The following is a 57,671-nucleotide window of genomic DNA, read 5'->3' on the forward strand; positions in this document are numbered from 1 at the left end:
TCTGTTGTATCTCTTAATGGTGTACATGTTTTGCGACAAATGCGGTGCAAAGGTAGTGAATGTTTGGGAAACAAGCAAGAAAAAAGAGTAAAAAGTAAAAGGGTAAAAGGTGGATACACACCTTTGGGGGTACCCGTCCGCATAGTCCATGCGTGCCGTTTTACTTAAATATTGAACACCTTATTATATAAAGGTCGCAGACCCTTTCGGGCGTTTTCGCACCGGCATGAAAAAGGATTCTTCTTCAGGCCATATTAAAAACTCGGCCTGGGGCATCAACTACTTCGACACCTCGCCCGTGTACAGCGATTCGGAGGAGACCCACGGGCAAAGCGGGAAAGAACCGGCCCACAGCGATCCGGAGCGGGCCTAAAGGCGGCCCTGATCCCCCAGATAGCTGTCTTTGAATCCCAAGAAATAGAGCACGCCGTCGAGGCCCAGCGTGTTGATGCTCTGGCGCGCATTGGCCACCACGCGCGGCTTGGCGTGGAAAGCAATGCCCAGTCCGGCCTCGCTAATCATCGGCAGGTCGTTGGCCCCGTCGCCCACGGCGATGGTCTGGGCTAAATGCACTTTCTCCACCTGGGCTATGAGTTTGAGCAGCTCTGCCTTGCGGCGGCCGTCCACAACATCGCCTACATATCGGCCGGTGAGCTTGTCGTTGTCGTCGATTTCAAGTTCGTTGGCATACACATAGTCGATGCCGAACTTGCGCTGCAGGTATTCGCCGAAGTAGGTGAAGCCGCCGCTGAGGATGGCAATCTTGTACCCACACCGCTTGAGCACCTCCATAAGGCGGGGCACGCCCTCGGTGATGGGGAGCTGCTCGGCAATGTCCTGCATCACGCTCACGTCGAGGCCCTTGAGCAGGGCCACCCGCTCGGTGAAGCTTTCCTTGAAGTCTATCTCGCCGCGCATGGCCCGCTCGGTGATGGCGCGCACCTGCTCGCCCACGCCGGCACGCGCGGCCAGCTCGTCGATGCACTCGGTCTGGATGAGCGTGGAGTCCATGTCGAAGCAGATGAGACGGCGCATGCGCCGGTACATGTCGTCTTTCTGGAACGAGAAATCTATCTCCATGTCCTGCGAAAGCTGCATGAGTTCGGCCTGCATGGCGGCGCGGTCCACGGGTGTTCCACGCAGCGAAAACTCGATGCAGGCCCGCACGTTGCGCTCGGGATGCTTGATACTCATGCGGCCGGTGAGCCGCAGAATGGAGTCGATGTTGAGGCCCTGGGCCGCCACAATGTTGGCTGCACGCTCTATCTCGCGGGCCGACAGCGTGCGACCTATCACCGTCAGAATGTAGCGGTTCTTGCCTTGTCGGTCCACCCAGGCCTCGTACTCGTCGTCGGCAATCGGCGAGAAACCGATGTTCACACCGAGTGCAGTGGCCTTGAAGAGCAGTTCTTTCATCACCTGTCCCGAGCTGCGCTCGTCGATGCGGATGAGTATGCCCAGTGACAAAGTGGAGTGAATGTCGGCCTGGCCAATGTCCAGCACCTTGGCATCATAGCGGGCCAGAATGCCCATCACCGAGGCGGTGAGCCCCGGGCGGTCTTGTCCCGTGATGCTAATCAATATTTGTTCTTCCTTGAGATTCTGTTCGTCCATCAATCAAAAACTGTTAATGGTGCAAAGTTAGCACATTTTTTAGACGTCTACGGCGTTTTTGGCATTTAATTTGTAACTTTGCAGGTGGCTGCCCCCAAGGGCAGCCACACGATGTGCAAACGAATCATCCTTTAAAAATAAGTCAATAGAAACATGAATCATCAGGAAACGCCCGTGCTGCTGCTCACCGGTTATCTGGGCAGCGGCAAGACCACATTACTCAACCGCATCCTTGCCAACGAGCGGGGCATCAAGTTTGCCGTCATCGTCAACGATATAGGAGAGGTGAACATCGATGCCAGCCTCATCCAGCAAGGAGGCATCGTGGGGCAGGACGACGACAGCCTGGTGGCCCTGCAAAACGGCTGCATCTGCTGCACGTTGAAGATGGATCTTGTGAAGCAACTGAACGACATCATCAGCACCCGACAGTTCGATTATATTGTCATCGAGGCCAGCGGCATCTGCGAGCCCGCCCCCATCGCCCAGACCATCAGTACTTATCCGAAGCTGCTGGCCCCCGAAGCACTGAAGAACGGAGCCGCCCGACTGGACGCCATTGTGACCGTTGTGGACGCCCTGCGCATGCGCGACGAGTTCGGACTGGGCGAGGAACTGAAGAAGAAAGACATGGGCGAGGAAGACCTGGCCAGCCTCGTGATTCAGCAAATAGAGTTCTGCAACATCATCCTGCTCAACAAAGCGGCCGAGATCAGCCCCAAGGACCTGGCCCACCTCAAGGGCATCATCCGCGAGATACAGCCCCAAGCCACCATTATGGAGTGCAACTACGGCGACGTGGAGCTTGACAAGATACTCAACACCCACGCCTTCGACTTTGAAAAAGTGGCCACTTCGGCCCGCTGGATCGAAGCCATGGAGGACGAAGACGAGGAACTGGAGAACGAAGAATCGGGCGAGGCGCTGGAGTATGGCATCCAGACCTTCGTGTACCGCCGCCGCCCGGCCATGAATCTGGGCCGCTTCGACGAGATGGTGTCTTCCCGCTGGCCGCGCAGCATCATCAGGGCCAAGGGCATTTGCTACTTTCGCGACGAGCCGGACACCTGCTACCTCTTTGAGCAGTCGGGCCGGCAGTTCAACATTACCAACGCCGGCCAGTGGTATGCCACCATGCCCAAGGACAAGCTGAAACAGTTCAAGGAGCGCAATCCCAGCGTCCGGAAAGACTGGGACGAGCAGTATGGCGACCGCATGCAGAAGATAGTCTTCATCGGTCAGGACATGGACCGCAAGGCCATCGAGGCCGAACTCGACAAGTGCCTGGAGGACTAACCGCAGGCATTCCCATCCCATCACCCAAGCACATGGAAGAGACATTCACCTTTACCCCCGAAGAACAGCAAGCCGCCGAGGGCATACGCAGCCATCTACGCACGGCCATCGGCCCCTCGCTGCTCCCTGCCGACGAGGCCGCGCTGGAAGCCTACATCCGCCAAGGCATGGACGGCGGACATATCCACCGCGACGTTTTCGGACTCAATCCAGTGCTCACCGCGCTACAGACAGCCCAGATTGCCGTGGACGAAATAGGGCTGCGGCGCGACGGAGTGATTGCCACCCTGCTCTATGGAAGCCTTACCGGCGAGCCGGAGACGGCCGACGACATCCGCGGGAAGTTTGGCAACGACGTGGCCCACATCATTCAGGGTCTGGCCAAGATACAGAAACTCTACGAGAAGAATCCCGTCATCGAGAGTGAGAACTTCCGCAATCTGCTGTTGAGCTTTGCCGAGGACATGCGCGTCATCCTCATCATGATAGCCGATCGCGTGAATATCATGCGGCAGATACGCGACACTTCCAACAAGAGTGCCCAGCACGAGGTGGCCGAAGAAGCCAGCTATCTCTATGCCCCGCTGGCCCACAAGCTGGGCCTCTACACGCTCAAGAGCGAACTCGAAGACCTTTCGCTGAAGTATCTGGAGCACGATGCCTACTACATGATTAAGGAGAAGCTCAATGCAACCAAGCGTTCGCGCGACGCCTACATCGAGCAGTTCATCGGCCCCATCCGGCAACGACTCGAGGTGGCCGGCCTAAAATTCCACATGAAAGGGCGCACCAAGTCCATCCATTCCATCTGGCAGAAGATGAAAAAACAGAAGTGCGGCTTCGAGGGCATCTACGATCTCTTTGCCATACGCATTATCATCGACTCGCCGATCGACCGTGAAAAGCAACAGTGCTGGCAGGCCTACTCCATCGTCACCGACATGTACCAGCCCAATCCCAAGCGTCTGCGCGACTGGCTCTCCATGCCGAAGTCGAACGGCTACGAGAGTCTGCACATCACTGTACTCGGTCCTGACAACAAGTGGGTGGAGGTGCAGATTCGCACCGAACGCATGGACGACATTGCCGAACACGGTCTGGCCGCCCACTGGCGGTACAAAGGCATCAAGAGCGGCGGCCACATGGACGACTGGCTGGCCAACATCCGCACCGCCCTCGAAGCCGGAGACAACCTCCAGGTGATGGATCAGTTCAAGATGTCGCTGGCTCCCGAAGAGGTGTATGTGTTCACTCCGAAAGGCGACCTCTTCAAATTCCCGGCTGGAGCCACCATCCTCGACTTTGCCTACCGCATACACTCCAAGCTGGGCAACACCTGCGTGGGCGGACGCATCAACGGCCACGCGGTGCCCATGCGCGAGCAGCTGCACTCGGGCGACTCCGTGGAGGTGATCACCCAAAGCAACCAGACACCCAAGCGCGACTGGCTCAACCTGGTGAAAACCACCAAGGCCAAATCCAAAATCCGGCTGGCCCTCAAGGAGACCACCGTCAAGGATGGACTCTATGCCAAGGAAATGCTCGAACGCCGGTTCAAGAACCGCAAGGTGGATCTCGAGGAAAGCATCATGGGACACCTTGTCAAAAAGCTGGGGTTCAAGGAGGTTTCCGACTTCTACAAACAGATTGCCGACGGCAAGCTGGACTGCAACGACATCATCGAGAAGTATCTGGAAGTGCGCGACCATCTCCAGAACGCGACCAAGGAAAAAGAGATTCGCTCGGCCGAGAACTTCTCTTTCGAGAGCCCCGAACAGGAAATGACCCGCGAAAAAGAGGACGTGCTGACCATCGACCAGAACCTCAAGGGCATCGACTACCAGCTGGCTCCCTGCTGCAACCCCATCTATGGCGACGATATCTTCGGCTTCGTCACCGTGAGCGGCGGCATCAAGATTCACCGCACGGGCTGCCCCAATGCTCCCGAACTGCGGCGGCGCTTCGGCTATCGCATCGTCCGGGCACGATGGAGCGGCAAGAGTGCGTCGAAGTATGCCATCACCCTGCGCATCATCGGCAACGACGACATCGGCATTATCTCCAACATCACCAACATCATTTCCAAGGACGAGAAAATCGTGATGCGATCCATCAACATCGATTCGCACGACGGATTGTTCTCAGGCAACCTGGTGGTGCAGCTCGAAGACACTGCCCGTCTCCAGACGCTCATCCGCAAACTCAGCACCGTGAAAGGCGTCAAGCAGATTACGCGCCTGTAAAGACAGCGCCTCGTTCAGCCCGCACAGCTTTTCAATATTGCCATTCCGATTACTACTGTGGTTCATGGTGTCTCTGTAGGGGGCCGGCATTTGTCTTGAGACCTTTTTGCAGCTCTGCAACGTTCACTTCCCGTTGTCTTGGACAAATTTCCTGCGGGAAATGTTCACTTCCCGTTGTCTTGGATGAATTTCCTGCGGGAAATGTTCACTTCCCGTTGTCTTGGACGAATTTCCTGCGGGAAATGTTCACTTCCCGTTGTCTTGGATGAATTTCCTGCAGGAAATGTTCACTTCCCGTTTTTTGATGGTTTAGCAAAGACAACGGGGACCAACACACATAACAATGGCAATACCGGGGGCACAGCGTTGTTTGCGGTTGTTATCGTTGTCTTTCAAATCCTCATGCCCCGTTTGTTTCGGCGGCCACACAGGGGGTGTGGCCCTACAATTCCGAAGCACTGATAAAAGACAACTGGCAAAAAAAGTGAAAAACCGATGCCGTTACGCCGTTCTCTCTCTGCTTTTTACTATCTTTGCAGGGATTTTTCGCGATTACTCAATTTTAAACTATAAATGAAACAGTACAGATTAGTAGACAATGTGCTGGGATGGCTGGCTTTCTTGATTGCCGCTTTCGTATATTGCTCTACCATTGAGCCGACAGCCTCGTTCTGGGACTGCCCCGAGTTTATCACGACCGGCTACAAACTCGAGATTGGCCACCCCCCCGGGGCGCCGTTCTTCATGCTGACGGCCAATCTCTTCAGCCAGTTTGTCAGCGACCCGGGCCAGGTGGCCCGCATGGTCAACACGATGAGCGCACTGCTCTCGGCCACGACCATCATGTTCCTTTTCTGGACCATCACCCACCTGACGCGCAAGCTCATCATGAAAGACTGGGCCGCACTCACATTGGGCAAAACCATTGCCATTGAGGCCAGTGGCATGGTCGGCGCACTGATTTACACGTTCTCGGACACGTTCTGGTTCTCTGCTGTCGAAGGCGAAGTGTACGCCTACTCCTCGGCTTTCACGGCCGTCGTGTTCTGGCTCATCCTGAAATGGGAGGACCATGCCGACGAGCCGCATGCCGACCGCTGGCTGGTGCTCATCTTCTACATGACCGGACTGAGCATCGGCGTGCACCTGCTCAACCTGCTCTGCCTGCCGGCCATCGTGCTGGTGTACTGTTATCGTCGCTTCCCCGACGTGGAAACCAAGGGGTCGCTCATCGCGCTGCTCATCTCGTTTGTCATTGTGGCCGCCGTACTCTACGGCGTGGTGCCCGGCATTGTCACCGTCGGCGGGTGGTTCGAGCTGCTGTTTGTCAACGTACTGGGCATGCCTTTCAACACGGGCCTGATGATTTACATCGTCCTGCTGGTGGCCGCCGTGCTGTGGGCCATCTACGAAAGCTATGTGGGCCTGAACAAGAAACGGGAGAACGTTTCGTTCCTCGTGGCTTTCGGTCTTATCGGCATTCCGTTCTACGGCTACGGCTGGAGTGCCGTCGTTATCGGCGTCGTCATCCTTGCCGCCGCCTTTATACTGCTCGACCGCAAGAAGATGGTGAACAAGAAACCCGTGTATCTGGTGACCTCCCGGTTCAAGAATACGGCCCTGCTCTGCATACTGATGCTGATGATTGGCTACTCCAGCTATGCACTCATCGTGATTCGCTCGGATGCCAATCCGCCCATGGACCAGAACTCTCCCGAGGACATCTTCACCCTGGGCAACTATCTGAGCCGCGACCAGTACGGCGACCGTCCCCTCCTCTACGGCCAGGCCTATACCTCGCAGGTGGCTCTGGACCAGGAGGGCAACATGTGCATCCCCAGGAAACAAGAGGGTGCGCCTATCTACAGCCGAAAGGAAAAGGCCTCGAAAGACGAGAAAGACTCCTACTTCGTGGTGTCGCACAAGAGCAAATATGTGTATGCCCAGAACATGCTCTTCCCGCGCATGTACGATGCCAGCCACACACAGGACTATGAATCGTGGATGGGCGGCGTGGACGGCACGGAGGTACCCTACGACCGTTGCGGCGAGGCCATGACCGTGAAGGTGCCCTCGCAGCTGGACAATCTGCGCTTCTTCCTCTCCTATCAGTGCAATTTCATGTACTGGCGCTACTTCATGTGGAACTTCGCCGGCCGCCAAAACGACATTCAAGGCAACGGCGAACTGGAGCACGGCAACTGGATTACGGGCATCCCGTTCATCGACAACGCCCGTCTGGGCGACCAGAGCAAGCTGCCCAACGACCTGAAGACCAACAAAGGGCACAACGTGTTCTACTGTCTGCCCCTGTTGCTGGGCATCATCGGTCTGTTCTGGCAAGCCTTCCGCGGCCGCCGCGGCATCCGCCAATTCTGGGTGGTGTTCTTCCTCTTCTTCATGACGGGCCTGGCCATTGTCATCTATCTGAACCAGACTCCAGTGCAGCCACGCGAGCGCGACTACGCCTACGCCGGTTCGTTCTACGCCTTTGCCATCTGGTGTGGCATGGGTGTGGCCGCCATCATCGACCTGATGAAGAAGTATCTGAAACTCGACAACGTGGCAGCCACCGCCGCGGTATCGCTGCTGTGTCTGCTCGTTCCCATCCAGATGGCCAGCCAGACCTGGGACGACCACGACCGCTCCAACCGCTACACTTGCCGCGACTTCGGCCAGAACTATCTCATGACCTTGCAGGACAAGGGCAACCCCATCATCTTCACCAACGGCGACAACGACACTTTCCCGCTCTGGTACAATCAGGAAGTGGAGGGCGTGCGCACCGATGCCCGCGTCTGCAACCTCAGCTATTTGCAGACCGACTGGTACATCGACCAGATGAAGCGCCCGGCCTATCAATCGCCCTCTGTGCCCATCACCTGGCCGCGACTCGACTTCTGCTCGGGCACCAACGAGTATGTAGAAGTGCAGGCCGGCCTGAAGCAGCAGGTGCTCGACTTCTACAAGCAGAACCCTGCCGAAGCCAAGGCACAGTTCGGCGACAATCCTTTCGAGGTGGCCAACATCATGAAATACTGGGTGCGCTCCCGCCAGCAAGACATGCACGTCATTCCCACCGACACGCTCTACGTCACCATTGACAAGGCTGCCGTGAAGCGCAGCGGTATGATGATGGCCAGCGACACCATCCCCGACCGCATGGTCATCTCGCTCAAAGGCAAGAATGCCCTGTACAAAGGCGACCTGATGATGCTGGAAATGATAGCCCACTGCAACTGGACACGTCCCATCTACGTGGCCCTCACCGTGGGCCAAGAGAACTATATGAACCTGGGCGACAACTTCATTCAGGAAGGTCTGGCCAACCGCATCTCACCGTTCCTCACCAATGTGAAAGGTGCTTCCAACTTCGATACGGAGAAAGTCTACAACAATCTGATGACCCGCTACCGCTACGGCGGCCTGTCCACCAAGGGACTCTATCTGGAAGAAACCACCATGCGCATGTGCTACACCCATCGCCGCCTCTTCGGCCAGCTGGCCCTGCACCTCATTGCAGAGCAGAAAAACGGCAAGGCCCTCAAGGTGCTTGAGAAAGCCGAGCAGGTGATTCCTACCTACAACGTGCCCATGAACTACATGAGCGGCGGCACCGACATTGCCCGTGCCTACGCTCTGCTGGGCCAAAAGAAGAAAGCCCTCGAGGTGCTACAGGCCGTATGGGACAACGCCAGCCAGTACGAGGCCTACTATCTCACGCTCACCGGCGTGCGCTTCGACGGCGCACAGCGCGACTGCATGGTGCAGTTCACCATCATGTCGCAGGTGGCAGAGATTACGGCCATGGTCGACAAGCAGCTGGCCGCCAAGCGCAGAACGCAGCTCAACAACTATTACGCTACGTACATAGGCAAGGGCGGACAGTTGCTGGAAAACTAAAATTTCCTCCCCTCGCCCAAACGCTCGAATTAGGAATCATGGCCTCTCCCGACGGGCCATGATTCCTATTTTCAGGTCTGCAACCCCTCATTCACCGATGATATGTTTATAGAGCAACCTGCCAAATGGCTCCGCTGGCTTTACCCTGCCGCCCTGTGGCGCATGGATCCCCACGAGCATGCGGTCTATCTCACGTTCGACGACGGGCCCATTCCCGCATCGACCCCTTTCATTCTCGACACCCTGCGCGAGTTTGACGCCAAGGCTACTTTCTTCATGGTGGGCGAAAATGTGTTGCGCTATCACGACCTCTACAATCGAATCGTGGCCGAAGGCCATCAGGTGGGCAACCACACCTTCAACCATATCGGAGCCTTCAAACACTGGACCATCACCTATGCCCTGAACACGGCACAGGCCAACGAGCTTATCAAATCCCATCTCTTCCGCCCGCCGCACGGCTGGATGCGTCACTCGGTGTACTGGTGGCTGCAGCGCAAGTACAAGATTGTAATGTGGGATCTCGTGACCCGCGACTATTCCAAGTGGCTCACCGCCGACGATGTGGTGCGCAACGTAAAGCGGTATGCGCGCAACGGCTCCATCATCACCTTTCACGACTCGGTGAAGAGCATCGACAAGCTGCACACCGCCCTGCCCGAGGCCCTGCGCTGGCTCAAGGAACAGGGCTATGCCTTCAAGGTGTTCGACTAACCGGCAAGGCCACACGCCATGACATCCAACGAGCAGCTCACCCAAGAAATCAAGGCCGAGGCAAAGCGTCTGGGCTTTTTTGCCTGTGGCATGGCCCGTGCCGACCGCGTGTCGGCCGCCGCCGAACGCCATCTGCGGCAGTGGCTCGACAGCGGCATGAACGCCGACATGGACTGGATGCACAACTATCTGGACAAGCGCATCGACCCGCGTCTGCTCATGGACGGGCTGCAGACCATCGTCTGCGTGGCCGCCAGCTATGCCCCGGCCCGCACCTTGCCCGAGGGCGAGCCCCAGATTGCCGCCTACGCCCTGGGGCAGGACTATCACGACCTGCTGAAGCGACGGCTTCACCAGCTGGCCGCCTTTGCCCTGCGCCGGCGGGCCGGCGATGATGCCCCCACCCCGGAAACCACCGGCGACGCCCCCCGCTACCGCGTCTTTGTGGACAGCGGCCCCGTGCTCGAACGCTACTGGGCCGTGCAGGCCGGCTTGGGATGGATAGGCCGCAACCAGCAGCTCATCATCCCCCGGGCGGGCAGCATGTTCTTCCTGGGCGAGTTGTTTCTCGACTTTGAACTCTGTTATGACACGCCCATGCCCGACCGCTGCGGCTCGTGCCACCGCTGCATCGACCACTGCCCCACCCACGCCCTGCTGCCCAACCGTGATTTCGACGCCCGCCGCTGCCTCTCCTACCAAACCATCGAGAACCGCGGCGAGCTCTCGCCAGAGGCCCGGGAGGCCATGGGCGACTGCATCTATGGCTGCGACCGCTGCCAGCAGGCCTGTCCTTGGAACCGTTTTGCCACTCCCAACGCCACGCCCGAGCTGCAGCCCAAACCCGAACTGCTGGCCATGACCCGCGAGAAGTGGCAGCACCTCTCCGAGGAAGACTACAGGCGGCTTTTCAAGGGTTCGGCCGTTAAAAGAGCAAAATATGCCGGGCTCATGCGGAATATATCCAATCTTTTTCGTAACTTTACGCCATGAAAACATCACCGTCCAGCACTCATCCGGCCCAGCCACAGGCATCGCTGGCCGCCGACGTGACCGATTTTTTCCGCAATTTTGCACTCCACGTACTCATGGCGGCCCATGTGGATCCCAACAATCCCCGGGCTTTCAAACAGGCCATGCTTGACCACTATGAAGAAATCTACCCCCAGTTTTCACTCACTCAAGTGTTCCGCGACAACAACGGCCGCGCCCGCCACGAAGAGATGGTGAGCGAATACCGCCGCTGCTTCTCGCTGTTGCTCGCGGGCCGGCTGCCTTGACACCCCATCTACCCTCGCCATTAAATCCTAATAATTTAAATCAATATGAACAGTACCTATCAGAAAGGTCGCGCCATCGCGATCGTTGCAATGATTTTCCTTTTCGGAATGATTGCCTTTGTGACCAACCTTGCTGCGCCCATCGGCGTCATTTGGAAAAACCAACCGGCCCTGTTGGGCAGTAATACGCTCGGCATGCTGGGCAACATGATGAACTTCCTGGCCTATCTTTTCATGGGCATTCCCTCTGGCAGGCTCCTTGTCAGAGTGGGTTACAAGAAGACGGCCCTGCTGGCCATTGCCTTCGGCTTCTTCGGCGTGCTCATCCAATTCCTCTCCGGCCAGGTTCTCACCGACAGTCTTTTCATCGGCCTGCCCGCCAATTTCTTTGTCTATCTGCTCGGTGCTTTCGTAGCCGGCATCTCGGTGTGCATGCTCAACACCGTGGTCAACCCCATGCTCAACCTGCTTGGCGGCGGCGGCAACAAGGGCAACCAGCTGCTGCAGGTGGGCGGCACGCTCAACTCGTTCATGGGTACGCTCACCCCGATGTTCGTGGGCGCGCTCATCGGTACAGTGAGCAAAGACACGGCCATCACCGACGTCAACGTGGTGCTCTATCTGGCCATGGCCATCTTTGCCGGCACATTCTGCGTTCTGAGTTTCATTCCCATTGCCGACCCCGAGGGCAACGACACCTCCAACCACACCTTTGAACGCTCGCCCTTTGCTTTCCGCCACTTCACGCTCGGCGTCATTGCCATCTTCGTTTACGTGGGCACCGAGGTGGGCATTCCCGGCACGCTCAACTTCTACCTCTCCGACACCACCGCGGCCGGAGCCGGTCTCGACGTGTCCACGGCGGCCACCATCGGCGGTTTTGCCGCCGGCACCTACTGGTTCCTCATGCTCGTAGGCCGCTTCGTGGCCGGGCTCATCGCCTCCAAGGTGTCCAGCCGCGCCATGATGATTGCCGCCACCAGCCTGGGCATCGCCCTCATTCTGCTGGCCGTCTTCCTGCCCAAGACCATCACAGGAAGCATGCCTGTGTTCACGGGTTCGGGCTTCGAGTCGACCACGCTGCCGCTCAGCGCCATCCTGCTGGTGCTCTGCGGTCTGTGCACGTCGGTGATGTGGAGCTGCATTTTCAACCTCGCCACCGAGGGACTGGGCAAATACACGGCTCAGGCCAGCGGCATCTTTATGACCATGGTGGTGGGCGGCGGCATCCTGCCCCTCGTGCAAAACGGCATCGCCGACACGGCCGGCTTCATGTTCTCCTACGTGGTGCCGCTGCTGGCCATGGCCTATATGCTGTTCTATGCCCTCTGGGGCTCCAAGAACGTGAACCGCGACATCGCCGTCTGACCCCTCGGGCGCACGGCCCCTCCCCTATGACAAGCCCTGTCCCGACGCCGGCAAAGCGTCAGGACAGGGCTTTTTCTTGGCCGCTGCGGCCGGCCGTCAGGGCCATGCCGTCCCGCGGTCAGGGCTGCGCGGCTGGTTTCTCCCCTGGCAGCGGCCAGCAGGGCGAGGGATGATGCTGGGCGCGCATTTCCCGGTCGAACTGCTCCACCAGCTCAGGATAACGGTCGGCCAGGTTGTGACTCTCGGTCATGTCCTCACGAATGTTGTAGAGTTCGAGCGGTTTCCCGGGCGACACGGTCACGGCTTTCCAGTCGCCCCGGCGTGCGGCGCGCTGCTTGCCCGGAAACTCCCAGTAGAGCAACCGGTGGTCGGTGTCCACCTCCCGGCCATAGAACAGCGGCAGAATGTTCATGCCGTTCAGCCCTTGAGGCAGGGCCTTGGAGCTGCCCGTGAGGGCGGCAAGAGTGGGCATCATGTCGGGGAAATAGACCAGATTGTCCAGCCGCTGCACGGGAATGCGGCCGGGTTGGTTCACGATGAGCGGCACACGGATGCCGCCTTCGTAGAGCTGTCCCTTGTGTCCACGCAGTCCGGCACCACAGTTCAGCTCCTTGAGCGGGGCCATCACGGCCGCCCCATTGTCGCTTGCAAAGATAATGATGGTGTTCTCGCGCAGCCCCAAAGCGTCCAGCGCGCCCACCACTCTACCTATATTATAGTCCATGTGGCTCACGAGGGCGGCATACCGCTTGGTGTCGGCCGTCCAGTCGCCACGGTCGTCATACCATGAGGTGTCGTCGATGTGGTAGGGTTCGTGCGGGGCGTCGTAGGCCAGAAAGAGGAAGAATGGATGGTCCTTCTCGCGGTGGATGAAAGCGATGGCGTCGTCGGTCGAGATCTCGGTGTTGTGCCGCACATGGGCGTCGTGGGCGTTCTCGCTCACCCGCACAAGGCTGTCACCATGGATGCGGTAGGAGGGATAGTAGAAGTATGTACCGTTGCTGATGACGGTTGAAATGGTCCAGCCGTAAAACTCGTCGAAGCCGCGGTGGTTGGGCGACGCGCCCGGGTCGTAGCCGTCGAGGTGCCATTTGTTCACCAGACAGCTGCGGTAGCCTGCCGTCCCCACCACGGTGGCCAGCGTGGTGTCCTCGGGCAGCAGGTTGGCCCGCCGTATATAGGTGGTGTCGCCACGGGGCGACACTTTCATGCCACGGATTCCTCCCACGGGGCACTGGTTGTCGCGGATGCGCGTGCTGCCCGTGTTCTTGCCCGTCATGAGCGAGCAGCGCGAGGGCGAGGAGATGCCGCTGCCGGCATAGCACTGGCTGAAGCGGGTGCCCGTGGCGGCCAGCCGGTCGATGTTGGGGGTCTGAATGTAGTCGTTGCCATAGCAGTGCAGGTCGCCATAACCCATGTCGTCGGCCAGGATAAACACAATGTTGGGCCGGTCGGGAGTGGCCTGCCGGGCAGGCTGCTGCGCAGCGACGGGGGCCGAAACCGTGAGCGCCACGCTGCCGAGAAGTCGAATCTTCTTTTTCATAAGTAAGTGTATTTGATTGGTTTTCAGTAGATTTTTGTTTTAAAACGCCTGGCGGGCAAGAACCGCGCCGCCGCAGGGTGCTTGCGAAAACGCCTTGATCGCCCGATCTCTACGGCGTAATGGCGGGGCGAAAACGCCGTAATCGGCATGCGAAAACGGCCTTGTCGCGACGCGATGACGGCGCAGAGCTTTTGCGCCGGCCGTGCCGTCGGCCCGTCAGTCCATGTGCTGCAGCTCCTCATAGATGCGCTGCACGGGCAGCCCCATCACGTTGAAGTAGCTGCCCTCAATGCCCGTCACGCCGATATAGCCTATCCATTCCTGAATGCCATAGGCCCCGGCCTTGTCGAACGGGCGGTAGCAGGAGATGTAATGGGCTATTTCCTCGTCGGAGAGCGGCTTGAAAGTGACCTGAGTCACCACCGAAAACTGTCGTTGCCGGGCGGGCGTGGTGAGACACACGCCGGTAATCACCTGATGCGTACGGCCGCTCAGCATGCGGAGCATGCGGCGGGCATCGTCGGCGTCGCGGGGCTTACCCAGCACCTCGCTGCCCACCACGACCACGGTATCGGCCGTGAGCAGTATCTCGTTGTCGGCCAGCGTGTAGGGCGCCGCTTTCTTTTGGGCAATGTATTGGGCTATCTCTGTCACGTCCAGCGTGTCGGGATAGCTCTCGTCTATACCCTTGATGATGCGCACTTCAAAGTCTACGTCCAGTCCTGCCAGCAGTTCCTTGCGGCGCGGCGAGTTGCTGGCCAGAATGATTTTCTTCATGGTTTTGTTTGGGAGTTAAGGAGGTAAGGAGGTAGGGAGTTAAGACAAATGGTAAATGATACGAAGAAATGGAGTTTGGGAAGCAGGGAGAGATGGCATTGGGAAAAGAGAGAACATGCCGTGGCATACAAGGAATGGGAAGTGTTGAAGTAAGGAGAACATTCGTTTCCTACGGTGCATCCGTCTTAACTCCATCACTCCCTTAACTCCTTTAACTCCTTCTTTCCATGAACTCCATCACTCCTTAACTCCCTAACTCCCTTAAAAAATCACCACCCGAAGGCCTTGGCGTCGCTCAGCCACTTGCCTTGAGCACGGAGCACCTGCTCGAGCACGTCGCGCGCACAGCCGTAGCCGCCACGCCGCTGGGACACATAGGTGGAGACCTCTTTCACGTCGGGGCACGCGTCGGCCGGACAGCAGGCACAGCCCACACGGCGCATAATCTCGTAGTCGGGGATGTCGTCGCCCATGTAGATCACTTCCTCGTCGCGCAGTTCGTACTTGGCCAGGAAGGCCTCATACGACTGTATCTTCACCGCGCACTTCATGTAGATGTCGTCCACACCCAGATAAGCATAGCGGCTACGGATGGCTTCAGAGCTACCCCCCGTCATGATGACGATGCGCAGGCCCATCTTGACCGCCAGCTGAATGGCGTAGCCGTCCTTGATGTTGATGGTGCGCACGGGCATGCCACCGTCGTCCATGCCGATGGTCTCGGCCGAGAGCACGCCGTCCACGTCGAAGATGACGGCCCGTATCCGTGTCAGATCGTAATCAATCATCCGACCGCACGATGACGTTCTCCCACTTCAACCGGTCCTCACTTTGCGGTCTACGCTCGTCGGCGGGATGGCCGACGGCGAGCACGCACAGCACTTCCAGCTGCCCGGGCAGGTTCAGAATACCGCGAATCACCTCGCTGGCCGAGTGCCCGTCGGCCAGTCCGCGGCCGCGCATCTGCACCCAGCAGCTGCCCAGCCCCAGCTCTTCGGCCTGATACTGCATAGAAATGGCGGCGATGCTGCCGTCTTCCACCCAGCAGTCGTTGGCCTCGGGGTCGCCCATGACCACAATGGCCAGCGGGGCGCCTTTCATGAATTGCCCCCCCGTCTGCTTGGCATCCGAGAGCTTTTCGATGTCGGTGAGATTGTCTACCACGGCAAACTGCCAGTTGCGCTGCCCCTTGGAGGTGGGCGACATGAGTGCTGCACGCAGAATCAATTGCAGGTCGTCGGCGCTCACCGGCTCGGTGGTGAACTGGCGGTGGCTGCGCCGCTGCTGCACCAAAGTCTTGAAATCTGTCATATATTTGCGATTAGTGTATTTGTTGCGAGTCCTTGCAAAGTTACGAAAAAGAAAGCAGACGAAAGGGTTGCAGGTTACGGTTTTTTTGCTAACTTTGCCGTATGGAAACTTATCGGGTGAGACTTTATTCCACGGGAGAGGTTTTGCCGGAGATGACTTGCAGCAACTTCTTCCACAGTTCAGAGCTCTTCCACATGATTGAGAAGACCTCCGGGCAGCGCCCCTACATGGCCGTGGCCACCGATGCAGCCGGGCGCGTGATGGGCCATCTGCTGGCCATCATCCGCCGCCGGTGCACTTGGTTTCCACCTTTTCTCTATACCCAGGGACGCATTTACAGCGAAGGCGAATATGCCGACGACGAGACCAGCGAGGAAGTGTTCGGGCAAATGCTTGCCGTGCTGACCCGCAAGCTGCGCCGCCGGCTGTGCCTTTACATCGAGTTCAGCGACCTCTCGCGCAAGATGTTCGGCTACCGCTACCTGCGGCAGAACGGCTATTTCCCCGTGAGTTGGCAGGAGGTGCACAACTCGCTCCACTCCAAACCGCCCGAAGAACGGCTCACCGACAAGATGCGCGGGCGCATCGCGCGCGTCCGCCAGCAGGGTGTAGAGACGCGCGAGGCCCGTTCGTCCGAGGAGGTGCACGCTTTCCACCGGCTGCTGCGCAACTACTATCGGCTCAAGCTGCGCCGCATCATCCCGCCCGAGAGCCAGGTACAGGCACTCTACGAAAGCCGCCATGCACGCATCTTTGTCACCACTTTTAAGGGCAAAATCATTGGCGGCTGCGTGTGTGTCTACTCGGCGGGCAACGCCTATCTATGGTATCTGGCCTCGCGCCGAAAGTCTTATCCCCACCTGCACCCCAACCTCATGACGGTGTGGCAGGCCATTGTCTGGGCCTGGAAACACAACTACGCCCACATCTTTTTCCTCGATGTGGGACTGCCATTCCCGCAGAATCCCTTCCGCCAGTTCATCCTGAGCTTCGGCGGCAAGCCCGTGGCCAAATACCGTTGGTTCCGCTTTTCCATCGAGGCTTTCAACCGCATGGCCTCCTGGTTCTACCGGGAGTAGCCGCCGCCACGGCGTGGCGTGCCACCTTGCAGGGGCCCAGGCTCCGTCCACAATAAAGCGGCGCGCACGGCGTTATTCCCAAGATGAAACAAAGATTCCTGGTTCTAGCCACGCTTTTGGCCTGCACAATATCGGTGGCGGCGCAGACATTCACGCTGCGCGGCCGTGTCTCCGACGACAACAATAACCCCATAGAACTGGCCAGCGTCTCCTGCCTGTCGCAGGGCAAGGCCACGGTGACCTCGCTCAAAGGCGAATTCCAGCTGTCACTCCACTCGGCCGACTCGGTGGTGGTGAGGTTCTCCATGCTGGGCTACCGCACGAAGACGCGTGTGCTGCACCGTCCCAAGGGTACGCAGACCCTACAAATCGTGCTCTACGAGGAGTCCAACGCATTGGGCGAAGTGAATGTGACAGGACAGAAAATACAGTCGGGACAGACGCAGGAACTCTCTACCGACGCCCTGAAAGCCATACCCTCGACCACGGGCAACGCCGTGGAGGAACTCATCCAGAGCCAGGCCGGCGTGTCCACCCACTCGGAACTGTCGTCGCAGTACAACGTGCGCGGTGGCTCATTCGACGAGAACTCCGTCTATATAAATAATGTGGAGGTGTTCCGTCCTTTCCTCGTGCGCAGCGGGCAACAGGAAGGTCTCTCGGTCATCAACCCCGACATGGTGGATCGCATTGGGTTCTCCACCGGCGGATTCGAGGCCAAATATGGCGACAAGATGTCGTCGGCACTCGACATTACCTATCGCCGCCCGCGCCGATTCGAGGCCAATGCCACTGCCTCGCTGCTGGGCGCAAGCGCCTATGTGGGCTTTGCAAACAAGAAGCTGGCCTGGGCTAACGGCGTGAGATACAAGACCACGCGGTATCTGCTTGGCTCGCTGGAAACCAATGGAGAGTACAGACCCAACTTCCTTGACTATCAGACCTATCTGAACTTCCGCCCCAACAAACGCTGGAGCGTGGACTTCATCGGCAATATCTCGGACAATCACTACAACTTCTACCCCAAGGACCGGGAGACAAAATTCGGCACACTGGACAATGTGCGCGCTTTCCGCGTCTACTTCGACGGGCAGGAGAAAGACCGTTTCCGCACGTTTTTCGGCAGTCTGGGCCTGACCCGCCACTACGGCGACTCCACGTCAGTGTCGCTCATCGGCTCGGCCTACTCCACCAGCGAGCAAGAACGCTACGACATTCAGGGCCAGTACTGGCTCACGCAAACCGAGACCTCGGAGAATCTGGGCGTGGGCACCTACTTTGAACACGCGCGCAACTATCTCAAGGCACACGTGGAAAGCATCAAATTGCTGGCAAAGCACACGGCCCGCCAGCACAACATAGAGGGTGGGCTGACCTACAAGATGGAACACATCGAAGAGCAGTCGGGCGAGTACGAGATGCGCGACTCGGCAGGATACAGTGTGCCCCACACGGGCAAGGACCTGTATATGATCTATTCTTTGCGCGCCCGCAACGAGCTCAATGCCAACCGCTTGGAAGTGTATCTACAGGACACTTGGCGCTTTCGGTCGGCTGGCGAGCACACGCTCTTCACGCTGAACTACGGCGTGCGCTTCTCGCACTGGAACTTCAATAAGGAGTCTCTGCTCTCGCCGCGCGTCTCGTTGGGCATCATTCCGGCCTTCAGTCACAACATGACACTGCGTCTGGCCACGGGCTTGTACTATCAGGCTCCGTTCTTCAAAGAGCTGCGCGACACGTCGACCGTCCGCGGCATCACCTACGCCACGCTGAACCGCAAGATCAAAAGCCAGCGATCCATTCACTTCATTGGCGGTATGGATTATAGGTTCTCCATGAACAACCGGCCGTACAAGTTCACTGCGGAGGTGTATTACAAGCTGCTGGACAACCTTGTACCCTACTCGGTGAACAACGTCAAGGTGGTGTACTATGGCAACAACGAGGCCAGCGGACATGCCGCCGGCCTCGATCTGAAGCTCTTTGGCGAGTTCGTGCCGGGCAGTGACTCGTGGGTTTCGCTCTCGCTGATGAACACACGGATGAAACTCAACGGCCGTGCCATCCCCCTGCCCACCGACCAACGCTATGCACTCAACCTGTTTTTCAAGGACTTTTTTCCCGGTACCACACGCTGGAAGATGAGTCTCAAGCTGGCCATTGCCGACGGGTTGCCCTTCTCTGCTCCGCACAAAGAACTGGAAAACAACAGCTTTAGGGCACCGGCTTATCGGCGTGCCGACATCGGCATGAGCTACCGTCTGCTCGACAATCAGAGCCGTTCGCGCAAGAGTATCTTCCGCAACATCTGGCTGGGGGTGGACTGCCTGAACCTGCTTGGCATCAACAACGTGAATTCATACTACTGGATTACAGACGTGACGAGCCAGCAATATGCCGTGCCCAACTATCTCACCAGCCGGCAATTCAACGCCCGCGTGCAGTTTGAATTCTAACTGGCGGAGCGTCAGAAACTGTAGGAAAAGCCCAGGGAAATATACTCCTTGAACTGCCAATAGCCATGATGGTCGTCGCGATTGGTATCGTCGTCGAATCGGGGATAAACAAAAAGTTTGGTCGAAATATACCTGTTGAACTGGAAAGTAAACGTATTCTCCCACTCCAACTCCGAACGCTCATAGGTGGTGTAGCTGTAGAGGCGGGTCTGCCACAGCATGTTGTCTGCAAATTTCCACTTCATATCCAAGGTAAGCTGCGAGCCGAGGTCGTGCATGGTGTGCCTGCCCTCGTCAAGGCCGTAGCGTTTGGACAGTGACAGGCGCCCCACATACTTGAGGTTGTAGGCCAGCGGAGCCAAGTGGATGGTACCCGTAAGCCGATTCTTCAACCAGCTTGCCGAATAGTCCATACCGAGCGAGACATTCACGTTGGCCGGCGAGGCGAAGTCTGAAAGGACGGAACGCTGGTTGGCCTTATAGTTTCGCATGAACTGCGTGTAGGCAAGTAGCTGGAACGTATAGTACCAACGTTTCGTGGCTTGAAGACCAAGTTTGCCGGTGTAGCGCAACAGGTCGGACGAAGTCTTGAGCTTGTGCAGGGAGTCGCTGCGGGATGTCTGGAAGCCCAGTTTCATTTCCAGCTTGTTGTCCCACCGCAGTTTCTGCTTGTTGTTGTAGTTGGCTTCCAAGGTCAGCGCACCCACCATCGAGTAGTTGCTCTCGCCTCCTTTATACCAGTTTCCCGAGATATAATTCTGAAGAAACTGGAGAAAGTAGTCGCCATTGATTGTCCAGAAATTTGGCTTTAATACCACCACGTCTACCGGCTGGCTCTCGGGCTCTATGGGAGTGGCCTGTTTCACGATAACCGTGGGCCGCTCGGTCACCGTTGCAGGAGCCAGTGTCGGCCCCGCTTTCTCCAGTTGGTTCTGGGTGTTTCGCACCAAGTCGGGACGGCGGAGATACATGTTCAACAGCAGACTGTCTGTAGGCGACAGTCTGCTGTCAAGCGAGAAAGCCTTCCGGCTAATATCCTTATAGAATGTGAGTGGCAGGAAAACGGGTGCCACATCCAGATTGGTGAGTTGCCCGGTGACCTTGATTTCCTTGTGGAAAAGCGAGTCGGCAAAAGTGCGCAACGAGTCGGAATAGCTGCGAACAAACACGTCTTCGCCTGTCCAAGCATGGCGCATGGGGCGGTGGGACAGCCGCAAACGGCCTTGCGCCTGGGCCTCTATGGGCAGCAACGCCAAGGTCAGAATGCCGAGTGAAACGGTCAGGACACGGTGGGAGAAAAGGTATTTCATGAATTCTTATTTCGATGTTTGGTCTGTCAAAGCAGGGCAAACACGCCCTCTTTTGTCCGCAAAGTTACGCATTATTGTCCAAAGTATCAGCATTGCGGAGTATTTTCTTCATGTTCGTCAGTCCGTGCCCAAAGTTTCAAAATGATTTGTTGCCCGTCTCATAAAATTGTGCTAACTTTGCAACAAAATATCAATAACTCTTTAACAACAAAAGATTGTGGCAGAAACAAAGTATATCTTCGTCACAGGTGGCGTGGTTTCTTCACTTGGAAAAGGAATCATTTCTTCGTCGATAGGCAAACTCTTACAGGCGAGGGGCTACAACATCACCATTCAAAAGTTCGACCCGTACATCAACATTGACCCGGGCACACTCAACCCTTACGAGCACGGCGAGTGCTATGTCACCGTAGACGGCATGGAGACCGACCTTGACCTGGGACACTACGAACGGTTCACGGGCATCAAGACCACCAAGGCCAATTCCATGACCACGGGGCGCATCTACAAGGCAGTCATTGACAAGGAGCGACGTGGAGACTATCTGGGCAAGACCATTCAGGTGGTGCCCCACATCACGGACGAAATCAAACGCAACATCAAACAGCTTGGGCGGAAATACCATTACGACTTTGTAATTACAGAGATAGGCGGAACCATTGGAGACATTGAGAGCGCACCGTTCCTCGAGGCCATCCGCCAGATGAAATGGGAACTGGGGCGCAATGCCGTGAACGTACACCTGACCTACATTCCCTACCTGAAAGCGGCCGGCGAGCTGAAGACCAAACCCACCCAGCACTCGGTGAAAGAGTTGCAGAGTGTGGGCATTCAGCCCGACGTGCTCATCATGCGGACGGAGAAACATCTTGATGATGCCATCCGCCGGAAAGTCGCCAATTTCTGCAACGTCGACTTCGACTGCGTGGTGCAGAGCGAGGATTTGCCCTCCATCTACGAGGTTCCGGTAAACATGCAGAACCAAGGACTTGACACTGCCATCCTGCGCAAGGTGGGCGAGCCCATCGGCGAGACTCCCGAGCTGGGGCCGTGGAAGGCTTTCCTGGAGCGCCGCAAGCGAGCTGCGGAAATCGTGAACATCGGTCTTGTTGGCAAGTACGACCTGCAGGACGCCTACAAGAGTATTCGTGAAAGCCTCTCGCATGCAGCCACCTACAACGACCATAAAATCAAGATCAACTTCATCAACTCGGAGTATATCACCGAAGAGAATGTGGGCGAAAAACTCTCCGGCCAGGACGGCATCGTGATATGTCCGGGCTTCGGCCAGCGTGGCATCGAGGGCAAAATTATTGCCGCCCACTACACCCGCACCCATGACATCCCGACATTCGGCATCTGTCTGGGCATGCAGATGATGGTTATCGAGTTTGCCCGCAACGTGCTGGGCTATGCCGATGCCAACTCGCGCGAAATCGATGAGAAGACACCACACAATGTCATCGACATCATGGAGGAGCAGAAAAATATCACCAACATGGGCGGCACCATGCGTCTGGGCGCCTACGAATGCGTGCTCAAGCAGGATTCCCGCGTGCTCGACATCTACAAGCAGGAGCATATTCAGGAGCGCCATCGCCACCGTTATGAATTCAACAACGACTATCAGCAAGAGTTTGAGCGCAACGGCATGATGTGCGTGGGACGCAATCCGGAGAGCGATCTTGTGGAGATTGTTGAGATACCCGGACTAAAATGGTATATCGGCACCCAGTTCCATCCGGAGTATCAGAGTACGGTGCTCAAGCCGCACCCGCTTTTTGTAGACTTTATCAAGACCGCCATCGCAAACCAAAAGAAAGACCAAGACATTAAGGCATAACCCTATTATGGACAAAAACTCAATTATCGGCTTCGTGCTCATCGGCGTGGTCCTGATCGGATTCAGCTGGTATTCCCAGCCCTCGCAAGAAGAGCAACGGGCCCAATTCGTCAAGGATTCCACGGCACAGGCCAACCGCGCAAAGGCTGAGAAAGCCGCCAAGGCTGCCGCATTCAAAAAGAAACAAGAAACCCAACAGAAGATTCAGGAAGACACTACAGCCCTTTTCTACACGGCTCTGACCGGCCAAGCCCGGGAAATCACCCTGCACAACGACAAGGTGGAACTCACATTTTCTACCAAGGGAGCGCAGGTGAAGAAAGCCGTTGTCAAGAACTATAGGGACAACATAACCGGCGGCAAGGGAGTTGTACTCTTTCAAGGCAACGACCAAAGCCTCAGCTACACGCTTGCCGGCAAGGATTTCAACATCTCTACGGCCGACCTTTATTTCCAGCCGTCGGCCGTGAGCGACACCACGATCACCTTTACCGCACAGGCTGCAACAGGAAAAACCATCAGCCTCGTCTATCGTTTGGGACATGACTACATGCTCCATCTGGCACTCCAGGCAGACGGAATGGAGGGGCTCTTTGCACCCAACACCAATACAATGGCCATCAATTGGCAGGATAAAGTGCGGCAACAGGAAAAGGGGTTCAACTTTGAAAACCGATATGCCACGCTTACCTATCATGAGAGCGAGGGTGGCACCGACTATCTGAGCGAGACTTCTGAGAAGATAGACAAGGACATTGAGGCAAACATTGACTGGGTGGCTTTCAAGAATCAGTTCTTCTCTGCTGTGATGATTGCCAAGAAAGACCTTGGCGATCATGCCCTGCTCACCTCTATCCCCCTGCAGAAAGAGACGGGCTATCTCAAACAATATGAAGCCAAGATGAAGTCGTTCTTCGACCCGAGCGGTAAAGTTCCGTCCGAGTTCGATTTTTACTACGGTCCCAATGACTTCCGGTTGCTCCAGAAAGTAGAGAAAGAAAATGCTTTCGGAAAAGACCTGCAGATGCAGCGACTGGTCTATCTGGGCTGGCCCCTGTTCCGCTACATCAACCGCTGGTTCACCATCTACGTGTTCGACTGGCTGAGCAAATGGTTCCCCATGGGTGTGGTGCTCATCCTCATTACCTTGTTGCTCAAGGCCATCACCTACCCCATGGTGAAGAAAAGCTACATGAGTTCGGCAAAGATGCGCGTGCTCAAACCGAAACTCGATGCCGCCACCAGACAGTACGACAAACCGGAAGACCAGATGCAGAAACAACAAGCCATGATGGCTGAATACGCCAAATATGGCGTGTCGCCCCTCTCGGGCTGTCTGCCCATGCTCATCCAAATGCCTATCTGGATCGCCATGTTCAACTTCGTGCCCAATGCCATTCAGCTGCGTGGACAAAGTTTTCTCTGGATGCACGACCTCTCCACCTATGACCCCATCTTCCAGTGGAATGCCAACATTTGGCTCATTGGGGATCACCTCTCGCTCACTTGCGTACTCTTCTGTGCCGCCCAGATTATCTACAGTTGGTTTACCATGCAGATGCAGAAAGACCAGATGGTAGGCCAGCAGGCGGAGCAGATGAAGATGATGCAGTGGATGATGTATCTCATGCCGCTGATGTTCTTCTTCATTTTCAACGACTATTCATCAGGACTTAACTTCTACTACTTCATCTCCCTTATCATGTCGGCCGGCATTATGTATGCTTTGCGCAAGACTACAAACGAGGAAAAACTGCTCGCCATTCTGGAATCGCGCTATAAGGAGAACCAGAACAACCCGAAAAAGATGAAAGGCATGATGGCCCGTATGCAGGCTTTGCAACAGATGCAGCAACAGCAGATGGAAGAGCAGAGACGCAAGCAGGACGAAATGAACCGAAAGAAGAAAGGACTCTAAAATCAAATCATAGGGATAGGAACTTATTGGCAACAGCGGCATTGTAGCTCATGGTTTGCCCATAAGTTCCTGTCATTTCCTGTCTACCCTCAACATTCAATCACGATGAAGAACCAAACAATAGCTCTGGCACTGGGGGCGCTCCTCATAGGCAGCCCACAAATCAATGCACAACCCATGATTCAAAAAAACAACATAACGCTCGCCAGTGACCTCATGACCCCGGAGGCTCTCTGGGCCATGGGCCGCATCGGTGGACAACAGGCTTCGTCCGACGGCAAGCAGGTGGTCTATCAGGTGAGTTATTATAGCGTGAAAGAGAACAAGAGCCACACCATGCTCTTCGTTCAGCCGGTTCAAACAGGCAAGAACATTGCACGCCCAATACAGCTCACCCATGATGACAAGAACGAAAGCGACCCCTCTTGGATTGAGGCGGGCCGTAAAATTGCTTTCTTGCGCGAAGGGCAGCTGTGGAAGATGAACCCCGACGGAACAGGCCGCGAACAGCTCACCCACTCCAAAGTCGACATCGAGGGGTTCCGCTTTTCGCCAGACGGACAACACGTGGTACTCATCAAGAGTCTTGACTATCATGAGTCGATACAGAAAAATCCAGACGACCTGCCCAATGCTACCGGCCGCCTTGTCACCGACCTGAACTATCGTCACTGGGACCACTACGTGGAATCGATTCCCCATCCCTTTGTGGCCGAGGTTCATGGCAACAGTGTTTCCGACGGCTTGGACATCATGGCTGGTGAACCCTACGAATGTCCCATGGCACCGTTTGGCGGTATCGAGCAGATTGCATGGAGCAGCGACTCCAAGCAGATAGCCTATACCTGCCGCAAGAAAACGGGCGTGGACTATGCCATCTCGACCGATGCCGACATCTTTCTTTATGACATGGCTACCCGTCAGACACGTAATCTCTGCAAGCCGGATGGGTATGTGGAGCCAAAGATTGACCCCACCAAGAGTATGCGCAACCAAGCCGTGAATCATCAGGCAGGGGATATGAACGTGGGTTACGACATCAACCCTAAGTTCTCCCCCGACGGTCAGTATGTGGCTTGGCAGAGCATGGCCCGTAACGGATACGAAAGCGATCGCAACCGGCTCTGCGTTTACAACCTGAAGACAGGCGAAAAGAAATACGTCACCGAACAATTTGACTCCAACGTAGACGACTACTGCTGGGGCACTGACTCGAAAACTCTCTACTTTGTTGGTGTATGGCATGCCGTAGAAATGGTGTACCAAACCAACCTTGACGGCCAGGTGATGCAGCTTACCGACGGTTGGTTCGACTACGGCTCGGTGCAACTATTGGGCAATACTCGCCAGTTGCTCGTCAGTCGTCACTCTTATTTGCAGCCCGATGACCTCTATGTAATAACCCCAAATAAAAAGGAAAAGAAATCGGCCGTGGCTCAGATTACAGCCGAGAACAAGCATATTCTCGATCAATTGGCCCAACCCAAGGTGGAGCAACGCTGGGTGAAGACCACCGATGGCAAGCAGGAACTGGTGTGGATTATCCTGCCGCCGCACTTCGATGCCAATAAGAAATACCCCACCCTGCTCTTCTGTGAAGGAGGCCCACAAAGCCCCGTGAGCCAATTTTGGAGCTTCCGCTGGAACATGTTTATCATGGCTGCCCACGGCTATATCGTCGTGGCCCCCAACCGTCGCGGGCTCCCTGGTTTCGGCAGCACATGGAACGAGGCCATCAGTCAGGACTGGACCGGACAGTGCATGGCCGACTATCTCTCGGCCATTGATGATGCAGCCAACAACCTACCCTATGTGGACAAGGACCGACTTGGTGCCGTAGGCGCCTCGTTCGGAGGTTTCTCCGTCTACTATCTGGCCGGGCACCACAACAAACGCTTCAAGTGTTTCATCGCCCACGACGGCGCATTCAACCTTGAATCCATGTACACCGACACAGAGGAGGCTTGGTTCTCCAACTGGGAATACGACGATGCCTATTGGAATCATGACCAGACTGCAGCAGCCAAACGCACCTATGACAACAGCCCCCATCGCTTTGTAGACCAGTGGGACACGCCCATTCTCTGCATCCATGGCGAGAAAGACTACCGCATCAACGCCAATCAGGGCTTCGGAGCTTTCAATGCCGCCCGCTTGCGTGGCATCCCGGCAGAGCTCCTCATCTATCCCGACGAGAATCATTGGGTGCTCAAACCACAGAATGGCATACTCTGGCAACGCACATATTTCAATTGGCTTGACCGCTGGCTAAAGCAATAACTACAAAACATTAAACGATGACTCAACAAATTCAGAAAACACTTAGAGACTCGGCCGCATTCCGATGGACGGCCCTGTTGCTTCTGGCACTGGCCATGTTCTGTGCCTACATCTTCGTCGACATCCTCTCGCCCATCAAGGATTTGATGCTCACCGAACGCGGCTGGGACTCCACGGCTTTCGGTACCATGCAGGGCTCCGAAACGTTTCTCAACGTGTTTGTCTTCTTTCTCATCTTTGCAGGAATCATCCTCGACAAGATGGGAGTGCGCTTCACTGCCGTACTCTCCGGCATGGTCATGCTCCTTGGTGCCTGTATCAAGTACTACGCCGTCAGCGAAAGCTTCATTGGCAGTCCGCTCGAAGCATGGTTTACCAACCACCTCAACCATATCCCCATCTTCGAGCAGCTGGGCGTATCGCCTTTCTATGAAGGTATGCCGGCTTCGGCCAAACTGGCAGCCTGCGGCTTTATGATTTTTGGCTGTGGCACAGAGATGGGCGGCATCACCGTATCACGCGGTATCGTGAAGTGGTTTAAAGGCCGTGAGATGGCTCTGGCCATGGGGTCCGAGATGGCCTTGGCTCGTCTGGGTGTGGCCACTTGCATGATTTTTTCCCGTTCTTTGCCAAGTTCGGCGGCCACGTAGACGTTTCACGCTCTGTGGCTTTTGGCGTGGTGCTGCTCTGCATTGCCCTTATGATGCTGGTGATTTATTTCTTCATGGACAAGAAACTCGATGCGCAGACCGGTGAAGCGGAAGAGAAGGACGACCCTTTCAAAATCAGCGACTTGGGACAAATTCTCACCAGCAGCGGCTTCTGGCTTGTATCATTGCTCTGCGTGCTCTACTATTCGGCTATCTTCCCTTTCCAGAAATATGCCGTGAACATGCTTCAGTGCAACCTGACTTTTACCGAGGTTCCGGCAGATTCTTTCTGGGCCTCAACTTCGGTAACTATCATCCAGTATGGCATTATGCTGCTTGTGGCCGTGACTGCGTTCATGTTTAACTTCATGAAAAACAAGTCCGTGAAGTATGGTATGCTCTGCCTCTCCATTGTATCGCTCGTTGCCTATTGTTATATGGGCTACATGCGCCAGTCGGCCGAGTCGGTCTTTGCCGTATTCCCCTTGCTCGCCGTGGGCATCACTCCCATCTTGGGCAACTATGTTGACCATAAGGGCAAGGCCGCTTCCATGCTCGTGTTGGGTTCGCTCCTGCTCATTGCATGTCATCTCACCTTTGCTTTCATCCTGCCGCTGTTCAAGGAGAGCCAGGCCGGCGGAGTGGTCGTGGCCTACCTCACCATCCTTGTCCTCGGCTCTTCGTTCTCTCTTGTGCCTGCCTCCCTGTGGCCCAGCGTGCCCAAACTTGTCGATGCCAAGATTATAGGCTCGGCCTATGCCCTGATTTTCTGGATTCAGAATATCGGCCTATGGCTCTTCCCGCTACTTATTGGCAAGGTGCTCGACCAGACCAATCCCGGCATCATTGATGCCACACAGCTCGACTACACAGCACCGCTCATCATGCTTGCAGGTCTTGGCGTGGCTGCATTGGTCATCGGCCTTATCCTCAAGGTGGTCGACAAGAAGAAAGGACTCGGACTTGAAGAGCCCAACATCAAGGCTTAACCATCACCATCGGACGTATGCCATGACGGCATGCGTCCGTTCGTTATTCCCCCTTTCCCATACCATGAACACCACAGCAGACTGCCGTCCCGCCCTGCCATCAGCATCACGAAAGACGCGATGGACGGTACTTTTCCTTGTTGCCACGGTCATGATGGCCGGTTACGTCTTCTGGGATATTGTTTCCCCTATCTCCACTTCACTCAGAATGCCCGTCAATGAGGGTGGCATGGGTTGGACCCAAGCTGAATATGGATTCTATGCCGGCAGCTATTCGTTTTTCAATGTCTTCCTTTTGATGCTCTTCCTCGGAGGAATTCTTATTGACAAATATGGCATCTGCTTTGCCGGACTGTTGGCCACAGGGGCCATGCTGACCGGTGCTGCCATCAATTTTTATGCCATCCGATACATGGATCCACACCATATCATTCTCACCCACGTCAGTTTCTTCGGGCTTGTTCCTGCCCAAATCAAGGCGCAGGTGCTGGCCGCCTCCTTGGGCTTTGGACTCTTCGGAGTAGGGTGCGACATCACGGGCATCACCGTATCCAAGGTGATCACCAAGTGGTTCACGGGGTACGAGTTGGCCTCTGCCATGGGCATTCAAGTGGCTATGGCCCGACTGGGCACGGCATCGGCACTGAGTTTCAGTCCGCTCATTGCAGAGAAGTGGGGCATTTCGTCGCCGATATTGGTAGGCGTGGGCGTACTGCTCATCGGATTTCTGCTCTTTGCAAGTTACACCTTGATGAACCGGAACTACAACCAAAGAGCCCAAGCCACCCACACCGAAACATCCGTCGCCACTCGCCTCGCCAAAGACAGCTTCCGGTTTCGCGACCTCTTGCAAGTATTGCGCAATCCCGGTTTCTGGCTCATCGCCCTACTCTGTGTTTTCTTCTACAGTTCCATCCGTCCATTCATGAAGTTTGCCACCGACCTCATGATTAGCAAATATGGTGTGCCCGAAACGACAGCAGGCTGGATAGTGGCCGTCATCCCTTATGGCACCATTGTGCTTACACCGCTTTTTGGAACCCTCTACGATCGTCTGGGCAGGGGTGTTCAACTCATGTTCGCGGGCTGCATCGTCCTTACCCTATGCCACATCGGCCTGGCTATCCCCGCCATACACAACACTGGATTCGCACTATTCATCATGGTGCTCATCGGCATTTCATTCTCTCTGGTACCCTCAGCCCTATGGCCAAGCGTGCCCAAAATTGTTCCCATCAAGATGCTGGGCTCTGCCTACTCCATTATCTATTACATCCAAAACATTGGCCTTGCACTTGTACCTATGCTCATTGGCCGGCTGAACGACATTGACGCCAGCTATACCACCAGCCTGTCGGTTTTCGCTTGCTTTGCCGGGGGCGGAGTATTACTGTCGCTCGCCCTCTTCGCCATCGACCGAAAGAAAGGCTACGGCTTGCAGAAAGCCAACTTCAAAAATAGTTTCTCATAGGCCATTTACATAAAAAACGAACTGGGAAAGACTAAAAAGTCGTCGTTTAGAGAAAAAACGGACTGGGAAAGGTTAAAAAGTTGCTGTTTTGAAAAAAACGGACTGGGAAAGGCTAAAAAAGTCGTCGTTTTGAGAAAAAACGGACTGGGAAAGGCCAAAAAGTCGCTGGTTCGAGAAAAAATGAACTGGGAACGGCCGTCAATTCGTCATTTCCTGCCGCTCCATGGCCCGCAACACCGCAACCGCCTCTGAAACAGAGGAAACTGAAGTGATGTGGATGAGCCGACGGCCATGGGCATCCTTGAAGTTGCAGCGTCGAGGATTGGCCATGACATAGCGGATGATGCGGCCAAAAGTCTTGCTCTGATAGAAAGGACTGTCTTGATTGGAGACAAACTGCAAGTTCATCATGCCCTGACGCAAAATCACTTTCTCGCAGCCCAGCCGCTTGCCCACCCGACGCAGACTCACCACCTGCATCAGCTCCTCACCCTCGGGCGGCACGGGGCCAAAGCGGTCTACCAGCCGCTGACGGTAGGCCGCGAGGTCGTCGTCGGTCTCTATGTTGTCAAGTTCGCGATAAAGCAACATGCGCTCGCTGCTGCCCGGTACATAGGTGTCTGGATAGTACATTTCAAGATCGCTCTCCAAGGCACAGTCCTCCACAAACTCATTGCCCGACACCTCACGTCCCTGCCGGATGTCCTCGGCATAAAGCTCTCCAAACTCCTCATTCTTCAGTTCGGTCACGGCCTGGTTCAGGATTTTCTGATAGGTCTCGTAGCCCAGATCCTCCATGAATCCACTTTGTTCGGAACCCAACAGATTGCCTGCCCCGCGGATGTCGAGGTCCTGCATGGCCAGGTTGAAGCCACTGCCCAGCTCAGAAAATGTCTCCAGTGCCTCAAGCCGACGGCGTGCCTCGGGAGTAAGCACACTCTTGGGTGGAGCCAGCAGATAGCAGAAAGCCTTGCGGTTGCTCCGGCCCACACGTCCCCGCATCTGGTGCAAGTCAGACAGTCCGAAGTGGTTGGCTTGGTTAATGATAATGGTATTGGCGTTGGGAATGTCGATGCCATTCTCCACTATCGTGGTGGAAAGCAGCACGTCATAGTCGTAGTTGATGAAGCCCATGATGATCTTTTCCAGCTCTTCGGGCGGCATCTGCCCGTGCCCGATGGCCACGCGACAGTCGGGCACATACTTATGAATGAGTTCGGCTATCTCTCCAAGACCCGAGATACGGTTGCTCACAAAGAACACTTGCCCGTTGCGGCTCATCTCGAAATTGATGGCATCGGCTATCACCTCATGGCCATAGGTGGCCAGTTCGGTGTGTATGGGGTAGCGGTTGGGCGGCGGCGTGCGCATGATGCTCATGTCCCGGGCTCCCATGAGCGAGAACTGCAATGTGCGAGGAATGGGCGTAGCCGACATGGTGATGGTGTCCACATTGGTCTTAAGCTTGCGCAGCTTCTCCTTGGTAGACACGCCGAACTTGTGCTCCTCGTCGATGATGAGCAGCCCCAAGTCGTGCCACTTCACAGCCTTTCCCAACAACTTGTGGGTACCCACAATGATGTCTATCTTGCCGGCTTCCAGATCTTCCGTCACCTGCTTGGTCTGTTTGGTGCTTCGGGCCCGCGTCAGATAGTCCACGCGCACAGGAAAATCTTTCAGTCGGTCGCGGAAAGTCTGATAGTGCTGGAACGCCAGCACCGTGGTAGATACGAGCACTGCCACCTGCTTGGAATCGTAGGCAGCCTTGAAAGCTGCGCGCACGGCTATCTCGGTTTTTCCGAATCCCACGTCGCCGCAAATGAGCCGATCCATCGGCTGCGCCCGTTCCATGTCGGCTTTCACGTCCTGTGTGGCTTTCAGCTGGTCGGGCGTATCCTCATAGAGGAAGCTCGCCTCCAGTTCATGCTGCATGAACGAGTCTGCACTGAAAGCGTATCCCCGCTCATGCCGGCGTTTGGCATAGAGCCGGATAAGGTCCCGCGCTATGTCCTTGATGCGCTTCTTGGTCTTCTCTTTCAGCCGTTCCCAAGCTCCTGTGCCCAATGTGCTGAGGCGCGGGGCCTCGCCGGCATCACTGCTCCGATACTTGGAAATCTTATAGAGCGAGTGAATGGAGACATCCACCTTGTCATTGTTCTGATAGATAATGCGGATAACCTCTTGATAAGAGTCTCCCCCGGAAGTCCCTCCCCGGCCATCCCCAACAGCTATGGGCACGCGTACCAAGCCACCAAATTTGCCGATACCGAAGTCTACATGCACAATGAAGTCACCAGGCTCCATCTCTTGCAGTTCTTTCATGGTGAGGGCCATCTTGCCGGCCCGTGCCTTGTCCGACTTGAGGTTGTACTTGTGGAACCGGTCGAAAATCTGATGATCGGTGAAGAAACATGTCCGCAGATCGTGGTCAGTAAACCCCTCGTGCACCGTCTTGTCCACGGGTGTGAAATCAATGCCCGACCGCTGCGCGTTGGCCAGCGACCGCTCCGGGTCGGCTCCCATCTCGTCGAAGATGTCCTTGAGCCGCTGTTGTTGTTTCCGGCTGTCGGCCAGAATATAGAGCTTGTAGCCTTGCAGGATAAAGTCTTCGAGCGATTGTCTCAGCAGGTTAAAGTTTTTATGGAATAACGGTTGCGGCGAAATATGGAAAGTAACGGCGGCCTCGGCCTCTCCTTTGCCAGCCATATCTGCTGCCGCAGACAGCAAAACCTGCTTGAATTTTTCTGATTCATCCACAAACAGCGATGCCGGACACAGCACGCTTTCGCGTGTCATTTCCTTGCGGATGCGTGCCTGTTCCATCTCGGTTGCCCCCTCCATACGCTCGGTAACAACCTGGCCGGAGAATCCTTCGTGGTAGATGCGGTCGATCACGTCACGCACATAGCCGAAATCCTTGGCCACCAACACAGCGTTCAGAGGCAGAAATTGCAGAAAGGGCACCCGCTCTGTGGCCAGCGCAGCCAGCTCGGGCACAATCTCAACTTCGGTCTTGCGGTCTTTGGACAGTTGGTCTTCCACGGAGAATGTGCGGATGGAATCAATCTCGTCACCGAAAAAATCTATGCGGAAAGGCAGCTCGCTGGAAAAAGAATACACGTCGATGATGCTGCCACGCACGGCAAACTGTCCGGGTTCATACACATAGTCTTTCTCCGTGAAGCCCAAATCGCGCAGCCGATGTTCCAAAGTGGTAATGTCGATTTGCTGTGCCGTCTTGAGAGAGATGCGCCGCTCGTCCAGATGGGTCTGCGAAACAACGAGTTCGGCAATGGCCTCGGGATGGCTCACGACGAACAGCCCGTGCCCAGCCAAACCTGCCGTCTGGGCAGCGGCCAGGGCTGCCAGCACCTCGGTGCGCAGTATCTCGTTGGCAGCATCGCGCTGGCCGTACTTCACGGCACGCCGGTAGCCCGATGGGAAAAAGAGAACGGTATCCGCCTGCCCCGAACATTCCCGCAGGTCATTGTAGAAGTAGCCGGCCTCGTCGGCATCCTGAAGTATAAACAGGAACACATTCTTCGACTTGTCTGCCAAGGCAGAAAAAAATATGGGAGCCGAGGAAGCCACCAGTCCCTGCAGGGAGATGGTCTTCACCGTGTCGTCTCCCAACAACTTGACGAGGGCCCCGCTCTGCGGCAGCCCCCTGTATAATGTCTGTAAGTCTGTGATGTTCATATCATCGGGCGTCTGTCTTCACGGCTATGCCCTGGGAAGCTGTGGATATTTGCGGAACCATCCGTCCAGCCGCAAACGCATCACGCCGAAGAATGCTTCGCTGAAGATTCCACCACTCATCTTGCTGGTGCCCTCCCTGCGGTTGACGAAAACTACGGACACCTCTTTGATTTTAAAACCTATCTTGTAGGCCGTATATTTCATTTCTATCTGGAAGGCATAGCCTTTGAAACGGATTTTATCCAGCTCAATAGCCTCCAGCACACGACGACGATAGCACACGAAACCGGCCGTCGTGTCGTGCACGTCGAAGCCTGTCACCGTCTGTACGTATTGCGAAGCGAAGTAACTCATCAAGACACGGCCGATAGGCCAATTCACCACATTGACCCCCGTCACATAGCGGGAGCCTACGGCCACGTCTGCCCCCTCGTCATGACAGGTGGCATAAAGCCGCGGCAGGTCAGCCGGGCTGTGGCTGAAGTCGGCGTCCATCTCAAAAACATACTCGTAGGCATGGGCCAACGCCCACTTGAACCCCGTGATATAGGCAGTGCCCAACCCTTGTTTGCCCGTCCGCTCAATGATGAAAAGGCGGTCGGCAAACTCTTGCTCCATCAGGCGGTGCACTATCTGTGCCGTGCCGTCTGGACTGCCATCGTCGATGACCAGAACGTGGAAGCACTTATCCAGCGAGAAGACGGCGCGGACGATTTTCTCCACGTTCTCTTTCTCGTTATAGGTGGGTATAATGATGATAGAGTCGCTTTCGTACATAATGATATGAGTTTTCTGTGTGATGCAAAAGTATAAAATAAATGGGAAAGAGCACTCGCGATGTCCATGTAATTTCGGAGAGGAAATGCTTTTTTATTGGTCTGGATTCTCCACGTAGCCCTGATACTCGGGCACCAGCCCGCCCATCACGGCCTCATAGCTGCGGTCTTTCAGATGGTCGATGTTCTCACGCCCCTTACCGATGGGTTCCACCGGTTCGTGAATGGTGAGTCGAAGCCGGTGCCAAGTGCACCACTTGCCGTCCCGCATGCGGGGCATGACATTGAACGACCCATTGATGGTGAGCGGGCAGACGGGCAACTGCAACTCGTCGGCCAGCATGAACGCCCCCCGGCGGAAGAGTCCCATGTGGCCGGTAAAGGTGCGGGCACCCTCGGGAAACACCACAAGCGACATACCCTCGCGCAGGATTTCACTGGCCTGGTCGTAGGTCTCGCGCACCTTGGAAGGACCGCTGCGATCCACAAAGATGTGGTGGGCATACTGACAGGCAATACCGATGAAAGGCATTTTGCGCAGGGCTTTCTTCATCATCCACTTGAAGTTGCGGTTCAGGAAACCATAAATCAGGAAGATGTCGAACATGCCTTGATGGTTGGCCACGAAGACATACGACTGCCCGGGCCGCAGATGCTCGCGGCCCTCCACCTTGACCGGCAACAGCAGCAGCGTCACCGTGAGGCGCGACCACAGACGACCGGGATAATATCCCCAGACATGACCGTTGCCCAGAAAGCAACCCACCACCGTGGTACAGGCCGTGAGAATCGTGGCCACCAGGAATATGGGCAGCACGATGAACAACTGATAAATGCGATAGAGATATTTCATGGTTTTGTTGTGTAAGTGTTTGCGGAGCGTGATTGGGGAGAACGGAGATGCCCGGCAGGTGCCGCCACGCGGTGCAGGGTGATGACAGCTATCTCGGGCGAGGCCCCAAAGCGGAAAGGAATGAGTCCGCCTATGCCGGCCGAAACATAGAGAGCACTGCCCCCGGACTGGTAGAGACCGAAGTCCTGATGGTAGTGCAGCTGGGTGGGACGCAGGCCGAACAGGGCAATCTGGCCGCCATGCACATGGCCGCTCAGGGTGAGCTGTACACGCTGGCTGGGCCTGATTTCGGCATCCCAAGCCTTAGGATTGTGTTGCAGCATCACCACAAAGGCTCCTTTGCCCACGCCCTGCATGGTGCGCACGAAGTCAGAACTGTCGGGTTTCTCCCAATTTTGCTCGCCCGCCACCACGAGCGAGTCACGCCCCCGACGAATGACGACATGCTCGTTGAGTAGCAATCGCCACCCACACTGCCGTTGCAAGGCAATGGTTTCAGCGCGGTTAGCAGCCTCAACAGCCGGTTCCTCGTCGGTATATTCGCTATAATCATGATTGCCCAACACCGAGACAACGCCGTCGCGGGCACGCAGCCCGGCCAGCATGGAAGCCACCGGGTGAATCTCGCGCGGCCGCATATTCTGCAAGTCGCCCGTAAAGGCAATGAGGTCGGGCTGCTGGGCATTGATGCTGTCCAGGTCGCGCTGCAGCAGTGGAAGCCGGCTCCCGGTGAACGTACCCACGTGGGCATCGGTGAACTGCACGATGCGGTAGCCGTCGAAAGCGGCAGGAAGGTCGTTGAAATACACGTCCACATGATTCACTTCCAGCTTGCGCAGCCCTATCGTGGTTCCATAGCCAAGCATGTACCAGACACCAATCGTCAATCCAACAGCCACCAGATTGCCCCAGTTGCGGTAAGTGTGGCGCCATCGGCACCAGGCCAGGCCCAGTCCGGAGCACAGGGCAAAGAGTGCCTTGGGCACCACGACAAGCCCCAGGAGAAACAGATAAACGTTGATCCACATGAGGTCGTCTGGCGCAAAATTGCGGATGGAGGCCAGTCCAACAGTGTAAGCCAGCATCAGCACACCGGGCAGCCACCAGGCCAACCGCCACCACCACCGACGGGCAAAGCGGCGTTTCCAATAGTGCTGATCGAAATAAAGGTCGGGCAGCACAATGGCCAGAATGATGGGAATGAGGATGCGGGCTATCAAGACAACTTGGGGAATGAAAGGATGAAACGGGGAAAAGACACAAACCTAAACAGAGGCCGGGGCGGCGAGACGGGTACTGAGGAAGCGGCGCACATACGCCACTGGCAACCCGCGGCGGCGGGCATAGTCGTGCAACTGATCGTCGCCAATCTGTCCCAGGTCAAAATACCGGGCTTGGGGGTGGGCAAACATCAGGCCCGACACCGAGGCGTGGGGCTGCATCATGCCGGTCTCGGTGAGCTGTATGCCGATCTGCTTCATCCCGACCAAGTCGGAAAGAATGAAGTTGAGGCTCGTATCGGGCAACGAGGGATAACCCACAGCCGGGCGGATGCCCTGATAGCGTTCGGCCAGCAAATCGCTCATGGAGAGATTTTCGTCGGGTGCATAGCCCCAATACGTGCGGCGCACCTGCAGGTGCATCAGCTCGGCCGTGGCCTCAGCCAGCCGGTCGCAGAGCACCTGCGAGAGCAAGTGCAGGTACACATCGTCGCGATGAACTTTCTCCATACTAGGGTCTACGGTGGTGGCAAAGGCCCCTACCCGATCCTTGACACCCGAGGCAAGCGGCCGAACAAAATCGGCAAGGCACAAGTTGGACTGTCCCGCCACTGCTGGCCGCTGCTGTCGCAGCATGGGAATCCGCACGCTGCCAATCAGCAGGTCGTCGCCGTCGCTGTTGGCTTCCAGCACCTCGAACACGGCGTAGGTGTGGCAGAGTCCCTGCCAGCTGTCGAGCATCTGCCCGGCATCAGCCAGCAGAGCATCTTTCTCGGCCCCACCCAAGCCATTCATGCTCCAGGCATGGAAAAAGTAAATCCAGTTGATATAGGGTCTCACCTCACTAATATCGTAGGTCAGTTTCATGCTTGCACCTATTTTTGTTTGCGTCCGGGCACTTCGTCTGCCTCCATTCTGAACCGCAGGGCCTCGCCCCGACTATCGGGTAAGAACCGGCCGCGGTCGTAAATCACACGCCCGTTGCAGAGCGTCTGTCTTACCTGCCAGTGATACCGCTGGCCCATGACGGGACTCCAGCCACACTTGCTCTGCACCATGTCGGGCGTTACCGTCCACGGCTCCCCGCGCTTCACGATGGCCACGTCGGCCTTGTAGCCCGGACGCAGGAACCCGCGGCCGCTCACACTGAACAGCCGTGCCGGGTGATGGCACATGAGTTCCACCAACCGCTCTATCGGGAGCACGCCGGCATCGACCAGCTCGAGCATTGTAACAAGGGAGAACTGAATCATTGGCATGCCCGAGGCAGCCTGGGCGCAGCCTCCCTGCTTGTCGGCCGGCTCGTGTGGGGCATGGTCGGTGCCCACGGCAGTGATGCGCCCGTCGGTGAGTGCACGGCGCAATGCCTCGCGGTCGGCAGCGGTCTTCACCGAGGGGTTGCACTTGATGAGGGCGCCCAGCCGGCGATAGTCGTCGTCGGCAAACCAGAGGTGGGCTATGACGGCCTCGCCCGTGATGGAGGGCAGCCGGCCGGCAGAATCAATGGGGGTGAACAGGTCGAGCTCGCGTGCTGTGGTGACATGGGCAATGTGCAGCCGCGTGCCCAGTTCACGGGTCAGCTGCACAGCCAACGACGAACTGGCCATACAGGCTTCGGCCGACCGGATGAGGGGATGATGGCAGATATCGGGGTCGTCGCCATACCGGCGCTTGGCTTCGGCCATGTTCCGATTGATGAGGGCCGTGTCCTCGCAATGGGTCATCAAGGGAAGACCGAGCTCGGCGCAGGTGGCAAAGACGGTGCGCAGGGCGTCCAGCCGATCGACAAGCATGTTGCCCGTGGAGGCTCCCATGAAGAGTTTGATGCCGGGAATGCGAGTGGCGTCCAGCCGTGCAAAGAGCGGGACGTTGTCGCTGGTGGCTCCGAAGAAGAAGCCATAGTTCACATGGCTCTTCGTGGCGGCCAGCCGGTATTTCTCGTCGAGGGCTTCCAGCGTGACGGTCTGCGGCACGGTGTTGGGCATCTCCAGATAAGAGGTGACGCCGCCAAAGGCTGCGGCACGGCTCTCGCTCTCGATGTCGGCCTTGCGGGTGAGCCCGGGCTCGCGGAAATGCACGTGCTCGTCGATGATGCCGGGCAGGACGAAGCACCCCGTGGCATCTACGCACTTGTCGTAGCTTCCACGGGGAGATGCTGTGCCTTCCAGGATGTCGAGGATGAGGTCGTCTTCTACGATGACGGTTCCCTCGAATGAGCGTCCCTCATTGACAATTCGTCCACCCTCAATGATTGTCTTCATATGTCAGCCTTTGGTGAGTCGTTCGGTCATTCGGCTTGTGCGGGCATCGGCCCTGCGGTCTGCGGAGCCGGCTGTGGGGCTGCCATCTGGTTGGGCGTGGGGCCGTCCATAGGCGGCGCCACCGGCTGGCCGGCGGCATGGGGCGGCTCCTGCATGCCGTTCATGATGTTCTGGTTTTGCTGGGCGGTCTCGTAATATTCTTTCACCTGCGGGTCGTTCTTGAACTTGTCGGTGGCCTTGCTCATGATGTCTTCTATCCAGGCATCGAGCATGGGAACCCGGTAGCGGCTCATGCAAGTATTGATGAACACGTAGGGCCCCAGCACGTTGTCGAAGTTCTCGGTAACGAATCCTGTCACCAGCTTGTCCATCTTCTGGTTGAGGCTTGCGTCCTCTGCGGCCAGCCGTGCATTCACAGCATTCATGTCGCGGCCGTTCATAATGGCCTGGTCATGCTTGTGTACAAGATCCATGCTCTGGTTCATGAGCTGGGTGAATTTCTCGCGGAAGGCCGAGAGTTTGTCGTTGAGCGGCGTACCCGTCACGCTCTCCTGCGTGTTGTCTATCTTCACCACGATATCGCCGCTTTCCAGCACTACGGGCAGTCCTGTGTTGTCGTCCATGAATATGTTGGCCACGCGCACCGAGTCGATGGAGCCCTGAAAGTGGAACTGGCCGTGCACCACGTCGCAGGAATCCAGACTCTTGAGCGCCGTATCTTTGTACACCTTTAGGTAGAGCTTCTGGCCGTCGAGTGTCGAGACATTGGACGAACCTGTGATGCTGAACGTATTGGCGCACGAAGTGAGGCTCAGAATACCGATGACTGCGTATAAAACTTTATTCATAAACGTTGCTTGTTCGAGTAGCACAAAGATAATGTGTATTTGCGAAGCGGAAAAGAAAATTCATTCAATTTAAAGTTCTCGCCTACTCTTTTAGTTTTTTTTTGGATAGTTCGTGGTCGAGCCGGTGCACGGTGTAGACCTCCAACGCAGCAGCAATGAGCAGCAGGACAACCCACTTGTTGTACACCAGGTTCACATAATCTACCATGCTCGAAAACAGCGGACGGAAGAATCCCCACGCACTGTCGGCCATCAGGATGCCAGAAAATATAAAAAGGAGGTCGGCCAGTCCCTGGATGCGCTTCAGCCGCCGAATGGTGACGTCGCGCCCTTCATAGCTCTGTGCAATCTGCATCAGCGCAAACAGCAGGGCGCCCAGCAGGAACACCCAGCACATCACCGGCTGCTGCCACATCAGCGCAAAGCCGCCGGCACCCACTACCATCAACGTGCCCCCCGTCAGGAAGAGCACGCTCTGGAACTTACTTAATTGCTTCATTACTTTCGATAGGTTGGTTCTGGTCTTCGCCCGCCGGCTGCACATCGGTGCTCAGCACGTAAATATCCTCGTCGTCGGCCTTCATGAAATAGCGTTCGCGGGCTATCCTTTCTATGGCCTTGGGCGTGCGCCTGAGCTCGCGCAAAGCGTTGGTGGCCTGCTCGTTCTGTACATTGTACTTCTTGATTTCATCTTTCAACTGGCTGATTTGAAGGTCATATTGTATGCGGCGGAGAAAGCTGTTGTCGTCTATAAAACCCACAACGGCCACTCCGACAACCACTGTAATCAGATACTTGTAGCGTGCCAGAATGTTCCAGACGAAGCCCAGTTTGCTGCTCATAATTCTTTCTCTATAAACGTTTGCAAAGATAATGCAAATCAAGGAAAAAGCAAAAGAAAACACATTTTTTGTTTTGCCTTTCTCCCAATTTGCACTAACTTTGCAACGCCAAACAACAGCACAGCATTATGGACAACTATATCGTATCGGCCAGAAAATACCGCCCGATGACGTTCAGCTCGGTGGTGGGGCAGGAAGCCCTCACCACCACGCTCAAGAATGCCGTCAGGAGTGGCAAGCTGGCCCATGCCTACCTCTTCTGTGGACCGCGCGGCGTGGGCAAGACGACGTGTGCACGTATCTTTGCCAAGACCATCAACTGCGAGCATCCCACACCCGATGGCGAGGCCTGCGACACGTGCGAGAGCTGCCGGTCGTTCAACGAGGGCCGCTCAATGAACATCTTCGAGCTCGATGCGGCCAGCAACAACTCCGTGGAAAACATCAAGACCCTCATGGATCAGACGCTCATCCCACCACAGACGGGCCGTTACAAGGTGTTCATCATCGACGAGGTGCACATGCTCTCCACGGCCGCCTTCAACGCCTTTCTCAAGACGCTGGAGGAGCCGCCGCACCATGTCATCTTCGTGTTGGCCACCACCGAGAAGCACAAGATTCTGCCCACCATCCTCTCACGGTGCCAGATTTACGACTTCGAGCGCATGGCCGTGCCCGAGATTATCGGGCATCTGAAGATGGTAGCCGACAAGGAAGGCATCGGCTATGAGGAGGAGGCGCTGAGCGTCATCGCCGAGAAAGCCGACGGGGGCATGCGCGACGCCCTCTCCATTTTCGACCAGGTGGCGAGCTTCTGCCAAGGGAACATCACCTATCAAAAGGTGCTCGAAGACCTCAACGTGCTCGATGCCGACAACTACTTCCGCATCATCGACCTGGCCTTGGCCAACCAAGTGAGCGACATCATGCTGTTACTCGACGGGCTTGTGGCCAAAGGCTTCGATGCCGGACACCTTGTAAACGGGCTGGCCTCGCACGTGCGCAACGTGCTCATGGCCCGCGATGCGCAGACGCTGCCCCTGCTCGAGGCGAGTCAGCCGCAACGACTGCGCTATCAGGAGCAGGCGAAGAAGTGCCCCATACCCTTTCTCTACAAGGCGCTAAGGATTCTCAACGAGTGCGACGTCAACTACAGGCAGAGCAGCAACAAGCGTCTGCTGGCCGAACTGACGCTCATCCGCGTGGCCCAGATCACACAGCCCGAAGACGATGACGCCGCCGGAGCGGGGCGTTGCCCCAAGAGATTGAAAACCCTGTTCAAGAACATCAAGACCTCCCAACCCATAACGGCATCGCAGGTGGCCGGGGATGGGACGACCACGCAACCGGCGGCTCTGGTACAGAGCCGCCCGGAAACTTCTTCCCCCACCCTCTCCTCGCCTGGCCATGCAGCCGATGACAAACCGGCAGCCAGCCCCATCACGCCGCCCGCCGCACCGGGCACACCGACCGACAAGCCCGCGCCGATAGGCCCACGCATCAAACTGCGCAACATCGGCATGACTTTCAACGACCTCCGCCGCGGCCCGGAGCAGCCCGATTATGCGGTTGCCAAGACCGAAGAGGCCTCTCCCGCCCCCACGCCGGACGAAGCCCGCAGGTTCACCGAGGCCGAGTTGGGCATGCAATGGACCCTGATGTGCAACCGCATGCCACAGCAACTGGTGGGACTGGCGGCCCGGCTGAAGAACCTCACACCCCACATTGCCGACTATCCCAACATAGAAGTGGTGCTCGACAATGAGATTCTATTGGGACAAATCAACGAGATAAAAGGCAGCATCCGCGCCACCATGCGCAAGACGCTGGGCAATGCCGACATCGACCTCACGCTGAGACTGGCCGATCCCGGCGACATGCGCCGCGTGTTTACCAAGCGCGAACTCTTCGACGAACTGCGCCAGCGCAACCCCGCCATCGAAAAACTGCGCGAGCATTTGGGGCTGGAACTGGCCTGAACACCGCCCCCTCCACATTGCACCCTCCCTTGGCCCATTGTTGCCAAGGCTTCTTTCATTCAGCCGCAACCGCCTGGCAAAACCCTCATTACATCTTGAACCAACATCCACAACGGCCTGAACGTTCAATCTTTACGCCGCAAACGTCTGGCGAAAACGCCACAAACGCTGGCCGATTACGGCGTGTTCGCTCCGCCCTTACGCCACTTTCGCAGGGCCATGAAACGTCGAAGCCTCCCCGGTCTGGTCGGGGAGGCTTCGTCATTCAATTTGTCCCGTGGCGCGGGAGCCCGTTCAGATGAGCGGCATGCCCCATGCCTCGCACTCCTTGTACATCTCGTCGGGCCAGATACTGGCCTGAATCTCGCCGATGTGGGCCTTGTGCAACATGAGCATGCACAGGCGGCTCTGCCCGATACCGCCGCCGATGCTCTGCGGCAGCTTGCCCTCGAGCAGGCGGCGATGGAAGTAGAGCTGCCCACGCTCCTCCTTTCCCTCGGCCTGCAGCTGGCGCAGCAATGCCTCCCGATCCACGCGGATGCCCATGGAGCTCAGCTCAACTGAGCGGCCCAGCACGGGATACCAAATGAGTATGTCGCCGTTGAGCCCTTGCCGTCCGTTCTCGGCCACAGTCGACCAATCGTCGTAGTCGGGGGCGCGGCCGTCGTGTTTCTTTCCGTCAGACAGCTTGCTGCCGATGCCTTCAACGAACACTGCGCCGTATTTCTTGCAGATGGCATCCTCACGTTCCTTGGGGCTCAGGCCGGGATACATGTCCAGCAGCTCCTGACTATGGATGAAATGGATGTCCGCGGGCAGGAAAGGCTTGAGCTGAGGATAGATTTCACAGGTCATGAACTCCGTGCGCAGGATGGCGGCATAGATGCGCCGCACCACGTCTTGCAAGTGTCCGAGGGTGCGCTGTTCGCCCGTGATAACGGCCTCCCAGTCCCACTGATCCACATAGAGTGAGTGCAGATTGTCGAGCTCTTCATCGGCTCGTATGGCATTCATGTCAGTGTAAATGCCATATCCCGGCTCTATCTCGTATTCGGCAAGAGTCAGCCGTTTCCACTTGGCCAGCGAGTGCACCACTTCGGCTCTGGCATCGCCCAAATCCTTGATGGGGAAAGTCACCGGACGCTCCACGCCGTTCAGATCGTCGTTGATGCCCAGTCCCTGCAGCACAAAGAGCGGGGCCGTGACACGACGGAGCCGAAGCTCGGTGGAGAGGTTCTGCTGGAAGAATTCCTTTATTTGCTTGATGCCCTGCTCCGTCTGGCGCATGTCGAGCAATGCTTTATAGTCTTTCGGTTTAATCAGTTGACTCATATTCTGCGTGGTTTGCGTGTAATTTATCTTGTGAGTGCAAAGTTAACGATTAATTATTAAACTGCAAGCGTTTCCTCTTAAACATTTCACAAAATGACAGAAAAACGTTGTTTTTCTGTGCTTAATGCTTTCTTCAGAGATTAAATTGTGTGCTGCCGCCATTATATATCATATAGAAAGCGATTTCTTTTTTTCGGTTTTCATTTTGCTGTTTCCTAAAAAATACTTACTTTTGCACCCGAATGATACCATGGCCCCGTAGCTCAGTTGAATAGAGCATCAGATTCCGGTTCTGAGTGTCGTGGGTTTGAGTCCCGCCGGGGTCACTCATTAAACCAAGCGGAAAGCCTTTTTACAAAGGATTTCCGCCTTTTTTATGCTCACGGGAAAGCCGAAAAAGAAATGCAAATTATATTCCAAACATTACATTCCGCTCAGAAATCCAGAAAAGACAACCATACAAAAAGCGGGAACTGAGGCCTGTCTTTGATGACCTCAGCTCCCGCCAAATTTATGACAGAGAGTTTTTCCCTATTCTTCCACAGCTGCCTGCGCCGCAGCCAAACGGGCAATGGGTACGCGGAAAGGTGAGCAGCTCACGTAGTTGAGGCCGGCATGATGGCAGAACTTCACGGAAGAGGGTTCGCCGCCATGCTCGCCACAGATACCGCATTTGAGGTCAGGACGCACAGAACGCCCTTTCTTGACGGCCATCTGTACCAACTGTCCAACACCGTTCTGGTCGAGAACCTGGAAAGGATCCACGTCGAGAATCTTCTTTTCCAGATAAGAAGGCAGGAAGCTGGCAATGTCGTCACGGCTGTAACCAAAGGTCATCTGCGTCAAATCATTGGTACCAAAGCTGAAATATTCGGCTTTCACGGCAATCTTATCGGCAGTGAGGGCAGCACGCGGAATCTCTATCATGGTGCCCACCTTAAAGTCAATGGATACTCCCTCTTCGGCAAAGAGCTTGCGTGCTGTGTCGCGAATCACGCGCTCCTGAGCGTCGAGCTCATTGACGATACCCACGAGAGGCACCATGATTTCGGGATGCGGGTCGTAGCCTTCTTTCTTCAACTGTACGGCAGCACCGAGGATAGCACGCGTCTGCATGGCCGTAATTTCAGGAAAAGTGTTGCCCAAACGGCAGCCACGAAGACCGAGCATGGGATTGTGCTCACTGAGTGACTGGACGCGATCCTGAATCTTCTTGACGCTTACGCCCATCTCTTGAGCCATGATTTCCTGGCCAGCGAGGTCGTGCGGCACGAATTCGTGCAAGGGCGGGTCGAGCAGACGAATGTTGACGGGCATGCCGTCCATGCACTTGAGAATGCCGTAGAAGTCTTGCTTCTGATAGGGAAGCAGCTTCTCCAGCGCGCGTTCGCGGCCCTCGGTCGTGTCGGCCAGAATCATTTCGCGCATGGCTTTAATCTTCTCATTCTCAAAAAACATGTGCTCTGTACGACACAAGCCGATGCCCACGGCACCAAAATTGCGGGCCACCTCTGCGTCATGCGGGGTGTCAGCATTAGTACGCACGACAAGTTTCGAGTATTTACTACAGAGCTTCATCAGTTCGGCAAAGTCACCGGTCACCTCGGCGGGACGTGTCTTTACCTCGCCGGCATACACTTCACCCGTCGAACCGTTCAGCGAGATGTAGTCTCCCTCCTTGAGTACAGTTCCGTCTATCTCCACCGTGCGGCTTTTATAGTCCACATTGATGGCGCCAGCACCGCTCACACAGCATTTGCCCATGCCGCGGGCTACCACGGCTGCGTGCGACGTCATGCCGCCGCGTGCCGTCAGAATACCCTCTGCTGCACTCATGCCGGCCAAGTCTTCGGGCGAAGTCTCAATACGAACCATCACCACCTGACGGCCCTCGGCATGCCAGGCAGCCGCGTCATCGGCGAAGAACACAACCTGACCGCAAGCCGCACCCGGCGAAGCAGGCAAGCCGCGTGTCAGCACATGGGCCTGGGCCAGTGCCTCTTTGTCAAATACCGGATGCAACAGCTCATCCAATTTATTGGGTTCACAGCGGAGCAGGGCCGTCTTCTCGTCAATCTGTCCCTCGTGAAGCAAGTTCATGGCTATCCTCACCATAGCTGTCCCTGTGCGCTTTCCGTTGCGGGTCTGGAGGAACCACAACTTACCTTCCTGAACTGTAAACTCCATATCCTGCATGTCGTGGTAGTGATTCTCGAGCTTCTCCTGCAAGTCGTTCAACTGCTGGAATATTTCTGGCATGGCTTCCTCCATCGAAGGATACTTCGAGACACGTACCTCTTCCTCTATTCCTTGCTGGGCAGCCCAACGCAACGAACCTTCACGTGTAATCTGCTGGGGCGTGCGAATGCCGGCCACTACGTCTTCGCCCTGGGCGTTGACCAGATACTCACCATTGAAGCGGTTCTCACCCGTGGCGGCATCACGACTAAAGCATACGCCAGTAGCCGAAGTGTTGCCCATATTGCCAAACACCATGGCCATCACGGTGACCGCCGTACCCCACTCCTGCGGAATCCCCTCCATCTTCCGATAGAGGATGGCTCGGTCGTTCATCCAGCTGTCAAATACGGCGCAGATGGCTCCCCAAAGCTGCTCCATCGGGTCGTTGGGGAACTCCTTTCCAGTCTGTTCCTTGATGGCTTCTTTGAAGAGCACCACCAAGCTCTTGAGCTCGTCCACGCTCATCTCGTTGTCGAGATGAATGCCGCGCTGTGCCTTGACTTTCTGGATGATGGCCTCAAACGGGTCAATGTCTTCCTTGTTCAACGGCTTCATGCCCAGCACCACGTCGCCATACATCTGCACGAAACGGCGATAGCTGTCATAAGCAAAACGCTCGTTGCCGGTTTTCTTGGCCAAGCCTGTCACCACTTCGTCGTTCAGACCCAGGTTCAGAATGGTGTCCATCATACCAGGCATGGAAGCACGGGCACCCGACCGCACGCTCATGAGAAGCGGATTGGTGGCATCACCAAACTTCAGCCCCATGAGCTGTTCCACATGCTTCACGCCATTCACAACGCTTTCCCTAAGAAGTGCTACAACTTCTTCCTTGCCTTTTTCAAAGTATTCGTTACATACATCGGTTGTAATCGTAAAGCCAGGAGGCACGGGTACACCTATCAAATTCATTTCTGCCAGGTTGGCACCTTTTCCGCCGAGCAGATTTTTCATGTCGGCCTTGCCTTCCGCCTTGCCGTTTCCGAAGAGATAAACTCTTTTTTCACTCATAGTCTTGAACAGGTAATCTTATTTGTTTTAAGTTAATATATTCCTTTATGCAAAGATAACACTTTAAAAACTATTCCCCAAACTTTTTTCCAAGAAATGCCATGTCGAGTTGACAAAATTATTTGTTACCGCAAACAAATCGATTTCCATCTGTTCTCACAAGGGGAACCACCAAGTCAAATTATCCACATTTCTTAGTATGTCCATAGTCTATCTCGCATTTAATCGCTAACTTTGCGGTCAAAACAGAACAAGATGAGCAGAAAGAACAAGAAATTACCACTACTTGAGAATGTCACCATCGAGACCATTGCTGCAGAGGGCAAATGTCTCTTCCACCATGAAGACCTGGTGGTATTCGTGCCTTTCTGTGTGCCCGGCGACGTGGTCGACGTACAGCTTACCAAGAAAAAGCACCGATATGGTGAGGGCCGCGTGGAGCGGATGGTCACGCCGAGCAGCATACGTGCCACTCCCGCGTGCGAGCACTTTGGCATTTGTGGCGGATGCAAGTGGCAGAATCTTCCTTATGAGACCCAACTCCAAGCCAAACAGCAACAGGTGTTCGACCAGCTCTCACGTATCGGCAAGGTGGACTTGCCCCCTTTCCGCAATATCATGGGCTCCGTGAAGACGCTGGAATACCGCAATAAACTGGAGTTTGGCTGCTGCAACAAGCGGTGGTTTACGCATGAAGAGTTACGGGACCACAACCTTGATTTGGCCACAAACGACAATTCTGCCATCGGGTTCCACATCACCGGAGCCTTTGACAAGATTTATCCCATTCGCAAATGTTGGCTCATGGACGACCTGCATAATGAAATACGCAACGAGACAGAGCGTTATGCCAAGGAAACGGGCATGACCTTTTACGACGTGCGGGCTCAGCGGGGATTGCTACGTAGCCTGATGTTCCGCACTTCAAACACGGGAGAGTGGATGCTACTGGTGCAGTTCCACTACGACGAGGCGGGCGACGAGCACCGGGCCCACCAACTGCTGCAGCATCTTGCCGACCGGTTTCCCCAAATCAGTTCGCTTATCTATGTGGACAATCAGAAAGGCAACGACACCATCGGCGATCTGGAAGTCACCACTTTCAAAGGCACCGACTTCATCTACGAAACCATGGAAGACCTGAAATTCAAAGTGGGGCCCAAGAGTTTCTACCAGACCAACACCGAGCAGGCCTACCACCTCTATTGCGTGGCCCGCGACTTTTGCTTTATGCCCGAATCAACACCAGACACCACAGCAGATTCGCAACACTCCCCGCTCATCTATGATCTCTATACCGGCACGGGCACCATTGCCAACTTTGTGGCCCATTGGGCACGCAAGGTCATCGGTATCGAATATGTACCCGAGGCCATCGAAGACGCACGCATCAACAGCCAAATCAACCACATCGACAACACCGAGTTCTATGCCGGCGACATGAAAAATATCCTCACGCCCGACTTCGTCCGGGAGCATGGCCGTCCCGACATTATCATCACCGACCCGCCACGGGCCGGCATGCACCCCGATGTGGTCAATGTCATTCTTGGAGCAGCCCCGCGACGAATTGTCTACGTCAGCTGTAATCCGGCCACCCAAGCCCGTGACCTGTCTTTGCTCGATGCCGATTATCGAGTGACAGCCGTGCAGCCGGTCGACATGTTCCCCCATACTCCCCATGTAGAGAATGTAGTATTGCTCCAGCGGCGCGATGTATAGCCGTTGAGGATAAGGTTTTTTGTTCCAATTAAAATTCGTTAAAAAACGCCGTTCAAGCATTTCTTTTCGTACCTTTGCACGACTTTTCCCTGTCGGGCAAGTTATTCAGGTAATATAAGGTATTAGTGCACATTATTGCAATAAGGAAACAAAAACATGCGTCAACTTAAAATTCAGAAGAGCATTACGAACCGTTCCAGCGAAGCTCTGGACAAATACTTGGTAGAAATTGGCCGTGTGCCCATGATTACGGTAGATGAGGAGATCGAGTTAGCCCAGGCCATCCGCAAGGGAGGACGCGAGGGCGAACGGGCCAAAGAGAAGCTTGTCAAGGCCAATCTCCGTTTTGTGGTTTCTGTGGCCAAGCAATATCAGCATCAAGGACTTGGTCTGACCGACCTGATTGACGAGGGCAACATCGGACTTGTCAAGGCTGCCGAGAAGTTCGACGAGACGCGTGGCTTTAAATTCATCTCTTATGCCGTATGGTGGATACGCCAGAGCATCCTGCAGGCCATCGCCGAGCAGAGCCGCATTGTGCGTCTGCCGCTCAACCAAGTAGGCGCCCTGTCCAAAATCAATTCCGAGATTTCAAAGTTTGAACAGAAGAACCAGCGCCGCCCTTCGGTGCAGGAACTCTCCAACCTGACCAATATCGACGAGGCCAAGATAGACCAGACCATCAAGGCCGACAACCATCACATGAGCATCGACGCCCCTTTTCAGGAGGACGACGACAACAGCATGGCCGATGTGCTCTCCTCTGGCGACGACAGCCGTACTGACAAACAGGTGGACTATGAGAGCATGGCCAAGGAACTTGACACCGTTCTTCGCAATGTGCTGAAAGACCGGGAGATTACCATTGTCCGCGAATGTTTCGGCATAGGCTGCCACGAGAAAGGGCTCGAAGAGATTGGCGACCAGCTTGGACTCACGCGCGAACGCGTCCGTCAAATTCGCGAAAAGAGCATCGTGAAGCTGCGCGAGAGCGGCTATGCCAAGCTCCTGATCAAGTATTTGGGGTAAGCAGCCGTTGCCAGAAAAACCTGGGGCGCCTTGCTTTCGTTCCTATTGAGGGTGTGTCACTGCATATCAACTCCGGTTGTTTGCAGTGACACACCTTTTATTTTCTTACCACTCGCTTAATGGATGCACCCCATATCTTGGAGACTCATAGGGCGGAGTCATTTGTTCGTTGCAAAATATTTCCAGAGCGGAGCCAGCATCAGGGCCTGGCAGAACTTGCCCGCCACAAGCATTTCAAGCACTTTGGCCTTGCTGCAAAGAAACACATCCATATCTTCCGTGGCATCAAGGTGCGTGCCCGACACTCGCTCCACACCCTCTGCCAGATAAGTATAGCATCGGTTGTTCATCGCACCCGGATTGGGCGATGAGACCATGAACTCCGTCCATTGGCCCCCGCCGAAGCCTGTCTCCTCCCGAAGTTCGCGCTTGGCCGCCTCCATGGGCTCCTCGCCCTCCTCCACGACTCCGGCAGGAATCTCTGTCGAAACCACCTTCAGCCCATGCCTCCACTGGCGTTCCAAAATCATCTCGCCGTCTTTTGTTATGGCAATCACATTGGTCCACGCGGGATACTCCAGCGTGTAATACTCGTCATGGACACGACCATCGGGAAGTTCCACTTTCTCGACCTTGGCTGTCAGCCACTTACGCTTGATGAGATATTTCGTCTCCAGCGTTTTCCATTCCAGTTCCTGATTTGTTCGCATCCCTACTTGCCGCTTTTAGCCCTTACCAACTCAATGGCTTCCTTGCCGGTGAGGTGCTCTATGTCGAAACAAATCATGCACATGTGCTTGAAGTCTTTCTGCACTTCATGCTGGAATCCCTCTTCGTCGCCGGGGTTGTAGCGTTCCGAGAGCAGCCGGATGGTGCGCATCTTCTCCCCGTCGTCCTCGATGACATGCACCTGTCCAAAGCAGATGACACTGCGAAAATAGGTGGTGAACTCTTCCGGATGAACCTCATCTGCCGCAATGACCGTAAAAGATGCCCGCGAATTGTTCCTGACGGCATCTATCTTGTGCCCTCTCAGGGCCGAGTGGAAATAGAGTTTGCCCTCATGATAGACATGGCTGATGGGCACTCCATACGGATAGCCCTCATCCCCCATGAGCGACAACACGCCCGAAGTTGCATTGTTCAATATTCTAATGCTCTCTTCTTCTGAAAGCAACTGGCGCTTGCGGCGCATGGTTCTAAACTCTTTCATGGCTTATCACTTCATGTTTTTATTTCTTTCATCTCGTCAAATGCACTTGCCACAGCGCATCACACCAGCATGCCACTGTATTGCGGATGACGCTCGTACCAAGCCTCCGCATACGAGCACAAGGGCCTGACTTTCAGATTGTGGTCCACCGCGTAGTCGGTAGCGGCCTGTACCAAGTCACCGGCCACGCCCTTGCCTTCATGTCCCTTGAATGTTCTGGTGTGTTCGATGGACAAGCCGCCTTGCATGAACACGAAGTCGAGTTGCCCTACTTGGGTCCCTTCCTCGTAGGCCGTCACCGTGCCTCCGTCGTTGTTGACCGTTACCTTTACTTCCATTTTATATATTTATTTCTATTTCCTCCCCATCATAGGCGAATGCTACGCCGTGTGGCAACTGGAGGGAGGCCTCGCTGTGCAGCCCAATGAGGTGAGTGAGGTGGGTAAAATAAGTATGCTCCGACCCGACGCGCTGGGCAAAGGCGATGGCTTCGGGGATGAGCATGTGGCTGTGGTGAGGTTTCTCCCAGCGCAGGGCATTAACAACCAGCGTCTTCACTCCCCGCAGCCATTCCATTTCCTCGTCGGCCAGGGTCTTCATATCCGTGATATAGGCCAGCGGTCCAAAGCGATAGCCCAGGATGGGCAGCCGGCCGTGCATCACCTCGATGGGCGTCACCTCTATGCCGCCCACCCTGAAAGGCACATGCTTCTCCACGGCATGCAGGTTGAAACGGGGCACACCGGGATACAGATGGTCGGCAAAACAATAGGGGAAGTTGTGGCGCACGGCTTTCACGGTTTGCGCATTAGCATAGATGTTGATGTCGCCAAACCGACAATACGGGCGCAAATCGTCCAGTCCCCCGGTGTGGTCGTAGTGCTCATGGGTGAGCAGCACACCGTTTATCGGCCGAAATTCCTGGGGCAACAGCTGCATGCGGATGTCGGGCCCACAGTCGATGAGAATGCGCGTGTCGGCGGTCTCGAGCAAGGCCGCCGCGCGCATGCGCTTGTCACGAGGGGCCGTGCTCCGGCACACCTCGCAGTTGCAGCCCAACACTGGGACGCCATTCGATGTTCCTGTACCGATAAATCTGATTTTCAATGCTTTGCCTTTCTCTATTTGATATTTACTTCGGGCTGGATGTGCAGACCGAACTTGCGCTCCACATCCTGCTGGATGGCCTCCATCAGAGCCACCACCTCGGCCCCCGTGGCCCCGCCACGGTTCACCAATACCAAGGCCTGTTTGTCATAAACACCGGCCCGTCCCAGCGACTTGCCTTTCCAGCCGGACTGCTCGATCATCCAGCCGGCCGGTATCTTGTAGCCCAGACGTCCCTCGGGCCCCGGCACCTCGAAATAGTGCAACCCGGGGAACTCGGCCTGAAGCCGCCGGAAAGTGGGCTCGTCGACCATGGGATTCATGAAGAAACTGCCCGCATTGCCCAGTTCCTCGGGGTCGGGCAGCTTGGCACGGCGAATGCCGATGATGGTCTCGCGCAGCTGTCCCACCGTCAGGTTTCCGGCATCCACGCGGGCCGACTCGAGTATGGCGCGGATGTTGCCATAGTCGAGGTGCGGCACGAACGTGCGCGAAAGCTCGTAGGTGACATGGGTTATCAGGAACTTGTCGCGCCACTCCCGCTTGAACCGGCTCATGCGGTAGCCATAGTCGCAGTCGGCCGGGGCAAGGGTCACCACCCGTCCCGTCTCCAGCTCCACGGCCTCCACCTCAATAATAATGTCCTTGGCCTCGACTCCATAGGCACCGATGTTCTGCACGGCCGACGCGCCACACTCGCCGGGTATGAGGCTCAGGTTCTCCATGCCGCAGAGCCCACGGGCCACAGCATAGGCCACCACCTCGTCGAAACAGGTGCCGGCCCAGCAGCGCAGACGGGTCTTGCCGCCATCGTTGGGCACCGTTTGCTGCTCCACGTCGAAGCGTTTCTCAGGTGTTGCCACCAGTCCGCGAAAGTCCTGCGTGAGTAGCAGGTTGCTGCCTCCGCCCAGAATGAGCAGGGGGCCACGCGTGGCCGCCCACGACCGGGCCACGTCCACGGCATCGTCCACGGACGCATAGACGGCCAGCATGTCGCAACGCTGGTCTATGCCAAACGTGTTGTGGCGGAGCAGGGAATAGTTCTTATAAGTCTTCATGGTGTGTAGCCGTGCGGGTGTCAACTGTTAAACTTGGTCAGCTTCCAGTGTCCGCTCATCCGCTTGAAGGTCATTTCGATTTCCAGACCGTTGGCAATGCCGCGGATGAGGAATATCTTCTTGCCCGATTCCGTGTACTTCTGTCCGTACAGAATGTTGTAGATGATGCCACTGGGGATGAGGCTCGGCTTGAAGTCGGGCCATTGCTGGGGCATCATCACCCCGCTGATGGTCGAGAAATCGTCCTCGGGGTCGGGAGCCGTAAACTGCACCTCGTCGGCCATGCTCCTCACTTGGAAAGCCGAATCGGTGGCAAACCGCTGGTAAAACTTCAGGAAGCTGGCGTTCTGGTTCTGGTACATCGGCTTGTAATTCATTGATGTCAGCATCCACTCGCCGTTCACCCGGTTGAAGAGGAACTGCTGCACCGTCTTGAGCCGGAAGAAAATTTTCTCGATGACCACATGGTCGATGGTGGTGTCTTTCACCAGATTCTTCTGTCGCTCGTTGTCGAAAATGAGCGTGTAGTATTCCTGCCGCATGAAGAAACGCTCCATCTTCCAGGCATCGCGCCCTATCTTTTTCTCCAGCTTGCCGTCGCGGTAGACCGGCAAGGGGAAGACAATGCGCCGCCATTGCAGCTTGCGGTTGGCGGCGAAATTGAACACAAAGTCGTCGAACAGTTCGTCGGCCGCCTTGGGCATGGGGGTCTCAGAGATGATGCTCTCGGCAGAATCCGCGGCCGAGGTGTCGGCCGCCAGCGAATCGGCCTGCAGCGAGTCCTGTGCCTCCGCTTTCTTATGGATACACCCCGTGGGCACCAACACGGTCAGCAGAGCGGCCGACAGAACGGCGAATAGTAAAACTTTTCTCATAAAATCGTTCATAAAACAAGGCAAAATTACACATTATTTTTTAGATAGGTTCACTTTTTCCGATAAAATTAGTAACTTTGCACACCGTGGAAAAGCCATGCAAAAAGCAACTGCAAACGGCTATCACAGCAAGCAACAAACGATTATGATATTAGAAAAGATAGAAGCACTTCTCAAGGAAGTGGCGGCCCTCTCGGCCAAGAATGCAGAGGACATCGAGCAGCTTAGGCTGAAATACCTGAGCAAGAAAGGTGAAATCAACGCCGTCATGGCCGACTTCCGCAACGTGGCCGCCGACCAGAAGCGAGCTGTGGGCATTAAAATCAACGAACTCAAGCAGGCAGCCACCGACAAAATCAACGAGTTGCGCGAGCAAATAGAGACCACCGAGACCGGTACGGAGAGCATCGACCTCACCCGCACGGCCTACCCCATCGGCCTCGGCACGCGCCACCCGCTCACCATTGTCAAGAACGAGATCATCAGCATCTTCCAGCGCATGGGCTTCACGCTCTACAACGGACCTGAGATAGACGACGACAAGCACGTGTTCACCATGCTCAACTTCGCTGCCGACCACCCTGCCCGCGACATGCAGGACACGTTTTTCATTTCGCAGAACAAGGACGACGTGACCAAGAACGTGTTGCTCCGCTCGCATACCTCGGGCGACGAGGCCCACTACATGGAGACCCACGAGCCGCCCATCCGCGTGCTCTGCCCCGGCCGAGTGTATCGCAACGAAGCCATCTCGGCCCGCGCCCACTGCTTCTTCCACCAGGTGGAGGGCCTCTATGTGGACAAGAACGTGAGCTTCACCGACTTGAAGCAGGTGCTCCTCACCTTTGCCCGCGAGATGTTCGGCCCCGACACCAAGATTCGGCTCCGCCCGAGCTACTTCCCCTTCACCGAACCCAGTGCTGAAATGGACATCTCCTGCAACATCTGCGGCGGCAAGGGCTGCGGCTTCTGCAAGCACACGGGCTGGGTGGAGATACTGGGCTGCGGCATGGTAGACCCGCACGACCTGGAAGCCTGCGGCATCGACCCCGAGGTCTACACGGGCTATGCTTTCGGCATGGGCGTGGAGCGCATCACCAATCTGAAGTACCGCGTGAATGACCTGCGCCTCTTTTCGGAGAACGACACCCGCTTCCTGGAGCAGTTCCAGAGCGCCTACTAAGCGTCAACCGCATACGGAACATATACGGCAACACAGCCGACTCTCCCTGCATGCACGCAGGAGGGTCGGCTGTGTTGCTTTTTATCATCAGCCATTCCGGCCGGCCGGGGCATCCATGGCGGATGTCACGGCCGGCCGGAACGCAGGGTTCAGTCTTCCATGAGCTTGCGGTAGCGGCCTTTTTTGATTTCCTCGTTGCCCAGACGACGGGCCTTGTTGATCTCGTAGTCGGAATAGTCGCCCTCGAAGAACACCACCTCGCCGTTGCCCTCGAAAGCCAGGATGTGGGTGCAGATGCGGTCGAGGAACCAGCGGTCGTGGCTGATGACCACGGCACAACCGGCAAAAGCCTCCAGACCCTCCTCCAGGGCGCGCAGCGTGTTCACGTCGATGTCGTTGGTGGGCTCGTCAAGCAGCAGCACATTGCCCTCCTGTTTCAGGGCCAGGGCCAGCTGCAGGCGGTTGCGCTCGCCTCCCGAGAGCACGCCACAGAGCTTACCCTGGTCGTTGCCCGAGAAGTTGAAACGCGAGAGATAGGCCCGCGCATTGACGTCGCGGCCGCCCATGCGGAAACTCTCGGTGCCGCCCGACACCACGTCGTACACGCTTTTCGTGGGGTCGATGTCCTTATGCTGCTGGTCTACGTAGGCCAGTTTCACGGTCTCGCCCACCTCGAACGTACCGCCGTCGGCCCGGTCGAGGCCCATGATGAGGCGGAAAAGCGTGGTCTTGCCCGCACCGTTGGGGCCTATCACGCCCACGATGCCGTTGGGCGGCAGCGTGAAGTTGAGGTCGGAGAAGAGTACTTTCTCGCCGAAAGCCTTCTGCACATGCACGGCCTCGATAACCTTGTTGCCCAGGCGCGGGCCGTTGGGGATGAAGATTTCCAGCTTTTCCTCGCGATCTTTCTGCTCCTCGCCCAGCATCTGCTCGTAGGAGTTCAGACGGGCCTTGCCCTTGGCCTGGCGCGCCTTCGGAGCCATGCGCACCCACTCGAGCTCGCGCTCCAGCGTCTTGCGACGCTTGGAAGCCGACTTCTCCTCCTGGGCCATGCGCGTGGTCTTCTGCTCGAGCCACGACGAGTAGTTGCCTTTCCAGGGAATGCCCTCGCCACGGTCGAGCTCGAGAATCCATTCGCTCACGTCGTCGAGGAAGTAGCGGTCGTGGGTTACGGCTATCACCGTGCCCTCGTACTGCTGCAAATGCTGCTCCAACCAGTCTATGCTCTCGGCGTCGAGATGGTTGGTTGGCTCGTCGAGCAGCAGCACGTCGGGCTTCTGCAACAGCAACCGGCACAGGGCCACGCGGCGGCGCTCGCCCCCCGAGAGGTGCTCCACCGAAGTGTCGCCGGCCGGACAGCGCAGGGCGGCCATGGCCCGGTCGAGTTTGGAATCGATGTTCCAGGCGTCGGTGGCGTCGATTATATCCTGCACCTCGGTCTGCCGCTTCATCAGCTGTTCCATCTTGTCGGCGTCGCTGTAATACTCTTCCATGCCGAACTTGACGTTGATGTCGTCGTACTCTTTCAGCGCATCGTAGATGTGTTGCACGCCCTCCTGTACGTTCTCCTTCACGGTCTTGGCCTCGTTGAGAGGCGGATCCTGGGGCAGGTAGCCCACGGTATAGCCGGGACTCCACACTACATCGCCCTGCGTGGGCTGCTCCAGCCCGGCAATGATTTTCATCAGCGTGGACTTGCCCGCGCCGTTGAGACCGATGATGCCAATCTTTGCACCATAGAAGAACGAGAGGTAAATGTTCTTCAATATCTGTTTCTGGTTCTGCGGGATAATCTTTGACACCCCGACCATGGAGAAGATAATCTTCTTGTCGTCTACTGTTGCCATGAAATGTTGGTTGTTTAACGTGTAATAGCTTTACCTGTGCAAATATAAGCATTTTAGGGCAATTGGCATCGAAAAAAGCCGACTTTTTATGCCCATCCGGGCAACATGCAGCCCCCGCGGCGGCGGCATGGCGGGAAGCGGGCGGCACAGGGGTCGAACGAACGTGCCGTAACCGCATGGCCTTTGCGCCGTAATGGCCCGGCGATTACGGCGTAACGGCCTCGCGATTACGGCGCAGCCGCACAACAAAAACGGCAGAATGGAAAGACCATTCTGCCGTCGGCGTATAGGGATGGGCCGCAGCCCGGAGGATCACTGCATGTCGTAGACCACCTGCATGAGCAGCTTGCCCAGCCTGTCGGCCTCGTCCATCGTGGGCGCTTCGCTGTAGACACGGATGATGGGTTCGGTGTTGCTCTTGCGCAGGTGCACCCACTTGTCGGGGAAGTCGAGCTTCACACCGTCAATGTCGGTCACCTGCACGCCAGCCTCGCGGCCGTATTTCTCCTTGACTTGACGCAGTATAG

Annotated in this window: 43 protein-coding genes, 1 tRNA gene and 1 pseudogene (1 of these 45 running past the window's edge); 20 read left to right on the top strand and 25 right to left on the bottom strand. The window is 56.2% G+C overall.

Annotated features, from left to right (window positions below; all coding sequences use genetic code 11):
• Positions 1-226 precede the first annotated feature (226 nt).
• On the top strand, positions 227-373 hold the full coding sequence (locus tag L888_RS14490; protein WP_005843623.1) for a hypothetical protein: 147 nt from the start codon (positions 227-229) through the stop codon (positions 371-373).
• On the opposite strand, the gene serB is transcribed toward L888_RS14490, so the two are convergent.
• Entirely contained in the window at positions 370-1,614 is a 1,245-nt protein-coding gene (gene serB / locus L888_RS0108290) for a phosphoserine phosphatase SerB (RefSeq protein ID WP_027952554.1), read from the bottom strand. The two genes, L888_RS14490 and serB, sit on opposite strands and share 4 nt — an antisense overlap.
• Before the next feature lie 153 nt (positions 1,615-1,767).
• On the opposite strand from serB, the gene L888_RS0108295 reads away from it, so the two are divergent.
• The 7 genes from L888_RS0108295 to L888_RS0108325 all read left to right on the top strand — a co-directional run bounded on the left by L888_RS0108295 (position 1,768) and on the right by L888_RS0108325 (position 12,418).
• A complete protein-coding gene (locus L888_RS0108295) occupies positions 1,768-2,910 on the top strand; it encodes a CobW family GTP-binding protein (protein ID WP_027952555.1) in 1,143 nt (380 codons plus the stop codon).
• 32 nt (positions 2,911-2,942) lie between these two features.
• Entirely contained in the window at positions 2,943-5,153 is a 2,211-nt protein-coding gene (locus tag L888_RS0108300; RefSeq protein WP_027952556.1) for a RelA/SpoT family protein, read from the top strand.
• Positions 5,154-5,726: 573 nt separating this feature from the next.
• The gene (locus tag L888_RS0108305; RefSeq protein WP_027952557.1) at positions 5,727-9,056 is read left to right on the top strand and encodes a glycosyltransferase family 117 protein; all 3,330 of its coding nucleotides are present in this window, start codon (positions 5,727-5,729) and stop codon (positions 9,054-9,056) included.
• 102 nt (positions 9,057-9,158) lie between these two features.
• On the top strand, positions 9,159-9,770 hold the full coding sequence (locus tag L888_RS0108310; protein ID WP_027952558.1) for a polysaccharide deacetylase family protein: 612 nt from the start codon (positions 9,159-9,161) through the stop codon (positions 9,768-9,770).
• An 18-nt stretch (positions 9,771-9,788) separates the two neighbouring features.
• The gene (gene queG, locus L888_RS0108315) at positions 9,789-10,763 is read left to right on the top strand and encodes a tRNA epoxyqueuosine(34) reductase QueG (RefSeq protein ID WP_027952559.1); all 975 of its coding nucleotides are present in this window, start codon (positions 9,789-9,791) and stop codon (positions 10,761-10,763) included.
• Positions 10,760-11,050, top strand: coding sequence for a hypothetical protein (locus L888_RS0108320; protein ID WP_027952560.1), 291 nt, complete (start codon positions 10,760-10,762; stop codon positions 11,048-11,050). Before queG ends, L888_RS0108320 begins: the two co-directional genes overlap by 4 nt.
• Positions 11,051-11,095: 45 nt before the next feature.
• Positions 11,096-12,418: an MFS transporter gene (locus tag L888_RS0108325; RefSeq protein ID WP_027952561.1), complete on the top strand. Its 1,323-nt coding sequence runs from the start codon at positions 11,096-11,098 to the stop codon at positions 12,416-12,418.
• A gap of 118 nt (positions 12,419-12,536) precedes the next feature.
• Here the strand turns inward: L888_RS0108325 and L888_RS0108330 are convergent, their stop codons facing one another.
• The 4 genes from L888_RS0108330 to L888_RS0108345 all read right to left on the bottom strand — a co-directional run bounded on the left by L888_RS0108330 (position 12,537) and on the right by L888_RS0108345 (position 16,049).
• On the bottom strand, positions 12,537-13,961 hold the full coding sequence (locus L888_RS0108330) for a sulfatase-like hydrolase/transferase (protein WP_027952562.1): 1,425 nt from the start codon (positions 13,959-13,961) through the stop codon (positions 12,537-12,539).
• Between the two features lie 216 nt (positions 13,962-14,177).
• Complete coding sequence (locus L888_RS0108335; protein WP_027952563.1) at positions 14,178-14,738, bottom strand: Maf-like protein; 561 nt, start codon at positions 14,736-14,738, stop codon at positions 14,178-14,180.
• 269 nt (positions 14,739-15,007) lie between these two features.
• Positions 15,008-15,526 carry a KdsC family phosphatase gene (locus tag L888_RS0108340; RefSeq protein ID WP_005843645.1) on the bottom strand — a complete coding sequence of 173 codons (519 nt, stop codon included), beginning with the start codon at positions 15,524-15,526 and terminating at the stop codon, positions 15,008-15,010.
• Positions 15,519-16,049, bottom strand: coding sequence for a nitroreductase family protein (locus L888_RS0108345; RefSeq protein WP_027952564.1), 531 nt, complete (start codon positions 16,047-16,049; stop codon positions 15,519-15,521). The genes L888_RS0108340 and L888_RS0108345 overlap by 8 nt, the downstream gene beginning before the upstream one ends.
• A gap of 101 nt (positions 16,050-16,150) precedes the next feature.
• On the opposite strand from L888_RS0108345, the gene L888_RS0108350 reads away from it, so the two are divergent.
• The gene (locus tag L888_RS0108350) at positions 16,151-17,128 is read left to right on the top strand and encodes a GNAT family N-acetyltransferase (protein ID WP_027952565.1); all 978 of its coding nucleotides are present in this window, start codon (positions 16,151-16,153) and stop codon (positions 17,126-17,128) included.
• Positions 17,129-17,211: 83 nt separating this feature from the next.
• Positions 17,212-19,587: a TonB-dependent receptor gene (locus L888_RS0108355; protein ID WP_027952566.1), complete on the top strand. Its 2,376-nt coding sequence runs from the start codon at positions 17,212-17,214 to the stop codon at positions 19,585-19,587.
• A gap of 11 nt (positions 19,588-19,598) precedes the next feature.
• Here the strand turns inward: L888_RS0108355 and L888_RS0108360 are convergent, their stop codons facing one another.
• Positions 19,599-20,897 carry a DUF3078 domain-containing protein gene (locus L888_RS0108360; RefSeq protein ID WP_027952567.1) on the bottom strand — a complete coding sequence of 433 codons (1,299 nt, stop codon included), beginning with the start codon at positions 20,895-20,897 and terminating at the stop codon, positions 19,599-19,601.
• A gap of 217 nt (positions 20,898-21,114) precedes the next feature.
• Here L888_RS0108360 and L888_RS0108365 point away from each other — a divergent pair, with 217 nt between their 5' ends.
• The 5 genes and pseudogenes from L888_RS0108365 (at position 21,115) to L888_RS0108385 (ending at position 30,048) form a co-directional block, all read left to right on the top strand.
• Complete coding sequence (locus L888_RS0108365; RefSeq protein ID WP_027952568.1) at positions 21,115-22,740, top strand: CTP synthase; 1,626 nt, start codon at positions 21,115-21,117, stop codon at positions 22,738-22,740.
• A gap of 7 nt (positions 22,741-22,747) precedes the next feature.
• Positions 22,748-24,658, top strand: a complete 1,911-nt coding sequence (yidC, locus tag L888_RS0108370) for a membrane protein insertase YidC (protein ID WP_027952569.1) — start codon at positions 22,748-22,750, stop codon at positions 24,656-24,658.
• A 105-nt stretch (positions 24,659-24,763) separates the two neighbouring features.
• On the top strand, positions 24,764-26,938 hold the full coding sequence (locus tag L888_RS0108375; protein ID WP_027952570.1) for a S9 family peptidase: 2,175 nt from the start codon (positions 24,764-24,766) through the stop codon (positions 26,936-26,938).
• A gap of 17 nt (positions 26,939-26,955) precedes the next feature.
• Positions 26,956-28,577, top strand: a pseudogene (locus L888_RS13505) (MFS transporter).
• A 64-nt stretch (positions 28,578-28,641) separates the two neighbouring features.
• Entirely contained in the window at positions 28,642-30,048 is a 1,407-nt protein-coding gene (locus L888_RS0108385) for an MFS transporter (RefSeq protein WP_027952571.1), read from the top strand.
• 198 nt (positions 30,049-30,246) lie between these two features.
• Here L888_RS0108385 and mfd read toward each other — a convergent pair whose 3' ends face one another.
• The 9 genes from mfd to L888_RS0108430 form a co-directional block, all read right to left on the bottom strand.
• Complete coding sequence (gene mfd, locus L888_RS0108390; RefSeq protein ID WP_027952572.1) at positions 30,247-33,747, bottom strand: transcription-repair coupling factor; 3,501 nt, start codon at positions 33,745-33,747, stop codon at positions 30,247-30,249.
• Between the two features lie 24 nt (positions 33,748-33,771).
• Complete coding sequence (locus L888_RS0108395; protein WP_027952573.1) at positions 33,772-34,524, bottom strand: polyprenol monophosphomannose synthase; 753 nt, start codon at positions 34,522-34,524, stop codon at positions 33,772-33,774.
• Positions 34,525-34,617: 93 nt separating this feature from the next.
• A complete protein-coding gene (locus tag L888_RS0108400; protein WP_027952574.1) occupies positions 34,618-35,376 on the bottom strand; it encodes a lysophospholipid acyltransferase family protein in 759 nt (252 codons plus the stop codon).
• A complete protein-coding gene (locus L888_RS0108405; RefSeq protein ID WP_027952575.1) occupies positions 35,373-36,596 on the bottom strand; it encodes a metallophosphoesterase in 1,224 nt (407 codons plus the stop codon). Before L888_RS0108405 ends, L888_RS0108400 begins: the two co-directional genes overlap by 4 nt.
• A gap of 45 nt (positions 36,597-36,641) precedes the next feature.
• Positions 36,642-37,463 (bottom strand): vitamin B12 dependent-methionine synthase activation domain-containing protein, encoded by an 822-nt coding sequence (locus L888_RS0108410; protein ID WP_005843670.1) that lies wholly within the window; start codon positions 37,461-37,463, stop codon positions 36,642-36,644.
• Positions 37,464-37,471: 8 nt separating this feature from the next.
• Entirely contained in the window at positions 37,472-38,857 is a 1,386-nt protein-coding gene (locus L888_RS0108415) for a dihydroorotase (protein ID WP_027952576.1), read from the bottom strand.
• Between the two features lie 26 nt (positions 38,858-38,883).
• Positions 38,884-39,705, bottom strand: coding sequence for a DUF4369 domain-containing protein (locus L888_RS0108420; RefSeq protein ID WP_027952577.1), 822 nt, complete (start codon positions 39,703-39,705; stop codon positions 38,884-38,886).
• Between the two features lie 82 nt (positions 39,706-39,787).
• Positions 39,788-40,204 carry a hypothetical protein gene (locus L888_RS0108425; protein WP_005843673.1) on the bottom strand — a complete coding sequence of 139 codons (417 nt, stop codon included), beginning with the start codon at positions 40,202-40,204 and terminating at the stop codon, positions 39,788-39,790.
• A complete protein-coding gene (locus L888_RS0108430) occupies positions 40,188-40,547 on the bottom strand; it encodes an FtsB family cell division protein (protein WP_027952578.1) in 360 nt (119 codons plus the stop codon). Before L888_RS0108430 ends, L888_RS0108425 begins: the two co-directional genes overlap by 17 nt.
• A 128-nt stretch (positions 40,548-40,675) precedes the next feature.
• Here L888_RS0108430 and L888_RS0108435 point away from each other — a divergent pair, with 128 nt between their 5' ends.
• Complete coding sequence (locus L888_RS0108435; RefSeq protein ID WP_027952579.1) at positions 40,676-42,526, top strand: DNA polymerase III subunit gamma/tau; 1,851 nt, start codon at positions 40,676-40,678, stop codon at positions 42,524-42,526.
• Positions 42,527-42,820: 294 nt separating this feature from the next.
• Here the strand turns inward: L888_RS0108435 and asnA are convergent, their stop codons facing one another.
• Positions 42,821-43,858 (bottom strand): aspartate--ammonia ligase, encoded by a 1,038-nt coding sequence (gene asnA / locus L888_RS0108440; protein WP_005843676.1) that lies wholly within the window; start codon positions 43,856-43,858, stop codon positions 42,821-42,823.
• Between the two features lie 252 nt (positions 43,859-44,110).
• On the opposite strand from asnA, the gene L888_RS0108445 reads away from it, so the two are divergent.
• A tRNA-Arg gene (locus tag L888_RS0108445) sits at positions 44,111-44,184 on the top strand.
• A gap of 205 nt (positions 44,185-44,389) precedes the next feature.
• On the opposite strand, the gene ppdK is transcribed toward L888_RS0108445, so the two are convergent.
• Complete coding sequence (ppdK, locus tag L888_RS0108450) at positions 44,390-47,110, bottom strand: pyruvate, phosphate dikinase (RefSeq protein ID WP_005843678.1); 2,721 nt, start codon at positions 47,108-47,110, stop codon at positions 44,390-44,392.
• 255 nt (positions 47,111-47,365) lie between these two features.
• Between ppdK and rlmD the strand changes: the two genes are divergently transcribed.
• Both rlmD and L888_RS0108460 read left to right on the top strand, forming a co-directional pair.
• Positions 47,366-48,832 (top strand): 23S rRNA (uracil(1939)-C(5))-methyltransferase RlmD, encoded by a 1,467-nt coding sequence (gene rlmD / locus L888_RS0108455; protein ID WP_027952580.1) that lies wholly within the window; start codon positions 47,366-47,368, stop codon positions 48,830-48,832.
• Between the two features lie 156 nt (positions 48,833-48,988).
• On the top strand, positions 48,989-49,861 hold the full coding sequence (locus L888_RS0108460; RefSeq protein WP_005843681.1) for a sigma-70 family RNA polymerase sigma factor: 873 nt from the start codon (positions 48,989-48,991) through the stop codon (positions 49,859-49,861).
• A 158-nt stretch (positions 49,862-50,019) separates the two neighbouring features.
• Here the strand turns inward: L888_RS0108460 and L888_RS0108465 are convergent, their stop codons facing one another.
• From L888_RS0108465 to L888_RS0108490, 6 genes are read right to left on the bottom strand one after another with little or no spacing between them, the layout of a single operon-like run.
• On the bottom strand, positions 50,020-50,571 hold the full coding sequence (locus L888_RS0108465; protein WP_005843682.1) for an NUDIX hydrolase: 552 nt from the start codon (positions 50,569-50,571) through the stop codon (positions 50,020-50,022).
• A 2-nt stretch (positions 50,572-50,573) separates the two neighbouring features.
• On the bottom strand, positions 50,574-51,074 hold the full coding sequence (locus tag L888_RS0108470; RefSeq protein ID WP_005843684.1) for a pyridoxamine 5'-phosphate oxidase family protein: 501 nt from the start codon (positions 51,072-51,074) through the stop codon (positions 50,574-50,576).
• Positions 51,075-51,133: 59 nt separating this feature from the next.
• Positions 51,134-51,412: a GNAT family N-acetyltransferase gene (locus L888_RS0108475; protein ID WP_005843686.1), complete on the bottom strand. Its 279-nt coding sequence runs from the start codon at positions 51,410-51,412 to the stop codon at positions 51,134-51,136.
• A gap of 1 nt (position 51,413) precedes the next feature.
• Positions 51,414-52,181, bottom strand: a complete 768-nt coding sequence (locus tag L888_RS0108480) for an MBL fold metallo-hydrolase (protein ID WP_027952581.1) — start codon at positions 52,179-52,181, stop codon at positions 51,414-51,416.
• A 14-nt stretch (positions 52,182-52,195) separates the two neighbouring features.
• The gene (gene murB, locus L888_RS0108485; protein WP_027952582.1) at positions 52,196-53,239 is read right to left on the bottom strand and encodes a UDP-N-acetylmuramate dehydrogenase; all 1,044 of its coding nucleotides are present in this window, start codon (positions 53,237-53,239) and stop codon (positions 52,196-52,198) included.
• 20 nt (positions 53,240-53,259) lie between these two features.
• Positions 53,260-54,114, bottom strand: a complete 855-nt coding sequence (locus tag L888_RS0108490; protein ID WP_027952583.1) for a DUF4348 domain-containing protein — start codon at positions 54,112-54,114, stop codon at positions 53,260-53,262.
• A 145-nt stretch (positions 54,115-54,259) separates the two neighbouring features.
• On the opposite strand from L888_RS0108490, the gene pheS reads away from it, so the two are divergent.
• Positions 54,260-55,297 (top strand): phenylalanine--tRNA ligase subunit alpha, encoded by a 1,038-nt coding sequence (gene pheS / locus L888_RS0108495; protein ID WP_027952584.1) that lies wholly within the window; start codon positions 54,260-54,262, stop codon positions 55,295-55,297.
• Positions 55,298-55,446: 149 nt separating this feature from the next.
• Here the strand turns inward: pheS and ettA are convergent, their stop codons facing one another.
• Positions 55,447-57,144, bottom strand: coding sequence for an energy-dependent translational throttle protein EttA (gene ettA / locus L888_RS0108500; RefSeq protein ID WP_027952585.1), 1,698 nt, complete (start codon positions 57,142-57,144; stop codon positions 55,447-55,449).
• Between the two features lie 312 nt (positions 57,145-57,456).
• On the bottom strand, positions 57,457-57,671 hold the 3' end of the coding sequence (gene glmM / locus L888_RS0108505) for a phosphoglucosamine mutase (RefSeq protein WP_027952586.1). The gene runs 1,177 nt beyond the window's last position; the window shows 215 of its 1,392 coding nt (coding positions 1,178-1,392); the start codon falls outside the window, past its right edge; the stop codon is at positions 57,457-57,459.

The sequence above is a fragment of the Hallella seregens ATCC 51272 genome, assembly GCF_000518545.1.
Taxonomy (GTDB): Bacteria; Bacteroidota; Bacteroidia; order Bacteroidales; family Bacteroidaceae; genus Prevotella; species Prevotella seregens.

Coding starts and splice junctions, on each gene's coding strand:
- L888_RS14490 (WP_005843623.1), top strand. CDS start 227: ATGAAAAAGGATTCTTCTTCAGGCCATATTAAAAACTCGGCCTGGGGC.
- serB (WP_027952554.1), bottom strand. CDS start 1,614: ATGGACGAACAGAATCTCAAGGAAGAACAAATATTGATTAGCATCACG.
- L888_RS0108295 (WP_027952555.1), top strand. CDS start 1,768: ATGAATCATCAGGAAACGCCCGTGCTGCTGCTCACCGGTTATCTGGGC.
- L888_RS0108300 (WP_027952556.1), top strand. CDS start 2,943: ATGGAAGAGACATTCACCTTTACCCCCGAAGAACAGCAAGCCGCCGAG.
- L888_RS0108305 (WP_027952557.1), top strand. CDS start 5,727: ATGAAACAGTACAGATTAGTAGACAATGTGCTGGGATGGCTGGCTTTC.
- L888_RS0108310 (WP_027952558.1), top strand. CDS start 9,159: ATGTTTATAGAGCAACCTGCCAAATGGCTCCGCTGGCTTTACCCTGCC.
- queG (WP_027952559.1), top strand. CDS start 9,789: ATGACATCCAACGAGCAGCTCACCCAAGAAATCAAGGCCGAGGCAAAG.
- L888_RS0108320 (WP_027952560.1), top strand. CDS start 10,760: ATGAAAACATCACCGTCCAGCACTCATCCGGCCCAGCCACAGGCATCG.
- L888_RS0108325 (WP_027952561.1), top strand. CDS start 11,096: ATGAACAGTACCTATCAGAAAGGTCGCGCCATCGCGATCGTTGCAATG.
- L888_RS0108330 (WP_027952562.1), bottom strand. CDS start 13,961: ATGAAAAAGAAGATTCGACTTCTCGGCAGCGTGGCGCTCACGGTTTCG.
- L888_RS0108335 (WP_027952563.1), bottom strand. CDS start 14,738: ATGAAGAAAATCATTCTGGCCAGCAACTCGCCGCGCCGCAAGGAACTG.
- L888_RS0108340 (WP_005843645.1), bottom strand. CDS start 15,526: ATGATTGATTACGATCTGACACGGATACGGGCCGTCATCTTCGACGTG.
- L888_RS0108345 (WP_027952564.1), bottom strand. CDS start 16,049: ATGACAGATTTCAAGACTTTGGTGCAGCAGCGGCGCAGCCACCGCCAG.
- L888_RS0108350 (WP_027952565.1), top strand. CDS start 16,151: ATGGAAACTTATCGGGTGAGACTTTATTCCACGGGAGAGGTTTTGCCG.
- L888_RS0108355 (WP_027952566.1), top strand. CDS start 17,212: ATGAAACAAAGATTCCTGGTTCTAGCCACGCTTTTGGCCTGCACAATA.
- L888_RS0108360 (WP_027952567.1), bottom strand. CDS start 20,897: ATGAAATACCTTTTCTCCCACCGTGTCCTGACCGTTTCACTCGGCATT.
- yidC (WP_027952569.1), top strand. CDS start 22,748: ATGGACAAAAACTCAATTATCGGCTTCGTGCTCATCGGCGTGGTCCTG.
- L888_RS0108375 (WP_027952570.1), top strand. CDS start 24,764: ATGAAGAACCAAACAATAGCTCTGGCACTGGGGGCGCTCCTCATAGGC.
- L888_RS0108385 (WP_027952571.1), top strand. CDS start 28,642: ATGAACACCACAGCAGACTGCCGTCCCGCCCTGCCATCAGCATCACGA.
- mfd (WP_027952572.1), bottom strand. CDS start 33,747: ATGAACATCACAGACTTACAGACATTATACAGGGGGCTGCCGCAGAGC.
- L888_RS0108395 (WP_027952573.1), bottom strand. CDS start 34,524: ATGTACGAAAGCGACTCTATCATCATTATACCCACCTATAACGAGAAA.
- L888_RS0108400 (WP_027952574.1), bottom strand. CDS start 35,376: ATGAAATATCTCTATCGCATTTATCAGTTGTTCATCGTGCTGCCCATA.
- L888_RS0108410 (WP_005843670.1), bottom strand. CDS start 37,463: ATGAAACTGACCTACGATATTAGTGAGGTGAGACCCTATATCAACTGG.
- L888_RS0108415 (WP_027952576.1), bottom strand. CDS start 38,857: ATGAAGACAATCATTGAGGGTGGACGAATTGTCAATGAGGGACGCTCA.
- L888_RS0108420 (WP_027952577.1), bottom strand. CDS start 39,705: ATGAATAAAGTTTTATACGCAGTCATCGGTATTCTGAGCCTCACTTCG.
- L888_RS0108425 (WP_005843673.1), bottom strand. CDS start 40,204: ATGAAGCAATTAAGTAAGTTCCAGAGCGTGCTCTTCCTGACGGGGGGC.
- L888_RS0108430 (WP_027952578.1), bottom strand. CDS start 40,547: ATGAGCAGCAAACTGGGCTTCGTCTGGAACATTCTGGCACGCTACAAG.
- L888_RS0108435 (WP_027952579.1), top strand. CDS start 40,676: ATGGACAACTATATCGTATCGGCCAGAAAATACCGCCCGATGACGTTC.
- asnA (WP_005843676.1), bottom strand. CDS start 43,858: ATGAGTCAACTGATTAAACCGAAAGACTATAAAGCATTGCTCGACATG.
- ppdK (WP_005843678.1), bottom strand. CDS start 47,110: ATGAGTGAAAAAAGAGTTTATCTCTTCGGAAACGGCAAGGCGGAAGGC.
- rlmD (WP_027952580.1), top strand. CDS start 47,366: ATGAGCAGAAAGAACAAGAAATTACCACTACTTGAGAATGTCACCATC.
- L888_RS0108460 (WP_005843681.1), top strand. CDS start 48,989: ATGCGTCAACTTAAAATTCAGAAGAGCATTACGAACCGTTCCAGCGAA.
- L888_RS0108465 (WP_005843682.1), bottom strand. CDS start 50,571: ATGCGAACAAATCAGGAACTGGAATGGAAAACGCTGGAGACGAAATAT.
- L888_RS0108470 (WP_005843684.1), bottom strand. CDS start 51,074: ATGAAAGAGTTTAGAACCATGCGCCGCAAGCGCCAGTTGCTTTCAGAA.
- L888_RS0108475 (WP_005843686.1), bottom strand. CDS start 51,412: ATGGAAGTAAAGGTAACGGTCAACAACGACGGAGGCACGGTGACGGCC.
- murB (WP_027952582.1), bottom strand. CDS start 53,239: ATGAAGACTTATAAGAACTATTCCCTGCTCCGCCACAACACGTTTGGC.
- L888_RS0108490 (WP_027952583.1), bottom strand. CDS start 54,114: ATGAGAAAAGTTTTACTATTCGCCGTTCTGTCGGCCGCTCTGCTGACC.
- pheS (WP_027952584.1), top strand. CDS start 54,260: ATGATATTAGAAAAGATAGAAGCACTTCTCAAGGAAGTGGCGGCCCTC.
- ettA (WP_027952585.1), bottom strand. CDS start 57,144: ATGGCAACAGTAGACGACAAGAAGATTATCTTCTCCATGGTCGGGGTG.